The following is a 57,671-nucleotide window of genomic DNA, read 5'->3' on the forward strand; positions in this document are numbered from 1 at the left end:
AGAAATAGATCAGTTGAAGAAAACTTAGATTTATTTGAAAGAATGAGAAAAGGTGAATTCGAGGATGGTTCAAAAGTTTTAAGAGCTAAAATAGATATGAGCTCACCTAATATAAACTTTAGAGATCCTATAATTTATAGAATTGCTCATGCTAGTCACCATAATACAGGTGATAAATGGTGTATCTACCCTATGTATGACTTTGCTCATCCATTAGAAGATGCTATTGAAGGAATAACTCACTCTATTTGTACTTTAGAATTTGCTGATCACAGACCATTATATGATTGGTTCGTTAAAGAATGTGAAATGGAAAGTGTTCCAAGACAAATTGAGTTTGCAAGACTTAATATCACAAACACTGTTATGAGTAAAAGAAAATTAAAGCAATTAGTTGATGAAGGCATAGTTGATGGTTGGGATGACCCAAGAATGCCTACTGTTGCTGGACTTAGAAGAAGAGGTTATACTCCTAAGTCAATAAGAAACTTCTGTAAAGCTATAGGGGTTGCTAAGGCAGACTCTACTGTTGATTCTCAAATGCTTGAGCATTTCATAAGAGAAGACCTTCAAGAAACTGCTCCAAGAGCTATGGCTGTTATAAATCCACTTAAATTAGTTATAACAAACTACCCTGAAGGAGAATCAGAAATTCTTGAAATAGAAAATAATCCTAAGGATGAATCAGCTGGTAAAAGAGCTGTTACATTCTCAAGAGAAGTTTATATTGAAAGAGAAGATTTCATGGAAAATCCTCCAAAGAAATATTTCAGATTATTCCCAGGAAACGAAGTAAGATTAAAAGGTGCTTATTTTGTAAAATGTAACGAAGTAATAAAAGATGAAAATGGTGAAGTTACAGAAATTCACTGTACTTATGACCCAGAAACTAAGAGTGGAACTGGATTTACTGGAAGAAAAGTTAAAGGAACAATCCACTGGGTTGATGCTAATAACTGTATTCCTGCTGAATTTAGATTATATGAACCATTAATCTTAGATGATTGTGAAGAAAATGAAGGAAAGCACTTCCTTGAGCAAATAAATCCTAACTCATTAACTATATGTAAGGGATTCATTGAGCCAAGCGCTAAAGATGCTAAACCTCAAGATAAATATCAATTATTTAGACATGGATACTTCAATGTTGATCCTAATTTCACAAGTGATGATAATTTAGTATTCAACAGAATAGTTTCATTAAAGAGTTCATTTAAATTAAAATAATAAAAAATAATATTTAAGGGCATGTATCAAAATATTTTTTAATAAAACCTATAACTCTATTCTATTTATACTGTTTATAAGTTTTATGTTAATATTTGATACTGCCCTTTTTCTTATTTAAATCTATTAATAAATTTTACTTGTATTTATTTTCTCTAATTTAAGTTAAATATTTTCTATATTCCTTACTCTCCTCAAAAATCTATTATAAATTTTCCATACCTTTAATTTTCAAAGAAGCATATACACTTTATTTCTCTTTATTCTTTTTCATTTAAAAAAATTTTCACCACTTATTGAAAATTATTATCATTTACTATTGACATTATTATCTTACTATTGTATTATAATGACATAAACTAATTGAAATTGATTTTCATTAATAATAAGAATTAAATTTACGAGGTGATATATATGAAAAAATTAAATATTATTTTTTGGTCAGGTTCTGGTAATACAGAAGCTATGGCTAACTTAATAGCTGAAGGAGCTAAAGAAAACGGATTAGAAGTAAAACTTTTAAATGTTTCTGATGCATCTACTCTAGATGTAGAAGGATGTGATGTATTAGCTTTAGGTTCTCCTGCTATGGGATGTGAAACTATTGAAGAAGGCGAAATGGATCCATTTGTTGAAGAAATTTCAGGAATTGTATCTGGAAAACCAACTTTACTATTCGGTTCATATGACTGGGGAACTGGTGAATGGATGGATACTTGGAAAGATAGAATGGAAGACTACGGTGCAAATGTAGTAAATACATTAATAGTTAATAATGCTCCAGAAGGAGAAGACATAGAAAATTGTAAAGCTGCTGGTAAAGCACTTTAATTTATTTGAAAGAAAGGTGGAAGAAGCTGAAATGAATAATGATTTTCTTAATCTCTTAGAAACTCTTAACAACGAAAAATATATGAGATCCTTTATATCATATTTAATTTCTCCTGTAATAACAGGGATTAAACCTTCTTCCACTATTACTCTTTCAAAGCAAGGTCATAATTTATATAAGCTTTGGGATATGTATGGTGAAGATTTTTTAAAGGATCTTAATCTAAAGTACATATTGCTTAGAGAAACTATAAATTCTAAGGTAGTATTAATTTATGATGAAATAAATTTAATGAATACTGTATATAAAAAATCTTCCATGGATTTTTTAGAAAAACTGGACTATAGATTAACTATGAGCATTGATGAAATATTAACTCATTTAGTTAATAGATATGATTCATTCCATTGTCCTCATGAATTAGGTATTTTTCTAGGAATTCCAGTTAAAGATGTAGAATGCTTTATGGAATGCACCGAAAGCAAATGTCTTCTTTGTGGATATTGGAAGGTATATGAAGAAGAGAAAAAAGCCCAAGAAATCTTTGAACTTTATGATAGTTCAAAAGAAATAATAATGAATCACTTACTTTCTGGTAAGGATTTAAAGGAAGTTTATGACTTGACAAATAATGTATATAAATTTAATATTTAACTCTCATTGCTAACAAACCACTCAGATTTCTGCCATTATCTGAGTGGTTTTATTTTTACTTATTTTTATTCTAATTTTACTATACCTATAAATTTAATTTTCTCTTCATATAATCAATGTGTTTCTTGATATACTACTCTAGTAACTAATTATAAGTTTATCCTTTACATTGTAATTATTCATTACTTGTAAACTTATACCCAACTCCTCTTATAGTTTGAATATATTGAGGATTTTTATCATCGCTTTCAATCTTTTTACGTAAATGTCTAATATGAACATCTACTGTTCTTGTTTCACCTATGTATTCATATCCCCAAATTTTGTCAAGCAAAAGTTCTCTAGTTAATATATTGCCCTTATTCTTTATAAGAAGCTTTAATAATTCAAACTCCTTTAATGTTAATTCTACATTTTGAGTTCCTTTTGTTACTTCTCTTGTTTTAAAATTAACTACTACATCACCAAATTTAATTATATTTTCTTCTTTTTTAACATTACTTCTTCTAAGTAAAGCTTTTACTCTAGCCATAAGTTCTCTTATTGAAAATGGCTTTGTTATATAATCATCTGCTCCAAGTTCTAAGCCTAATACTTTATCAAACTCTTCCCCCTTTGCTGTAATCATCATTACTGGAATATCTGAAGTTTCTTCATTTCTTCTAATTTCTTTACATACTTCTAAGCCATCTATTTCTGGAAGCATTAAATCTAAAAGTATTAAATCAAACTTAATTTCTCTTATAATCTTTAGAGCTTCAGTTCCATTAACAGCAACCTCTGTATCATATCCCTCTTTTTTTAAATTAAATTTTATAAGTTCTCTAATATGTTCCTCATCATCTACTATTAGGACTTTTTTATTTGTCATACTTGTCCCTCCTTTACCCAAAACACTACCCTATTTTATAGCTTATCACAATATTGAAAACAAAAAAAGATATACCACTTATAGATATATCTTTAAATTATTATACTAATTAAGTCAGACCTAATAAGCTAAATTTTATCTTATTTATATTTTATGTTATTATCCTAGTTCAGTCATATCACCTTTTATGGCATATACTATATTTTCACAAACATTAGTTATATGATCACCTATTCTCTCTAAATACCTAGCAACAAATATTAATTTAACCCCTTGATTTATATTATTAGAATCTTTATGCATTGCAGCTAATAAATTTACATAAACATCATTATATAAATCATCAACTATATTATCCTCTAAGACGGCATCATAGGCTAACTTTGTTTCATTACTATCTAATGCATTTTTTGCAGCATTTAGCATATTTAAACAAACTGATTTCATTTTAGGTATTCCTACCATTCCTGTAATATGCTCTTCATTATCTATTTTTATTGTTTCCATAGCTATATTTACTGAATAATCTCCTACTCTCTCAAGTTCCATAGCTATAGTTGATAAGGCATATACATTTCTTAAATCTTTAGCCATAGGCTGCTTTAAAGCAGTAAGTTCAATAGATTTTTCAATTATTTTATTTCTTAAGTTATCTATATCATCATCCCTTTTTATAACTTCTCTAGCTAGCTCTAAATCTTTATTAACTATTGAGTCTACTGATTTTTCTATGGCCAATTCACATAATTCCATCATTTCTTTAGTTTCAGATTTTAATTCTTTTATACTTATTCTTAAATCATCTATACTCATTTACTCTAATCACCCCTTATAATTTTAACCAAATCTTCCTGTTATATAATCTTCTGTTCTCTTATCTCTTGGATTTGTAAAGATTGTATTAGTATCACTAAACTCTACAAGCTCTCCATTTAAGAAGAATGCTGTTTTATCTGATATACGCGCCGCTTGCTGCATATTATGTGTTACTATTACTATAGTATATTTATCCTCAAGCTTTCTTATAAGCTCTTCTACTTTTAATGTTGATATTGGGTCTAAAGCTGATGTTGGCTCATCCATAAGAATTATTTCTGGATTCATAGCTATAGCTCTAGCAATACATATTCTTTGTTGCTGCCCTCCTGAAAGACCTAAGGCAGAAGATTTTAATCTATTCTTAACCTCATCCCAAATAGCAGCATCTCTTAAACTCTCTTCTACAATCTTATCTAAAACCTTCTTATCCTTTATTCCATGTACTCTTGGACCATAAGCAACATTATCATATATACTCATTGGGAAAAGATTAGGCTTTTGAAATACCATCCCTACTTTAGTACGAAGTGCTATAACATCATCGTCTTTATATATATCTTTTCCATCGACCTGTATTTCTCCTTCAATTCTAACTATAGGAATCAAATCATTCATTCTATTTAAAGTACGAAGGAAAGTTGATTTACCACATCCTGAAGGACCAATTAGTGCTGTAACTTCATTTTCTTTTATATCTATATTAATTTTCTTTAACGCATGATTACTTGCATAAAATAAATCTAAATCTCTTACTTGAATTTTTGTTTTCTTATCACTCATCTTAATACCACCTTAAATTAATAGTTTGCCTTATTAAATTTTTTAGCTATTAACTTAGCTGAAATATTTAATGCTAGTATTATAACTATAAGAACTATTCCAACTGCCGCTGCTGTTTCTATATCTCCTTTTTCCTTTGTTACAAGGTAAGCTTGAACTGTAAGTGTTCTTGCACTTGAAAAAATTCCTTTTGGCATTTGTGCAACAGTTCCAGCAGTAAGTAATATAGCTGCTGATTCCCCTATTATACGTCCTATTGATAATATTACTCCTGAAAGTATTCCAGGCATTGCACTTGGTAATATTACTTTATATAAAGTTTGAAACTTTGTAGCACCTAATCCTAAGGATGCTTCTCTATATGATTCTGGCACAGTTTTTAAAGCTTCTTCTGTAGTTCTAATTATTACAGGTAAAATTATTATTGATACTGTTAATGAACCTGCTAAAATTGAATACCCCATTTTTAAAGCTACTACAAAGAATATACCTCCAAATAATCCATAAACAATTGAAGGAATACCTGCTAAACTTTCAGTAGCAAATCTTATAAACTTAACCATCTTTCCTTGTTTAGCATATTCTTGTAAATATACAGCTCCCAAAACTCCTATGGGAGTAGCCACTGCTAAGGAAAGTAAAACAGTCCATAAGGTTGTTACTATCATTGGCAATATTCCACCACCGCCACCAGCTGAATAATTACTTGTTAAGAATGTTAAATTTATTTTTCCTATGCCCTTTATAAATATGAATCCTAAAATAATTACAAGAATTCCTATTGTAAAGATGGCTGATAACCAAACTAACCCATTTAATATATTATCTTTAACTTTTCTCATATTTATTTACCGCCCTTGTTAGAAAGTTTACTAAGTACTAAGTTTAGTATTAATATGAATGTAAATAATACTACCCCTGTTGCAAATAGCATTTCTTGGTGAGTTCCAAATGCATAACCCATTTCTAAGGCTATATTAGTTGTAAGAGGTCTTACACTATCCATTATAGAACTTGGAATAACTGGTGTATTTCCCGCTACTAATATAACTGCCATTGTCTCTCCAATTGCTCTACCGATTCCTAATACTACCCCTGTCATTATTCCTGATTTGGCAGCTGGTACAATAACTTTAAATATTGTTTCAGTTTTTGATGCCCCTAAAGCTAATGACCCTTCTTTATATGCATTAGGTACAGCCCTTATAGCAGTCTCTGATACTGTTATTACCGTCGGTAACATCATTATTGCTAATACTATTATTACAGCTAGCAAACTTTGTCCTTTAGGTAAATTAAATATATCTTGTATCGTAGGAACTATTATTGCTAATCCAAATACTCCATATAAAACAGAAGGTATTCCAGCTAAAAGTTCTACTGCTCCTGACATAATTTTTGATATTCTCTTTGGTGCTATCTCTGCTATAAATATTGCTGTTAATATTCCCACAGGAACCCCTATTAATAAAGCTCCTATTGTAGCACCTAAAGAAGCCACAATCATAGGTAATATTCCATATTTATTTGCACTTGGTATCCATTGTGTACCAAATATAAAATCCCAGAAGGAGTACCCCTCTACTATGAATGGTCTTAACCCCTTATAAAAAACAAATCCTATTATTAAAAGCAAACTTATTACAGCTACTGAGGCACTAATTAAAAAGATCTTTTCAGTTAAACTTTCTATGAAATATTTACCCTTATTATTCTGACTTTTAGCTTCCATATTTACCTCCATCTTAAATTAATATCCAATAAATATATCTTTGGCATTTTTCTTAAATTAATTCTCTTTAATAAATAAGTATTAAGTTACACTTATTAATCCATCTTCTTCAACTATTTCTTGTCCTTCTTTACTCATTATGAAATCTATAAATTCCTTTGAATTTTCATTCAAATTTTCCTCTTTATACACTAATAAAAATGGTCTTGATAGCTTGTACTTTTTATTTTGTACATTTTCAGCTGTAGGATTTACTCCATCAATACTAACAGCGTGCACTGAATCATCTACATAACTAAAGGATATATATCCTATTGCATTCTTATTTCCTGCTACCATTGTTTTAATACTTCCAGAACCATCTGAAATTTGAGCCTGTGGACTTATTTCTTCTGAATTGAATCCAACAATTTCTTGGAAGGCATCTCTTGTTCCTGATCCATCTTCCCTTGAAACTAATACTATTGGAGTATCTTCTCCACCAACCTCTTTCCAGTTTGTTATTTTCCCTGTATATATCTCTCTAATCTGCTCCATTGTAAGGTTTTGAACTGGATTTTCATTATTAATTATTACTGACATACCATCATAGGCAATAGGTTTTTCTTTAATTCCAGATTCTAATTCCTTTTCCTTTAAATCTCTTGAAGAAATTCCTATCTCTACAGTTCCATTTATAGCATCTTTTATTCCTGCTGATGATCCTAATTGATTTACCTCAACAGTAATATCTGGCATCTCCTTTTTAAAAACTTCTGCTTCAGCCTCTACTAAGGGTCCTACTGAACTTGAGCCTGAAATTTTTATTATATTAGCTCTTGATCCTCCACCACATCCTGTTAATAAAAAGCCCATTGCTAAAATACTACTTAATGCAATTACTACTCTTCTCCTATTCATTTTTTCCTCCGCTTATATAAATTTAATATACATTTTAAAATCTAATAATTTATTTTTATTTAATTTTATATTTTTGTTTCGCTTACAAGATTAATATTATTTCTCTTAGGTTAAGTTAATATTATTTCTATGTTAAATCTATGTAAAAAACATAATAAAAAAAATCCTAAGAATATCAATAAGTTATTCTTAGGATTAAATGTATATTAAATATATAAGCGAACTATTTTACTTTTATTAAGTGTTCTTTAGCTACTATATCTTGCCCTTCCTCACTTAATATGAAATCTATAAAACTCTTACCTGATTCTGTTAAATTCTCTTCCTTATATACTGCTAAGAAAGGTCTTGAAACTTTGTAAGATTTATTTAAAACATTTTCTGGTGTTGCTTCAACTCCATCAACCTTTACTGCACTTACACTATCATCAACATAACTAAAAGATATATATCCTATTGCATTTTCATTACCTTGAACTAAGGACTTGATATTTCCTGATCCATCTGATATCTGAGAATTAACAGTTAACTCTTCAGCCTTAAATCCTACTATTTCTTGGAAAGCATCTCTTGTTCCAGATCCATCCTCTCTAGAAACAACCACTATTGGAGCATCATTCCCTCCAAGTTCTTTCCAATTTGTTATTTTACCTGTATATATGTCTTTTATTTGAGCTAATGTTAAATCCTTCACTGGATTATTTTTATGTGTTATTAAAGCTATTCCATCATAAGCTATTTCTACTTCTTTAAGTCCTGATTGTTTTTCTTCTGACTTAAGGTCTCGAGAAGCCATTCCTATTTCTGAAACGCCCTCCATAGCATTTTTAATACCTGCTGATGATCCTATTTGATTTATTTCTATAGATACATCTGGTTTTTTAGTCTTAAAAGCCTCTGCCTCTGCTTCCATAACTGGTCCTACAGAAGTTGATCCAGATATACTAACTGCATTTGTAGATTTTGCTTCACTTCCCCCAGAATTACATCCAACCATGGCTGTTGCACCTATAAATATAGTACCTATAATTGCTATTAATCTCTTTTTAAACATATTTAAATTCCCTCCAAAATCTCAGTTAATATTGAGTACACTCTTATATTATCTTCTCAATGTTAAAAGGAAATTATGCTAAGGTTAAGTCCATGTTAATAAAAAAAATAAAAAGGCTCTATAAAAATATAAAAAATAAAACTTACAAACATATTCCGAGAATTACTAGATTTCGCTAAGAATTTATAATTATTACTCCGAATATATTACTAAAACTTCGAAACTCGCTACGCTTCGAACAGTCTCAGTTTTTTAACGTAATATCTTCTACGTAATAATTTAAATTCTAAAGCTCATCTAGATATTCTCTTCATACTGTTTGTAAGTTTTATAAAAAGTTATTTTGATACACGTCCTTTTATGACAATTAGCACTTATAATAAAAGTTATGAATTAAGTTGTAAAACACTATCTTAATTATTATTTAATAGTGTTAGAAACATTTATTAGCCTTGGAAAGGCATATTCAAAGAATTCCTTGTAACTTTGGCAATAGTAGTTTAACTCTAAGGGTGAGTCTTCCTTTGAATCTCTGCACCTTCTACATCCACCTTTACAAATTCTAAACCATTTGCACTTTTTGCATTCTTCATGAACTTTAAAGGATGATTTTATAAACTCATGATTTTTATTTGTTTCAAATAATTCTTTCATTGTCATATCCTGTATGTTGCCTAGTCTCCATTTATCTAAAACATAAAAATCACAAGGATAAACACTCCCATCACTTTCCACAACAAACTGACAGGTACATGTCCCATTCATTCCACAAGATGATGACTTTCCTAATAAAATTGTTTCTAATAAACCATCAAAATATCTAATGCTTACTCTATTTCCATTTAGAAAATCTTCATACCAAAAGTCGAATAAATTCTTTAAAAACTTAGTATAATCCTTTGGCTTTAAAGAATAATTATATTTACCCTTTTCCTCGTACAATGGGTCAAGACAATTTATAAATTGAAGAAATTTAAAATCTTTTTCCTTAAAATATTTATATACTTTATTTACATGCCTAGCTATATTAGAGGTCACAACGCATAATATATTAAATTCAACATTATACTTTTTAAATAACTCCGCTGCCCTTTCTACCTTACTAAAGGTATCTAAACCATAACAATCTTTTCTATTTAAATTGTGTATTTCCTTAGGTCCATCCATAGATAGTCCTACAAGAAATTTATTTTCACTTAAAAACTTTGCCCAACTTTCATCTATTAAAGTTCCATTGGTTTGCAAACTATTATATATTTTTAAATTTTTATAATTATGTTTTCTCTGAATCTCAATTAACTTTTCAAAAAATTCTAATCCTGCTAAGGTAGGTTCTCCTCCCTGAAAAGCAAAACTACAATGGCCATCAGCTTCATTCAAAACCCTTTTGACCATGCTTTCTAAAACTTCATCTTTCATAATACCATAGCTCTTAACATTCCTATTGTCACTTAAAGAATGATAAAAACAATAAGTGCATTTTAAATTACATCCACTAGAAGCTGGCTTAATAAGCAAACTTAATGGTGGCATCCCAATTCCCCCTCTTACTTTTCCCAATTATAATAAACCTTCTAATAAAATTTATTATATATAATAACTACCCTTAATAATATTAAGCTTTTGCTACCTCTTCTTTCAAAGCTTTATAACCAATCTTTTCATTAATTAGTCTTACTACCTTATTCATTTCATATTGATCTCTTCCCTTAATACTATATTCTCTACCATCTTTTAAGAATATAGTAATTAAATAAACATATTTATTAGCTGTATTACTTATGTTAATTTCTTTAACATCATGAAAATTAATCTTTTCCTCTCCATTTGCAAAAAGGATAAAATCATTTTTTCTTATAATAAAAGTACTTTTAATACTTTCCTTTGTAGTATATATAACCAGCATAAAACAGAAAATAATAGTTAATACTCTCCATATAGTTGATGTAATATTATTAGCTTCTCTTGCCATAACTCCAATTACCAAGTCAAAAGCGGAAAATATTAGTAATACATTTGATAGCTTATCATATAATAAACTAATAACTTTTGAATCTGTTTTTTTCTTTTCTAACTTAATAGTTTTTAATTTATTATTCCTATAAATAATTAAACCACCTAATATCAAAATACATACAATCAATCTAATAATCATAACTCCTCCTTTGTTTCCTCTACTCAAAGCAAAGTCTCCATAAAAATCACTTAACAATTTATTAATTTTCTTTATTGTATCATTTTTACAAATTAAAGGAAATAACAATTTAAACATATAAAAAGTTCAATAAATATAAACTAACTAATAAAAAGCCATATAAAAAAGTCACTAAATATAAGCGAAGCAATACTTAAATAAGTAATTAGAATCTATTATTTTCATATAAACTCTATAAAAAAATTCATCATATATAAGAAAAAGGGGATTTTAATGAATGATTAGAATTTAATTGTTTTTGAAATGAATTTATCCTTAAAAATCTGAAACTGTTTGAAACGAAATGAGTTTTTCTTATTTAGATAATATTAATATTTATTTTCTTACTTAGTAATAAAAAGCTCTATAAAAAAGTTCACTAGATATACGCGAAGTAATATTTGAATAAGTGATTAGAATTTCATTTATTCTGTAATAAATATAATGTTAAAAGTCTGAGACTGTCTGACCAACGGGAGTTTCGAAGCCTTAATTATATTTATGGAAGAATTAATAGAAATTCTTCACGAAATTCAATAATTACTAAGCTATATCTAGTGAACTTTACTTAATAGAGTTTTAATTCCTATCTTGGGATTAATCCTATTTTCTTTTGCATTTTTCTAAGAGTTTTCATTGCAGCATAATTTGCTTTTTCTGCACCCTTTTTGTATATTTCCTCTAAAGCTTTTTTATCTCCTAATAAAGCTTTAACCTTTTCTTGAACTGGAGCTAACTCTTCAACTATAGCTTCAGCTACATCATTTTTAAATTCAGCATATCCTTTGCCATCATACATTTTTACAACTTCCTCAGGAGTATATCCTTTTATTGCACAAAGAATATTTATTAAATTCTTAACTCCTGGCTGTTCATCAGTATAATTTACAACACCTATACTATCTGTTACAGCTCTTGAAATTTTCTTTCTTATAACATTAGGTTCATCCATTATTAATATGAAACCATTTGGATTAGCATCTGACTTAGACATCTTTTTGCTTGGATCTTGTAAATCCATTATTTTTGCTCCCTCTTTTGGAACATATCCCTCTGGTATAGTAAATGTTGGGCTATAAGAATTGTTAAATCTAGTACCAATATCCCTAGCAAGCTCTAAATGTTGCATTTGGTCTTTTCCCACTGGAACAAGATCTGCATTATATAAAAGTATGTCAGCTGCCATAAGAACTGGATAATTAAATAATCCTGCTCCTATTGAATCGCCCATTTTCTTTGATTTATCTTTATACTGAGTCATTCTGCTTAATTCGCCCATATATGAATTACATGTTAAAAGCCATGAAGCCTCTGAATGAGCTGGTACATGTGATTGTATAAATAATGTATTTTTCTCTGGATTTATTCCTGATGCTATATATATAGCTAAAACTTCTAAAGTTCTTCTTCTTAAATCTGCTGGTAATTGTTTTACTGTTATGGCATGTAAATCAACAACGCAGAAATAACAATCATATTCTTCTTGTAATTTAGTCCAGTTTTTTATAGCGCCTAAGTAATTTCCTAATGTTAAATCACCTGATGGCTTTATTCCACTAAAAATAATTTTTTTCTTATCTTCCATTAGTTTTTCTGATACTTCTAAAAATCAAATGAAGTATCAGATACACCTCCTTTATAAAAATTTAATTAACCTTTTTATTTCTTAAATAGCTATTTTCTTTTAAAATAAAAAAGCCCTATAAGCCATAAGACTTATAGGACGAATATATCGCGGTACCACCTAATGTTACAAAGAAAATTCTTTGTATCTCTTTCTTGTAACGTAAGAATTACGATTTAGAATACTAAGATTCCTCTAAACATCTCGAAGATCCATTCAACTTAAGCATAACTATCATACTCCCAGCAAACATATGACTCTCTTAAAGTTTGTTTTTAAGTTTACTAATTCTTGTCATCGATATTTTATATTAAACTTTAATGTTATTTTATCATTTTTTAATCTTTAGTCAAGATTATTTGTTTTTTTAATTATTGATAAGATGAAATTTATAAATGTTCCTTCTATATCCATTTTAACATTAATTTAATATTATAGCTATTTTTTTATCAAATTATCAAGTTTATATTTCCATAATTTTATATATAAAATATTTTTATTGATTTTTCTTAACATTATGATAATATAGTATTATAACTTTTAAAAATAAAATAAAAAATTTAATAAAAGAATATTAGAAAAATACTATATAAAAAATTTTTAAATCAAATTATAAACCAATATATTTTAAAATTATTTATCTCTTATATCTTAAATAATAATTTTAAATGAAAATATTAATTTGATTGTTTAAGAAAGACGGGGTGTATATTATGAATAACAAAAGATCAGATTTTTTAGTAATCGGCTTTGCACTATTCTCAATGTTTTTGGGGGCTGGTAACCTTATTTTCCCACCTTTATTAGGAAGAAATTTAGGTGCAGATTACTATTTAGGGATTATAGGATTTATAATAACTGGAGTTGGAGTACCACTACTTGGTATATTATCTTCAATGAGAGTTAACGGTAAGTTTGAATTATTCGGAGATAAAGTAGGTAAAAAATTCTCATTAATATATTCAATAACATTATTTATACTTATTGGACCATTATTAGCTATTCCTAGAACAGCAGCTACTACATTTGAATTAGCATTTGCTCCTAACTTTACAAATATAAATTACTTTGCAGTAATAGTTGTTTACTTTTTAGTTAATTTAATCTTTGTATTAAAGCCATCAAAAGTTATAGATGTTTTAGGTAAATTTTTAACTCCTATATTATTGGCTATATTATTCTTCTTAATAGCTAAGGGAGTTATTAGCCCAATAGATGCCTTAACAAAATCATATACTCCTGATGCTCTTTCTACATCATTACTTGAAGGATATCAAACAATGGATGCAATTGCAGCTGTTATATTCTCTTCAATAATATTAGGTTCAATAAAAGCTAAAGGATATACTGGTAAAGCTAGCTTTAAATTACTTATTAAAGCAGCAGTTATTGCAATCGGAGGACTAGCAATAATTTATGGTGGATTAATCTTCCTTGGTGCTCATACTGGGGATTTAGCTTTAGATTTATCAAATTCTCAATTATTACTTTTTGTTGCTGAAAGTATTCTAGGACATGCAGGTGCAATATTAATAGGTGTATCAATGGCATTAGCTTGTTTAACTACTTCAATAGGATTACTTTCTGCTGGTGGAAGCTTCTTTGAAAGAGTTTCTAATGGTAAATTACCATATAAATTTAACGTTTTATTAATGACAGTAACTAGTATATTAGTTGCTAGTATGGGATTAGATAAAATAATATCATTATCAGCTACTTTACTTGGTGTAATCTACCCAGTAACAATAGTTCTTATATTATTAAACCTATTCCATAAGAGAATAACTAACCCACTTACTCATAAGGTTACTGTATATGTTACTTTAGTAGTTAGTATATTAATAACACTAGGTAACTTTATACCTGGAGTAGAAAACTTAGTTTCTCTTCTTCCACTATACTCTAAAGGATTTGGTTGGGTAGTACCTGCTTTAGTAGGATTTATAATACCAAGCATTATTCCTGCAAGAGAAACTGCTACAGCTTAAAATATAATATCTTATAATATAAGAATATTTATCAAAATTTATATTTGATAAATATTCTTTTTTATTTATAAATCTTTTTTTACTTTAAACTCTATAAAAAATATTATTTTTTAACTATAATTTTATGCGCTTTATCTTAAGCAAAAATAACCTTTCTTTAATTTTAATATTTTAAAAATAACATTAATATTATTTTTAAATTTTAACAATCTTATCCATAACTTTACAACTTATGCAATAGAATGCTACAATTGTTTTGTAATTTTAAAAAGGGAGGATGCTTACATTGGCAAGAAAAACTAATAAAAAAAGGAGTTCTAAAAAGCCTGTTAAAAATCGTAAATTAATAATTGCACTTTCAATTATAGGGCTTTTAATAGTTGGTTTAGTAGGAGGGGTAGCTACTTATGGACTAACTATGCTTGGAAAAGTGAACAAAGTTGATTTAAATGAAGACAATTTAGGAATTGATAAAGCGGTAGATGAAAAGCTTTCTAAATACGATGGAATAGCTAACATAGCTTTATTTGGAATTGATGCTCCTGAGGGTACTGATGGAAGATCAGATGCTATAATGATTGCTACAGTTGACAAGGTACATAATAAACTTAAATTAACTTCAATAATGAGAGACTCTTATGTAGATATTCAAGGACATGGAAAAGATAAAATAAACCATGCCTATGCTTTTGGTGGACATGAATTAGCTTTAAAAACTTTAAATGAAAACTTTGACTTAAATCTTAAAGATTTTGCTACAGTTAACTTCTCATCATTACCTAAAATAATTGATTCTGTTGGTGGAATGGATCTAAATATAAGACAAGATGAAATTGATGCAAGTCCTGGTATTAATGATCATATAAAAGATTTAAATAGACTTACTCATACTGATTGTCCTTTAATAACTTCACCTGGTGTTCAACATGTAAATGGTACACAAGCCTTAGCTTATTGTAGAATAAGATACACTGCTGGTGGAGATGGTGAGAGAACTGAAAGACAAAGAATAGTTTTAAGCAAATTATTTGAAAAATTCAACCAAGTTTCTCCAAGTAAATATCCAACAATCTTAAACGAACTTATGCCTATGGTAACTACTAGTCTTTCATCTGGTGAAATTCTAAATCTTGCAAAACTAGTTGCTTCTATGGGTGGTTCTGGATTAGAACAAGAAAGATATCCTATGGATGAGTATTCTAAAGGTGAAATGATAAATGGTGTTTATTATTTAGCATTTGATAAAGATGTTACTGTTAAACAAATTCATGATTATATTTTTGAAGATAAAAAATAAAAATTTTTATATACTTCTATATATTTATAGAAGTATTATTTTTGCTTAATACTATTGATTTAAATTAAAATATACTTTTTTTAATTCTATAATATTGATATAAAAATTGGAGGTTATTATGAAAAGAAGGAGAATTATTACAACTCTTATACTAACGCTTACTTTATCCTTGCAAAGCATATCAGTTTTTGCTCAGCCCAATAAAGAAGTATCTAACATTTCTTTAGAAAAGACTGATTTAAAGAATGGCTGGGTTCATGAAAATAATAATTGGTATTATATATTAAACAATGAAAAAATAACCGGTTGGAAAGAGATTGATGATAATTGGTATCATTTCAATAGTGAAGGAATCATGGAAACTGGTTGGCAATTTATAAATGGTGATTGGTATTATTTAAAATCTAATGGTCCTATGGCTACTGGTTGGCAATTTATAAATGATGATTGGTACTATTTAAAACCTAATGGACCTATGGTTACTGGTTGGCAATTTATAAATAATGACTGGTATTATCTAAAGTCTAATGGGCCTATGGCTACTTCATGGCAAAAGATAAATGATGATTGGTATTACTTAAAACCTAATGGGCCTATGGCTACTGGTTGGCAAAAGATAGATAACAATTGGTACTATTTAAATTCTAATGGGCCTATGGCTACTGGCTGGAGATTCTTAGATAACAATTGGTACCATTTAAGTGAAAATGGACCTATGACTATAGGTTGGAAAAATTCAGATGATAAATGGTATTATCTTGATGATAATGGTGCAATGGCTCAAGATTCTGAAAAAACAATTAATGGAAACATATATAAATTTGATTCAGATGGGGTAATGATAACTGATAAATGGTTTGAATCTACTTATGTAAATAAAGATGGAATTGTATTACATGGTTCTCCATCTAGATCTCATTCATATACTCAATACAAGTTATTTAATTATATGAGTAATGAAGCTAATAGGGAATCTGTTCATTATGCTGCTATAGACCTTCACGGTGGAGAAACAACTAATAACTGTGTTTATTTCACTTCTGAAGCCTTAAGGAGAGCTGGGGTTAAAATCCCTTTATATGTAGCTAATACCTATCAATTAGAAAGAGAATTACTTTCTAGAGGATGGATAAAATCAACTAACACAAGTGATCTTAGACCTGGAGATGTAGTATTTTCAGGATATAAACATTCATTTACATTTATGAATTGGTATGATAATGATTATGCTTATATAGTAGATAATCAAAAAAAATATTTTGATTCTGTTCTTCATAAAAGACTAGTCTCAGTAGATGATCCTGTTAATGACACTATAAGAGCAACTCATTTCTTCTATTTACCAGAATAATACACATAAAAATTTATTTTTAATTTATAAAACTATTAGTAATTATTAAAGTCTATTTTAATTTATATAAAAAAGAGACAAGCTATTAGCTAAAACTTAAGCTAATAGCTTGTCTTTATTATTTCTCTACTACTGATTTAACATAGTCTAATTCTTCTAAATTATCAATTTCATAAATACTATTTTCTGAAATCTTTTCAATGCGAATATCTAACTTAGAAATATTATTCTTTACAATATCATCCCAATATAACTCACTAAAATCGCCATTTTCAACCATGTCTTCAAGTTCCTTAACTATTATATCTGTATCTTTCTTATCCCAATAAGATACTCCACATAATATATAGCCTTCATCATCCCCAACTTCTATATCATTTACCTTTAAATCCTCATCAAAGCTAAGCTTCCATTCTCCTTTAAAGCCTTGTTTATTGGCAGAAAAATACATTGATGTTTCTGGTTTTTCTAATAAGAAATTTTCTGATATGTAAACATCAGCATCAACCACATAGGTATTCTCTAAATATTCTCTAACTAAATACATAGTATATATATTGTTATATATATCATATTTATCATTATTAACTAGTTTTACTCCATATTTATCCTTTAAATAATCAAATTTTTCTGCAAGATAACCTGTAACAACAATTATTTCTTCTACTCCTCTTTCTCTTAAAAATTCTATCTGTCTTTCTAAAAGAGGTCTTCCATTAACTTCTATAAGTGACTTAGGTGTATCTAAAGTTAGGGGTCTTAATCTAGTTCCCATTCCTGCTGCTAGTAATATTGCTCTCATTTATTAATCTCCTTTATTATTCTCTCAAAACTTACTTTATATTTCTTTTTCTTTAAAACAATCTAATATTAAGGCATTTACAATCCCCTCTTAATTAGTAAAATATAATTGATTTCTTTTATTATATATTTCTTATCTATTAAGAACTACACTGCTGTATTAGTAACATTAGTTAATTCTTCTTCATGTGCTGGTTGAGTTGCCACTACAAATGAGCCTATCATAACCATTAAAGCACATATTACCATTTTAATAGTTATATTATGACCTAATAGTACTTTATCAAAAATCATTGCCCATACAACATAAGTTATATTAAGTCCCATTGCTCTTGTTGGTCCTAATTTATGAATAGCTGTATAATAACAAACGTAAGAGATTGTTCCCATTAAAGCTGTTCCTATTATAACAAAAGTAACATTTCCTTTTAAAACTTCAAATACTAATGGATAAGCTTTTAATAAAGGAAGAATTATTACTCCTGAAAAAAGAGCAGATATAAACTGTCTAATTTGTAAAGCTTGCTTAGGACTTATATCTTCATCTTTCATACCATAAGAGCATATTACAGATTCTGAACCCCATCCTAAAACGCTTAACCCAGCAAATAAAAATCCTATTAAACTAGCTTTTCCCCCATCATTTCCAAATCCTAAAAGGGCTATTCCTAATATACTTATTGTTAATCCAATATACCCTTTTCTACTAATTTTTTCTTTTAAGAATATTGCTGCTAAAACTGCTCCAACAGCAGGATATATTGATGATATAGTAGCTGCATATGATGGTCCTATATAATTAACAGAAAGTAAATATCCAGTCATACCCATAGGTCCACCAAATATTGATGCTAAAATAACATATTTTGTACTTGGAGTTTTTAATGACTTAAAAAGTTTTCCAACTTGTCTTGTAAAAATCATATAAATAAACATCCATAAAGTTGAAAAAAAATCATGTAAAAATGTACTTACAAAAGGAGCTAACATTATAGCTGCCTCTGTATTTATAAATGGAGCCATGGATAATATAACTCCAACTAAAACAGTATCTAGCCCCCAAGCCATAGCAGATATAATTCCACTACCATATCCCTTATAATTACTTTTAAACATACTGCCTCTCCTTTAAATTCATACTTTATTGCCCCATTAAAATTTTATCTAATAACTCTAAGTTTTTCTTTCCTCTATTATATCTATCTATACCATAAGTTCCAAAATCATCACCTTGAGCCTCTTTTAAAATAGTCCATATACTCCATAAAAAGTCCTGACATATTTTATAAACAAGAATTCTTATCTTATGCTTATCTTCAATTAAATTGTTAAAATATAGATTTAAGAATAATTCTTCATCATCCTCTGAAAAATCACATTCAATTGAGTGAGCCGCTAAATCCCACATAGGATCATTTAATCCACTATACTCCCAGTCTATTAGATACATTCTTTCATTAACATCTTTAACAAAATTCTCTGGAACGGTATCATTATGACATGGTTTTATTTCCATTCCATGATCTTCTAAAACTTTTTCTAACTTTAATACTCTTGTTTTTATTTCATAATAATCTTCAAAAAGAGTACCATTAACCTTTTTAACAAGACTCTCATAATCCTCTATTTTCTCAAAAACATTAAATCTATTTTCCATTTTTATCTCTGAATTATGTAAAGTTCTTAATGCCCCTACCACTAATTCCATATTTTCTTTCTTTTTAGCCGTTGCAGGATTAAGAGTTTCTGCACCCTCTATAAGTTCTGCAATCTTTACTCCAGACTCTTCATCAAAGAAAAGTATTTTAGCATCTATCCCTTCATCTGCTGCCAGTTTAGAGTTTATCATTTCATCTCTTCTATTAATCATAGAGCTTGTACCTAATCCTGGTATTCTTACTATATAGGCTTTGTCATTTACAAAAGCCTTATAGTTTTTATTAGTCATACCTCCTACAGGTACTATTTCTTTAACTTCCTCTTCTGAAACCTTTAATCCATTAACTATAGCACTTTTTACTTGATCTATTTTATATTGCATTTCTTTTCTTCTTATCATAGGTATAATGTGTTTCTTTACTTTTTCATATTGATCTTTATTGTCAATTTCTCCCCAAACAAGGTCATTTATCTTTTCATAACCAACCTTATAATTTCTAGCAACATCTAACATAGTGTACTCATAATTTATATATGGATTTATATTATGTTTAAATTCTTCTAACATCATTTTAAATAATTTATAAGATATTTTGCTTATACCAATCATTTCTCCATCAATCTTATTAAATTGGTGTACATCTTTTGACATTTTAAAAAGATAGCCATCTCTTATTTCAACGAAGGCCTCATCCCCTGATCCACTTTCATTAGTAATTAAAACACAATCTCTATTATCATTTTTAATAATTTGTTCTATAGCTCTACTTTCAAAAACAAGATCATTTTCTACCAATATAAAATCATCATCTATATATTCCTTAGCTAAAGCTAAAGAACTCATTGTTCCTGTCCATTTATAATTTGAATTAGTTACACAAAAAATTGTTGAATCTTTTTCAGCTAATTCTTCATAGTATTCTTTTTTATATCCATTTACTATAACAATCTTCTCTATACCATTTGATTTTAAAATATCAATTATTCTATCAATTATTCTGAATTCCTCAAGCTCTAAAAAACCAGCTGGCTTTCCAAAATCACCTTTACCACCAGCTCCTAAAATAACAGCTTGTTTAACTTTATGATATTTATGCTTATGTATTGATAACTTTGTACTCTTAACTTTATCTAATGAATTTTCTAGTAATGCAATTCCTGCCTCAGTTAATTCATATTTAACATTTCTCTTATCTATATCAATTTTAACTATGTATTCTTTAGTCAATAGTTCCTTAAGTAAAGAATTTATTTTACCTAAAGAAATATTTAACATTTCTGCTAATCTTCTTTGACTTATATTATCTTCATCATTTATAATTTTTAAAACTTCAATATCATATGATAACATCCTCAACTCTCCCTTCGTTCATTTTTTGAACATTAATATAATATCACAAAATTTTCCTTATTACAATAAAAAAAGTATTAACTTATACTAGATAAGTTAATACTTCTTAAAACTATTTAATAATATTAAATTTAAATAGTAATTTTAAAATTACTATTATTAATAGGTATATACTTCTTATTTAAGATTATTTTATATTAAGTATTAATACCAATAGTCATCTAAATCATCTTTAGGAATAACTAAAATTTTAGGATTCTTCTTAGGATCTATCCACTTTAATATTTCAATCATTTTTTCTCTAGGCATTGAAACACATCCTCCAGTAGCCCCTCTTCCTAAACAATGTACAAAAATTGCTCCTCCTTTGTTTGGAACCTGATTGTGATTATAATCAGTTATTAAAGAATATTCATATTGTCTAGGATAAGAAATTAAATGCTCATAATCTCCACCAGGATTATAATTAATCAATCTATTATATGTAGAATTTTCGCTATTTAAATCCCAATACATATTATTATTAACCTTTATATAATCTAATTTTGTTCCAGGATTATTCTTAACTCCAAAAGCTCCTGTTATGCTCATAACACCAGCTGGAGTAGTATTAGTTGATTGAACTCTATTTTCAATGTAAGCAAGTCCATTAGCTCCTACTCTTCCAGTTGTACTATCAATATTATTCCATTCACCAGAATCATTCTTTTCATAAATTTCTATATTACAATAACTTGTACTCATATTATTTGTCGTTACAACTATTATTTGATTACTATTTTCTAACTTTGGATTTCTAAAAGCTTTTTCATAATGAGCTACTCCATTATTATCTATTCTCCATCCATCAATATATTGGTTATTTATCATTTTACCATCATCATTAAAGTAATACCAATAATCATTTATTTTGTTCCATTTTGTATCCATAACTCCATTTTCTTTAAGATGATACCATGTATCATTTATATTTTGCCAACCAATTTTCATCTCTCCATTATTATTAAAATAATACCAGTCGTTATTTATTTTTTTCCAACCTATATCCATAGGTCCATTTTCATTTAAGTGATACCATTCATTATTTATATATTTCCATCCAGTTTCCATAGCACCGCTTTCACTTAAATAATACCATGCTCCCCCTAGTTCTCTCCATCCAATATCCATTACACCATTTTCTCTTAAATGGTACCAACTGCCATTAATATTTTGCCAACCAGTCATCATAGATCCACTATTATTAAAATAATACCAATCTCCATTTATTTTTCTCCAACCAGTATCCATTACGCCATTCTCTCTCAAATGATACCAAGTTTTATTTATATACTCCCATCCGATTTCCATTTCTCCCTTTGAATTAAAGTAAAACCAATCCCCCTTTATATTCTCCCAATCCTTACTTCTAAGATTATTAGAATCAACATAGCTCCACTTATTATTTTCAAATTTCCATTCCTTATTATTAGCTGCTTGTACATTTTCTCCTAATACAAATCCACTACATAAAGTAGTAATTGCACAAGTCAAACTAAATAATTTTATTTTTCTTTTTGTAAATTTCATTATAGACTCCCCTTACAATAATTATTAAAACATGAAAAATTAATTATATATTCATAATTTTAACATAAAATAAATGCTTTGTTAATTATTCTTATAACCATTTATCTAAATTATGTATAAATCAGAAATTAAAATAACATAAAAAGACTGACATAAAGCCAGTCTTTTTTACTCTTCTATGTGAACTAAAATAACAACTTTCCTTTGATTTATATAAAAAATATACCTAATTCTAGTTGCTTTTTTATTTAATTTATTCTTGAACTATTAATCTAGCTACACCACTATGATCTATCTCCCAGCCATCTTTCTTAATATTAATAGCCATATCACCATTTTCATTAAAATAATACCAATCCTTATCTATTTTTCTCCATCCAATATCCATTACCCCGTTTTCTCTAAAATGGTACCAACTACCGTTAATATTTTTCCAACCAGTTATCATACATCCACTGTTATTAAAATAATACCAATCTCCATTTAATTTTCTCCATCCAGTATCCATTACTCCATTTTCTCTGAAATGATACCAAATTTTATTTATATACTTCCAACCTGTTTCCATATAGGAAGTATTTTTATTAAAATAATATGTTTCTCCGTTTATTTCTTGTAATCCACTTACAGGTTGTTCATTTTTTAAATATTGCCATATTATTTTATTATTTTCTTTTTGAGATTGCCATCCTTCATTGTTTATTAAAGCAACTCCATTATTATTAAAATAATAATCTTTTTTACTTCCATCTTTCATCACAACTTCTTGAAGTTTATTTGAAATCATCATTCCACTATCTGGATCAAAGTAATATAATTTATTATTTATTTCCTTTAATCCTGTTGCTAAAGTATAATCACTATTTATATAATACCAACTTGAATTATTTGAACTATCCTTTACTTCATACCAACCAGCTTTACCTATAAATTTACCATTTTCACTAAAAAGCATTAATTTGTAGTTACCATCTTTTTGCTTAACATTTTGAACTCCTGTAGCCATAAATCCATTTTCAGTAAAATAATAGTTTACTCCATCTATATTCTTAAATCCTTTTTGTAAATTTCCTTCTTTGTCAAAATAATACCAACATATTCCGCCTGTTTCTAAATTTTTACCTTTTAGCCAACCAGTTTTTTCAACTAATTCTCCATTTAAATTAAAGTAATATTGCTTACCTTCTATAGCCAAAGCTCCAATTACCATATTCCCATCTTGATCATTTAAGTAATACCTTTTCTCCCCTAAGACTAACCATCCTGTTTTTAAAGTTCCATTGCCATTAAAATAATACCATTCATTATTTATTTTTTTCCAACCTTTATAATTACTTAAAACTCCATTTGATTCAGCATAATATATTTTATTACTTTTATAATCTTTTATTATTCCAGTTTGCATACGACCATATTCATCAAAGAAATATTTAGAACCATTAATCTCAGCTAAACCAACTACATTTTTTCCTTCTTTATTTTTATATGACCATATAGTTCTTCCATCACCATCTGTTCCATTTTTAAACCAATGACATTTTTCAACTTCAGACTTTTCATTTGATTTAATACCAAAAGTACTTTCTTTATTTTCTCTTAATTCATTATTCTCAAATTTCTTATCTATTTCTTTTTGCTTAATAACATCTTTATTTTCTTCTTTAGTCTTGTTAATTGATTTTATTTCTTCTTTTAATTCTAACGGTTCTTCTTTTTTATCTTGTTCATTTTTTTGATTAATTTGTTCATTAGTTAAAGTACTCTTTAATTCACTTGCATATATATTCCTTCCACTAAATACAAATGAACCTGACACCCCCATAATTACCCCTGTCAATACTGCAATAGCTACTTTTTCTTTTACCTTTTTCATTTAAAACCCTTCTTTTCATTTCAATTTTTTTAAATTTTGTAACGTATTTACAGTATGATTTTAGTCCTTTTAACCGTATAAATATTTACATATTAGTAACATTTTATTTAAAAAAATATTTAATTTCATTTACTGTAAAAATTTACAGACAACAATTAGAAATATAATTTATTAACTATTTTTTATAATAAAAAAACTATATGATAAAATTATTTTTAAAATTCTATCATATAGTTTAGTTATACTTATTTTTAGTTATTTAAAAGAATATTTACTAATCCATTAGAGAATTTACCAGAAAAATCTCTTCTCAATATATCTTGATGTGAATAAGGAACTGGAAATTCTACTAAAACTGACTTAGCTCCTATAGCATTTCCATAAGTTATTACAAATCCACCTGGATATTTATTTATATTTCTAAAGCCAAATTCATTATCAAAATATCTAGCAATGCTAGGATTACCTATTGTTTTGTTTTCCCATCCATGTACATCTAGAAGAACTTTTTCAGTTGCTCCCTCCATAGTTTTATTTATGAAACCATATAAAGCCTTTGCCTCTGGAGAACCTAATGCTGTTGGTCCTGTATAGTTTCTATCACTATAAAAAGGAGTAAACCCTGTAGGGAATGATCTATTTATATCATTCTTAGTTGTTACTGTAGTTCTACCTGGACCATTGTTTGTCCATCCATCAATTCTTCCATCTGGATTAGCTGAAGGTATTATATATACACTCCATTCACTTAAATCTATTCCTTTAGTATTGTATTCACTTCTTAACCTATTTACTGACTTTTCAGCTATTATTTTAAGTTCTTGTGAATCACCACTCCAAGCATCTTCATATCCATGTACTCCAAACACTGAGAATAATACTTTTTTACCATGTCCTATTCTATAGTATTCTAAATCTCTGCCCTTTCCACTCTTTCCATATACACCTTCAGTTACAATCTGATTTCCTACTCCATTTTTATCTAAATACCAATCATCTATAACTTTGTTGATTTCTTTTTCTCCACTATTATTAAAATAATACCATTCACTTTCTATAGTTCTCCATCCAATACTCATAACTCCATTATCATTAAAATAATATGTTGAGTTATCAATATCTTGCCAGCTTGTCTGCATTTTACCTATATTATCAAAGTAATACCAGTCATTATTTATTTTTCTCCAACCAGTATCTGCAGGTCCATTTTCTCTTAAATGGTACCATATATCATTTATATATTGCCAACCTGTTTGCATTTCGCCGCTATTATTAAAATAATATTTGTCTCCATTTATATCTTGCCATCCAGTATTCATTTTACCGTCATCTTCAAGATGGTACCATATATTATTTATATGTTGCCAACCTGTCTGCATTTCTCCATCTGAGTTTAATAGATACCAATCACTTCCTAATGATCTCCAACCAGTGTCCATTACTCCATTATCTCTGAAATGATATCTTTTATTCCCTATAGACTGCCATCCTGTTTGCATTTCTCCATCATTATTAAAATAATACCAATCATTATTAATCTTTCTCCAACCAGTATCCATAGGGCCATTATCTCTAAAATGGTACCATATATCATTTATATATTGCCAGCCAACTTGCATTTCTCCATTATTATCAAAACGATACCATTCATCATTTATTTTTTTAAACCCAGTAGCTAAACTTCCATCACTTTCATGATAATACCACTTATCATTTATAATTTCCCATCCATTTTTTATCTCTTTGTTTTTCTTGTCACTTAATTCTACCTTATTGTCAACTTTTACTTCACTAATATTAGTTGTGTTCTTATTTCCTTCAGCATAAACTGTTTCAATGCTACCTAAAGTAACAGAACCTAACAGTCCTAAAGAAAGAACTAATGCAATACTTTTTCTCTTCACTTGTCCACCTCTTTTTTTTGAATTAGCGTATAAACTTGCTTACACTTAAATATTACCTTATTACGTTATATTTATCAATATTAGAAATTTATTCTATAATAAAAAGACTGAATTTAATCAGTCTTTTTATTACTGTTTCCATATTCCTTTTTCATCGAAATAATAACTATTTCCATTTATATATTGCCAACCTGTTTGCATTTCTCCATTCTCATTAAAATAATGCCATTGTCCATCTATTTCTCTCCATCCAATGTCCATTACACCATTATCTATAAAATGATATTTTGGAGTACCAATATTTTGCCATCCTGTTTGCATTTCTCCATTTGAATTAAAATAGTACCAATCATTATTTATTTTTTTCCATCCTACAGTCATTGAACCTGTAGTTTCAAAATGATACCATATATTATTTTCAAATAACCATCCTGTTTGCATTTCTCCATTTATATTAAAATAGTACCAAATATTATCTATTTTTCTCCAGCCAATATTCATTACTCCATTATCATTGAAATAATACTTATATTTACCTATTGTCTGCCAACCCTTTTGCATTTCTCCATCATTATTAAAATAATACCAATATCCATCTATTTCTCTCCAACCTATGTCTATTGTTCCATTATCTCTAAAATGATACCATATATTATCTATACATAGCCAACCTGTTTGCATTTTACCTGATTGATCAAAATAATACTTGTTATTATCTATATTCTTCCACCCAGTAACATATTTTCCGTCTATATAATAGTACCATATGCCATCATTTAATTCCCATTTTCCCATAACATTTTCAGAATACTTACCTTCATTTATAAGCTTAACTTTTGATGCATCTACAAAGCCTTTATCATTCCAATCGTATGGACCTGGGAATGCTACTGGTGATCCATTTGATATTACAGGAGTTGTTCTAACTGGATTTATTTCATAACAGTCTTTTCCATTGTGATTAATCTTTTCTTTGCTAGTTAAAATTGTTGTAGCTCCTATTTTTTCTACTCTTTCAGTATATAAGCCACCTACATCATATAATTTTTCATTATCTTTATTTGTAACACTACTAGCCCCTGTATAAATGCCTAGCTGATAGTAATTATAATCTTTTAAACCTGCTATTCCTTTTCCACTTGCCCAGTAATCAGCTATATAAGCATTTTGTCCTGCTTTTTCTCCCCAGAATGGATCTGAAGCATATTTAACATTAGCTCCACTTCCCTTATTTCCAAGGTATCCTCCAAAATATCTCCAATCTTCTGGATCTGAATATCCCCTAGAAATATAATATTTTGCAAAATCATTTATACAGCCTTCAACAGTTTCAAATGAATTTGCTGATGCTCCTGGACTTGAATCAATAGCATTTATTCCAAATAAATTATTTTTTTGTTGAGCTATTTGAGATGTCCCCCAAGCTGATTCATTAGCCGCTAGTCCTAAAAGTAAAAGAGCATTTGCTCCATATTTATTCTGTGCATCTATAAAAGCTTGTCCAGTTCCTCTTAATTTGCTATATGATTTTGTCTTTTTAGCAATAAAATTATTTAATTCTTCAGCAGTAAATGTTGTTTTACTTCTAAATGGTAAATACATATAATATGGATAAAAAGGATTATTTGCATTTACAGAATTATTATGATTATCATTTTGTAAATCACCTATTAATGTACTTAAATCTTTATAAAAATATTTGTTATCATAACTATAATATTTTACATTTTCACTTAAGAAATTAGGTGCTGGTCCTATAACAACCTCATATCCACCTTCAGAATAATTGGTAAGATCACTACTTATATAATGGATTAACTCTCCATCTCTAACTATATAATAACTTGGATTTTTTACTTGGTTTAATGGTACTATGACTAAATCATAATTTCCAGAACTAGTATCTTTATTTACCCAACCTTCATATCCTCCAACTTCTATTTTGGCAACATTTCCTCTATCCTCAATTATTGGAACATCATCTACATAACCATGATTAATATATGTAAAGTCATTTGTTAAATTAGGATTAGCATATATATTAGTTATTTCTCCATATCCAGCTGGGCTTCCATTTTTATATTTAACTAATCTTCCCATTGATTTTTCTGAATAAGCTACTTGTCCACTATCATTTAAAACAACAGGCATTGCTGAAAAGGTATTATATTTTTCACTTTCATTTTCAACCTTTTTCTCTGCTTCTTCCTTTGTGTTTGCAGAATCTAAAAATGTATATTTCCCATTTTCATGAGCTAATGCTATCTCATACTTACTCTTAGTCTTTGTAACAAGTCTGTTTATAGATTCTTGACCTTCTTTATCCTTTTTAAATTCTTCTCTTTCAATTCCATTTTCATCTTTATAGCTTTCTACATTATCACCTGGAATTGAAAAAAACATATTTGGCTCTTTTACAATTTCATAAGTTTCTCCAACTAAACTAGAAGACTTACTTTCATCAGACTTATCATTTACATTCTCTAAAGCTAGAACATTAATTGAAGTTACACTTAAAGTAATAACTGTAGCAAGAATAAACTTTTTAATCAATGAAACTCCCCCTTTTATTTTTTATCTTTTTAATTTTTTAGTAAATTTATTTATTATTTCTAATAAACAATCATCTTTAATAACTAGTAAAATTAAGAAATAAACTAATGAGTTTATAATCATTACTGCTAAAGTAAATAGTATAACTCCACTTATAAATTTTCCTATAAAATAAGTTATAGGTATAAATAATAATGATATTGCTAGATACTTCATCTTATCTAGGCTAAAAATGTTAAAATCTAAGTCCATAACAAATTTTATATATAAGTATTCTAATATAATAACAACTATATTAGCTAGCATTGTTGTTATTACTGCATTTGTTCCATTAAAATAGCCTGTCCATAATAATGTTACATTTAATACTAAGTTTACTGCTCCCCCTATAAATGTTATCTTTACTTGTTCTTTTTCTTTTCCTCTTATATACATAACCTGATTACTTAATATGGTCTCAAATCCTAAAGTAATTATATATATAGCAAAAACCTTAAGCATTGGTATAGCATCTAAATACTTGCTACCACCATATATAAGAATTACCTCTTTAGCTAAAACCAACATACCTATAGCAGCTGGGAAAAGAACTATAAAATACATTTTAGAAATTTTATCTAATAAACCTTTATATTCATCATGATTTTCATTTGCTATATAATTTGACATTCTTGGAATAGTTGCATAAATAACTGTAAGCAACAAGGTATTTATTATGTTACTTATATTTTGCGCTGTTGTATAATAAGCAACAGAATCCATATTTATATACTCTCCTATAAAATATCTATCAAGTTGAGTGTATAATACGTTCGCATTTGATAATATAACAACTAAAAACATTGGTTTTATATGCTTTAATAATTTTAAGTTAGAAAAATCAAAAGGTACTCTTTTCCTTATGTATATAAAACTTACAATATTATTTAAAAATGTTGATAAAACTAAAAGAATCATATATTCTTTTAAGTCATTTGCACTTCTAACAAGTATAAATAAAAATACTACATAAACAATTCTAATTATGATAGTTTTTATTGTTATGAAGTCATAGTTTTCTAACCCTTCATTTACCCATTCAGTATAAAAGATATTAGCTAATAAATTAAAAGTTAATATCATACATGCAACATATATTTCTGTTCCAGAATAGTTAAACTGAACAAATAATACATATCCAATTGTTGTAAGTATATTTGTTATAAAGGTTAGAGTAAATAGACTCGTATATACCTGTGAGAGCTTTTTTTTATCGTCTCTAACTCTACTTATTTCTCTTAAACCATATTGATATACTCCAAAACCTGCAAATATGAAAAAGTATCCATATATTGTTTGGGAGAAGTTTATTGTTCCCATTAAGTCTGGTCCTAAAACTCTTAATACATAAGGACCTATAATTATTGGAACTACTACATTAAAAATATTTAATAAAAATTTAAATATTATATTTTTCGATATTGATTTACTCATAGTTCCTCCTAATTATAATATTCTATCATTACTATGTCTCCACCCTTTAACTTTTCTTGATTTGTTGGTGCTTCTACATAATCCCATTCCTTTATAGGTGTCATATAATTTGGTCCATAATTTTCTCTTAAATAACCATCTGGATTTTCAGGAACTGTATATTCTTTTCCTTTAAACATGATTTTTTCAAGGCCTCTCTTCTTAACAAAATACTTCATTCCTTCAAAACCAGTTGATACATCCTTATCTTTATAACTAACTTTATTTAGTTTATTATTTTTAAAAGTAAATCCATATGTCCACATAAGATTTTCATCTTTAAAATAGTAAAATATATCAAAGTATAATCCTTTATAGCTATATGTTTGCTCTACTACCTTACCATCTAAAGTAAATTCACGAACTTTTTTTATATTAGCTTCTTTAAAAGCTTTTTCTACTTCTTCAACTTGATTTTCGTAAAACATTCCTAAATCTATATCTAAATCGTGTGCTATAAAATCCTTTTCTCTCATAGCTCCAAGCAAAGTTCCATAATCAAGCCAAAAATGAAGATTATTCTTATCTAAATTCTCCTTTATAGTTTCTAAACAATCTTTAGCATGCTCTTTAAATAAAACTCTTCTTCCTTCTTCTAATTTCTCTTTATGATTTTTCCTCATATTTTTTACTAAATTTGTATTTGCAAAAGTTTCACTCAACATAATATTTCTTACTATGTTCTTTAATTTTCTTTTCACTTTACTCATAACTATCTCCTAAAAATCTCTTATTTCATAAGCAAATTATATTATAAATGCATAAAAGAATTTTATATTTCAAAATTCTTTTATGCTTTATGGTTAATTCTTATATTCAAAAAATCCTTTTATTCTACTTTTAAAAGCAAGCCAACTTCTTTTTGACTTAGTTTTCTTAAAAGTTATTAAATATATTAATGATTTTAAGAAATGATATCCCTCAGCCTTAATAAATAATATTAACATAGAAAAATCAAAATTTGATTTTACCATTGCACCAAATCCTAAACCATAACTATATATTTTCTTATCATCCATATTGCTATTTGAATCATAATGTGGATGATATATTTGAAGTTCTGGATTATATATTATTTTTAGCCCCTTTTTACAGTTTTTATATATCAAATCTGCATCTTCACAAGCTCCAAAATATTTACCTGCTCCTAATTGATCATTAAATTTTACAAAGCATTTTTTACTATCTAAAAACATAGTTACTGAAGAACACTTTGTATAAAAGTTATTTTTATTTATTTCTATCTTCTCTTTAGGCCACTCCCTAAGTGAATCTTCACCATTACGCTCAACAATTCTTCCCATTAATAAGTCACAATGTTCATTTTCAAAGTAATTATTAACTATATTAAGGGTATCTACTAGATATTCACAATCATCATCTGGAAAAGCTATTATATCTCCAGTTGCTATCTCTAACCCCTTGTTTCTATTTAAAGCTAATCCTCTTTCATTAGATTTTATGTGAACCACTTTTATTTTTTCTTTATATTTACTAATTATGGGCTCTAAGTCTATTTCTTTATTTTGATCAACAATGATTACTTCAACTTTATCCATTGTATAATTTGAATTCATTAGACTTTCAAGAAAACACCCTACTTCATCTTTTCTCCCATAGGTAGCCATTATCAATGAAAATTTTCTAATCATATTCTTTGCTCATCTTTCTTCATAATCATATTTATTATAATTAATAGTGTTAAAGTTACTACTAAATCATTATCATATCCTAAGTATTGTAAACAAACTATGGCTAACATAGGAAATATTATCATAAATAAATTTTTCAATATATTTTTTCTTGTAATAAAATCTTTAAAAAATTGAATTATAAAGGTAATATAAAGAACAATTCCTATTATTCCAAGTTCAAAAAATATATTAAGAAATACGTTATGAAGATTTGATTCAAACCTTCCTAATATATCCTGAATGAAATAAGCACTATATCCTATACCATTACCTACTATAAAATGAGTATCAAAAACGCTTATAATAAATTCTTTCCATATATATAATCTTGTAAAGCCACCATCTGTCATATTAAACTCTAAGTGGAAAAATTTATCAAAAAAGACAAACAGTGCTCCCAAGAATAAAATTCCACTTACTGCATATATACCTATTCTATATTTATAATTTAAATTTCTCATACTATAAAAAGCTAAAAATACTATCGGTATTATTATAGCTACTTGAGCAGTTCTACTTAATAAAAGTACAACTGTTACTATACCTAAAATTATAAAACTTATTTTTTCAATTAAATTTATATTAAAATTATCGAATGCACATATGTAAAGATATATCATATATATTAATGCAAACTTAGTAGCCCAAATATTCTTATTTTCTGCTCCAATTATATTATGATAACTACTGATTGTATAAGCTGCATCAGAACTTTCTGTTAGTGCGCCACTAAAAAAATCATTAAATAACTTGCCATCAAAATAAATATATATAATTTGTATAAAATTAATCAATATTATAAACTCTAAAAATCTAACTAAAGTTTTCTTATGGAACTTCATATTTGTTCCATCTACAACAAAATATGTTGATAATAGAAAACTCATATTAAGCAAAAGTTTTATAACATTTGAATAATATATAGGATGTTTAAAAATAAAACTTGCTATTACAGTGTTTATAACTGTCCAAATTATAAATAAAGCTAAAGTTAAATTCCATTTTTTTAAACTTATATGTATCTCTTTCTTAAAAATAAGATATATAACATATAATATATTTAATAAAAATAGAGGTATATATATTTTAAAGTCTCTAATAAATATTGAGAATATCACAAAATATATAAAAAGTTCATACTTTGTGTTTGATTTATTTCTTAAATTCATATAATATCTCCTATATTCAACTTACTATTTATACATCTTCTCATAATATTTTTGATAATCTCCTGATGTTACATTTTCCATCCATTCTTTATTATCTAAGTACCATTTTATTGTTTTCTTTATTCCAACTTCAAAAGTTGTTTCTGGATACCATCCTAACTCTTCTTTTATCTTTGTTGGATCTATTCCGTATCTTCTATCATGACCTTTTCTATCTTCAACATACTTTATTAATTCTTCAGTTATTTCTTCATCTACATTATCATGTAAGTATTCTATAACTGTTTTTACTATTTGAATGTTAGTTCTTTCATTGTGTCCACCAACATTGTAAACTTCTCCAAGTCTTCCCCCGTTTATTACCATATCTATTGCTTTTGCATGGTCTTCAACGAATAACCAGTCTCTTATATTCATTCCATCTCCGTAAACTGGTAAATCCTTATGATTTAAACAGTTATTTATTAGAAGTGGTATAAGTTTTTCTGGGAATTGGAATGGTCCATAGTTATTTGAACATCTTGTTATGTTTACTGGCATTTTATATGTATCTGAATAAGCCTTAACCATTAAATCTGAACTTGCTTTGCTTGATGAATATGGACTATGTGGATCTAATGGTGTTGTTTCCATGAAATATCCTGTTTCTCCTAATGAACCATAAACTTCATCTGTTGAAACGTGAAGGAATTTAACTCCTTCTTTCCATCCTTCTTCTGTTTCCCATGCATTTTTAGCGCAGTTAAGTAAATTTACTGTTCCTAATACATTAGTTTTAGCAAATACTTCTGGCTCTCTTATACTTCTATCAACATGTGATTCTGCTGCAAAGTGAGCTACATAGTCTATTTCATATTTTTCAAATAAACTTGAAACTAATTCTTTATCACATATATCTCCTTGAACGAATATATGTCTTTCATCATTTTCTATTGATTTTAAGTTTTCTAAATTTCCTGCATAAGTTAATTTATCTAAGTTTATTATTTTTATATCTTCGTATTTCTTTAACATATATAATACAAAGTTAGATCCTATAAATCCTGCTCCACCTGTAACTAAGTAAGTTTTCATTTAATTCTCTCCTAACTTTAATAACTTTTATTGATTTTGTTGATTTTCAAAAAAGCTTTTTAAAGCTTCCTTCCAATCTCTCATTTCATCACCAATTGTACATCTAAGCATCATATTATCTAATGATGAGTATTCTGGTCTTTTAGCTGGTGTTTTATATTCTTCTGAAGTACATGGATTAACAATGCACTTATTGCCAGCTAACTCCATTATTTCTTTAGCAAAATCATACCAAGTACATTCCCCTTTTCCTGTACAATGGTATATTCCGTATTCTTCTGTTTCTATAAGCTTTAATATATGATATGCTAAGTCATTTGCGTGAGTTGGATTTCCTTTTTGATCATTAACTACATTTAATGATTCTTTTTCTTTTCCTAATCTCATCATTGTGTAAACAAAGTTATGTCCCACATATCCATATAACCAAGCAGTTCTAACTATATAATATTTTGAACAAAACTCTTTAACATAATTTTCACCTAGAAGTTTTGTTTTTCCATAAACACTATAAGGTGCAGTTAAATCAAACTCAGTTAATGGTTTTTCACCAACACCACTAAATACATAATCTGTTGAAACTTGAACTAATTTAGCTCCAATTTCTTCACAAACCATAGCTAAATTTCTTGCTCCTAAAGAATTAACTTTAAATGCAAAATCTTCATTACTTTCACATCCGTCAACATTTGTTGCCGCTGCACAGTTTATTACTACATCTGGCTTTTCTTCATTAAGTACATTTTTAACATTTTCTAAGCTCGTTATATCTAATTTATCAACATCTAAAGCAATAACTTCTGAGTTTTTTATATTTTCACTAACTGAACCTATTTCTGCTTTTCCACTTTTTATTATTGATTGAAGTTCATTTCCTAATTGTCCATTTGAACCTGTTATTAATATTTTCATAGAATTCCCCCTATTAACCTTCATATACAAAAGGAATATCTAATTCTTTTAAAGTTTTTTGTTTCTTATCTTTTTCTGATAAGATTATTTCTTCTATTCCTTCTAAAGGCCATTCTACATTAACATCTTTATCATTCCAAAGAAGTCCACTGTCATATTCTGGAGCATAAAAATCTGTACATTTATAGTTAAATACAGCTTCATCAGATAAAACTACAAATCCATGAGCAAATCCTTCTGGAACATAGAATTGTCTTTTATTTTCTGCACTTAAATGAACACCTTCCCATTGTCCAAATGTAGGTGATCCTTTTCTTAAATCTACGGCTACATCCCAAACCTCTCCTTGAGTTACTCTAACAAGCTTTCCTTGAGTATGTTTAGTTTGGAAATGTAATCCTCTTAAAACACCTTTTTTAGATTTTGATTCATTATCTTGAACAAATTTCATAGTAAGTCCAGCTTCTTCAAAAGCTTTTTGACTATATGTTTCCATGAAATATCCTCTTTCATCTCCAAAAACTTTAGGTTCTATAATATATAAATCTTTTATTTTTGTTTCTATAAATTTAAAGTTACTCATTTTTTTCACCACTTTCAATAAATTGTATCTAAAGTTCAAAAAAATTTACATAATATAAGCATTTATTATATTATGTAAATTTATATAATCGTCTAATTTCTCTATTATCTTTTTTGTTCTAACTCTTCAACTATATCAACTAAATACTTACCATAACCAGTTTTCATTAATGGTTTAGCTAAGTTTAATACCTTCTCTGAAGAAATCCATCCTTTTCTGTATGCAACCTCTTCTAAACAAGCTATATATGTACCTTGAGTATTTTGAACAGCCTCAACAAAATTAGATGCTTGTAACATTGAAGCATGAGTTCCTGTATCTAACCAAGCCATTCCTCTACCAAATAGGTTAACTTTTAAAGTTCCCTCTTCCATATATAATCTATTTAAATCTGTTATTTCTAGTTCTCCTCTTGCAGATGGCTTTAATCCTTTTGCCTTTTCTATCACTGTATTGTCATAGAAATAAAGTCCTGGAACTGCATACTTTGATTTTGGATGTTCTGGCTTTTCTTCTAAAGAAATTACCTTTCCATTCTCATCAAATTCTACTACTCCAAAAGCCTTAGGATCTTGAACATAATATCCAAATACCATAGCACCCTTTTCTAAAGCAGCGGCTTCCTTTAAATTACTTGAGAAGTTTTGTCCATAGAATATATTATCCCCTAGAATCATAGCTACATTGTCATCTCCTATGAATTCTTCTCCAATTATGAATGCTTCTGCAAGTCCATTTGGTGCTTCTTGAACTTTGTATTCTATATTTAAACCTAATTCACTTCCATCTTTAAATAACTCTTTAAAATTAGGTAAATCTCTTTCTGTTGATATTATTAATATATCTCTTATTCCAGCTAACATTAATACTGACATTGGATAATATATCATTGGCTTATCATATATTGGTACCATTTGTTTTGACATTGCCTTTGTTACTGGATATAATCTTGTTCCACTTCCACCAGCTAATATAATTCCTTTCATTTTCTCACCTTCTACCTTAATTCTAAATTTGACTATATACCTTTTTACTCATTGAAGAAGCCATAACAAAACTTTTAGGTAAACTTTCATATTTCTTTCCTAAGAAGCTTCCAATAAACCTCGCTCCAAAATTAGGTAATATATTTAATGTAACCTTAAAATTTTTATCTTCTAATGATCTTTTTAATACATGAATAGCTAAATCTTTACCACTCTTATTTCCTTTATAATTTAGGAACTGTGAGTTTTGTCTAAAGAAAACTCCAGTATCAAAGTATCTTTCGTACAATGATTTAAGAGTAAATACATGAGAATGATAAACTTCAGAATCTGAGCAATATTTTATTCTATATCCAGCTTGTATAAGCTTTTCAGCAAAATACATATCTTCATTTATTAAAAGTCTTTTATTGTCATATCCATTTAACTCTTTATATACACTTGTTTTAACAGCTGATGATGCATCTGAATAAAAAAATGTTAATAATCCATATTTATTAATATCCTTTTTAGAAACCACTCTTGATTCTTCAGGATAATTCTTTTCTCTTATATATTTTTCTATAGTATTATTAGTACAAAGTTGTCTACTAAATGAAGCTTCACACTCCCCATCTATAATAGGTTGTACTAAATTTTTAAGCCAAAAGTTATTCTTCATCATTACATCTTGTGATATGAAAACTATAATATCTCCTGTTGACTTAAAAGCCATCATCTCCCTAGTTTTTGAATGTGAAAAATCCTTTGGTTCTATAAGTGTATATTGTAAATTCATATTTTTTAACATTTCTTCTGTTTTATCCTTACATCTAGTTAAAATATATGAAATCTCAACTTCTGTACCTTCTGGTTTTTCTTGTTCTAATATTTTATTGTGTAAATTCATTATATAATTTTCAGCATTATACAATGGACAAATTATAGATATCTTCATCTATACAGCTCCTTCTTTTTTTATAACTGATATAACCGTCTTAAATATTATTTTAATATCAAGCCATAAAGATCTATTATCTATATAGTACATATCCATCTGTACTCTTTCTTCATATGTTGTGTCACTTCTTCCATTTGCTTGCCAATAACCTGTTAACCCTGGTGTAACACTGAAAAGCTTGTCCGCATACTCTCCATACTTTTCAACTTCTTTATCTACTATTGGTCTTGGTCCAACGATACTCATATCTCCCTTAATAATGTTTATTAATTGAGGTAATTCATCTAAACTTGTCTTTCTTAAAAAAGCTCCACATTTAGTTATTCTTGGATCATCATCTAACTTGAAATTCTTTTCAAATTCAGCTTTTTGCTCTGGTGTAAAGTTATCAAACACCTCTTTTGCATTAGAAACCATAGATCTAAACTTATAAACATCTATATATTTTCTATCTTTACCAATTCTTTTATGCCCAAAAAATGCTGGTCCTTTAGAATCAACCTTCACCCATATATATAAAATTAAAAATATTGGTGAAAATAATATTAACGCAATTAACGAACATATTAAGTCAAAACATCTTTTTGCAACATTATAAAATAGATAGCTTTTTTCCTTACTACACTCTGATTTAATTGGAATATCATTTATATTTTGCATAAAATCCCCCTTAACTTTCATTATATTTTTATATTAAAATCTATAAAACAAATTTTTCAAAAACAAAGGCTACGCCATCTTCCTCATTACTTCTTGTAATAAAGTCAGCTTTTTCTTTTACTTCTTCAAAAGCATTTCCCATAGCAACTCCAAGGCCTGCATACTCTATCATATGAAGGTCATTTCCAGCGTCTCCAATTGCTATAACTTCTTCTCTTTTTATACCTAAGCTTTCAGCTAGAGATTTAACCCCTTCTCCTTTATTACAAGTCTTACTTAAAAACTCTAAGAAATAAGGAGCACTTCTTACTACAGTATATTTTTCATATACTTCTTCTGGTAAATTATTAATTCCTTCTTCTAGAACTTCTGGTTCATCAATCATCATTATTTTTATTATTTCTTCATCTGCTTTGATTTCATCGTAATCAGCTTCACAAACTTCTATTCCATTTATTCTGCCTTCTAATTCTGTGTATTTATTCATTTTAGGAGTTACACAGCCAAAATTAGAAAAGGCATGTATATTAACTCCAACATTTTTACTTATTTCATATAAATATTTTAAATCACTACCCTTTAAAGTATCTCTACAAATTACTCTATCAGGTCCAACTTCCTTAACTATAGCTCCATTAAAAGTTAAAACATACTCATCATCATGGAATAAATCTAATTCTTCTAAATATCTTTTAACTCCATCTACTGGTCTTCCTGTTGCTAAAACTACTTTTACATTTTTTTCTCTAGCTTTCTTTATTGCTTCCTTAGTTTTTTCAGATACAGTTTTGTCTTCTTTCAATAAAGTTCCATCCATATCTATAGCTACTAATTTATACATTAATTCACCTCTTAAATTTCATTTACAAATATATGTTAAATTTTTCTTTATTTTATACTAGGTAATTATATCAAAATTATTATACTATTTCATTATTTTTTGACATATACATTTAAGATTATATCATATGATTGTTTTTTTTCAAATTATTGCAAATAAATTGTAATAATTTGTTTGTATTATTAATATATTATAAAGTTTTTTATTAATTATTTTTAAGTAATTTAAAATATTGAAATCCTTCTCTCATGTTGATATAATGAAATTTGTCATTTATTTAGAATTTTTGATTTAATTCATAGAATAAAATTAATTCTTAAAGATACATTAAATATAAATTATTTTACTATTTTCAACTTACTGTAAATACATAATTTAATGGGGGTTTAATATGCCAGTTAGAATTGCAATACTTGGTGGTCCAAGATGTGGAAAAACTACTTTAATACAACAACTTTATGTTGAGTTTAAAATTAGAGGATTAGATGTTGGAGCTGCAACTGAATATAGTACAGAATATCTTAAAGAAAAAGGTATGATAGAAACTATTTCTGAACAATATGGTATTTATTTAGGACAACTTCGTTTAGAAGAATCATTAAATCAATTTGATTATGCTTTAACAGATTATGCAACTTTTGTACCATATATATATGGAAGATTTATGCTAGGTGATAAAAAAAGAACAGAAAAAGAAATTGAAATATTAAAAGATCTTTACCATTTAGCTCTTAAAGATCTTCAAAAGTATGATCATATATTCTTTGTTCCTAGAGAATTTGGTTATACTCAAGATGGTGTTAGATGGCAAGATGAATCAACTGCCTCTGCCGTTGATAATGCATTGAAGCAATTCTTAGATAGCGAAAATGTTAAATACACAACTATAGAAGGCTCAACTAAAGATAGAGCTAGACAAATACTATCTATTGTTGGATTAGATAATAAAGATGTATTACCTTCTATGAGAGAACTTAAAAAGAAAAATTCAAAATAAAATATATAAAATAGGTCATATTAAAGGTTAAGAATATGACCTATTTTTTTACTTAAAAGTATTTATTAATTTGATAGTTATTTTATGATATAATAGTCTAGGCTATTTAAGAGATAAAACAATTATTTTCTTAATCTTTCATATTTATATATATTAATGAAGGAAAATAGTTAATATTTTAATATACATAAAAAAATTAAGGAGGAAATTAGATTGAGCGATTTAATTAAGGAAATAGAGAAAAGAAGAACCTTTGCCATCATATCTCACCCTGATGCTGGTAAAACTACTCTTACTGAAAAATTCTTACTTTATGGAGGAGCTATTAGAATGGCTGGTTCTGTAAAGGCTAGAAAAGCTGCTACACACGCAGTTTCTGACTGGATGGAAATAGAAAAGCAAAGAGGTATCTCTGTTACTTCATCTGTTATGCAATTTAACTATGGTGGATATTGTATAAACATACTAGATACTCCTGGTCACCAAGACTTCTCAGAGGATACATATAGAACACTTATGGCTGCCGACTCAGCTGTTATGGTTATTGATGGAGCTAAAGGGGTTGAGGATCAAACAAGAAAACTATTCCAAGTTGCTTCATTAAGAGAAATTCCTATATTTACTTTTGTAAACAAAATGGATAGAGAAACTAGAGATCCTTTCCAACTTCTAGAAGATATTGAAAGTGAACTTGGTATAAAATCTTACCCAATGAATTGGCCAATAGGATGTGGAAGTCACTTTAAAGGTGTTTATGATAGAGCTACAAACACAATACACTTATTTGATGGTGGAAACCATGGACAAAGTGAAGTTTCAACTATAACTGGTGACTTAGAAGATCCTAAATTTAAAGAACTTCTAGGTGAAGATTTACATAATAAGTTAATGGAAGATGTTGAACTATTAGATATAGCTGGTGACGAATTTGATTTAGAAAAAGTTAGAAAAGGAGAATTAACTCCTGTATTCTTTGGATCAGCTCTTACAAACTTTGGAGTTGAGCCATTTTTAAATGACTTCTTAAAACTAACTACTTCTCCACTTCCAAGAAATTCATCAATAGGTGAAATAGATCCTATGACTGAACCATTCTCAGCTTTCGTATTTAAAATACAAGCTAACATGAATAAAGCTCATAGAGATAGACTTGCTTTCATGAGAATATGTTCTGGTAAATTTGAAAAAGGAAAAGATGTTTTCCACGTTCAAGGTGGTAAGAAAGTTAAACTTGCTCAACCTCAACAATTCTTAGCTCAAGATAGAGAGGTTGTTGAAGAAGCTTACGCTGGAGATATCATAGGGGTATTTGACCCAGGTATATTCTCAATAGGAGATACTTTATGTTTAAATCCTAAGAAATTCAAATTTGAAGGTATTCCTACATTTGCTCCTGAACACTTTGCTAGAGTTAAACCTGTAGATACTATGAAAAGAAAACAATTCATAAAAGGTGTTACTCAAATAGCTCAAGAAGGTGCTATTCAGGTATTTAAAGAATTACACATCGGTATGGAAGAAATCATAGTTGGTGTTGTTGGTGTTCTTCAATTTGAAGTTTTAGAATATAGATTAAAAAATGAATACAATGTTGATATAAAAATGGAAAGACTTCCATTTAGATATGTTAGATGGATTGAAAATGATAATATAGATGTAGATTCACTAAACTTAACTTCTGATACAAAGAAAGTTAAAGACTTTAAAGATAGAAATCTACTTATATTCCAAAATGACTGGGGTATTTCATGGGCTATAGATCACAACCCTGGAATAATACTTTCAGGTGTTGGTAAATCTAACGACTAATATATTAATTTAAAGAAAACACATGATTTTAAGAAAACTCTTAAAGAATCATGTGTTTTTTTGCATTTAATCCATTAACATTTAGTTCATATTTAAATCAAATATATGCTATGATAAATTTATAGCAACATTACTTTAAATTAAATAATATCTTGTATCTTAAGTGAAATTTAATTTAAAGCAACTCTAAAAAACTCGATGAAATTATTAATTTTTTATTAACTAAGTTAATTAAAGTGGTAAAAGAAAGAAGGGACTATATGAAAGATAATATACTTAAAAAAATTAAACTTAATAAACCACTTAGCTTTTTTATTTTAATAATATGGTGTGCAGTTGTAGCATTTTTATTTTTAACTGCTCCTTCCCTATCAAAGCTAGTTAGTGAAAAAGGAGGAATACAATTACCTGATGATTATTCTTCTAAAATTTCAGATATCCTCCAATCAGATAATAAATTTAATAGTAAAGATAGCTATATAGCTGTTTTTCACTCAAGTAATAAATTAACAGATGAAAATCTAAAAAATATAAAAGATACTATTGATAGATTAAAATCACAAGAAAATAGTGATTATATTCAAAGTATAAATGATAGTTTTGATACTCCTCAGCTAAAAAATCAACTTAACTCTGAAAATGGTAAAACTATTATAGCCTTAATGACAATAAATCCAAAGGACTCATCTGTAAGTACAATAGAAAAAACTTTAAATGATGAATTAAAAACTCCAGGGGTTGAAACCTATGTTACAGGACAAAGTCTTATAGAGAATGATGTTAATGTAGCTGCACAAAAAGGATTAAACAAAACTCAAACAATAACTGTAATATTTATATTCATAGTCCTTATACTATTGTTTAAATCAGTAATTACTCCATTTATCCCTTTACTCACTGTAGGAATAAGTTATTTAGGAGCTCAATCTGTTGTCGGGATTTTAGCAGATAAGTTTAATTTTCCTCTTTCAAACTATACTCAAATATTTATGATTTGTATAATGTTCGGTATTGGAACTGATTACTCTATTTTGCTACTTAATAGATTTAAAGAGGAATTAGCTAATGGAAATAATAAACTTGATTCTGTAAAAACAACCTTTAAAACTGCTGGTAAAACAGTTTTATCTAGTGCTACTCCAGTATTTGTTGTTTTTGCATCCTTAAATTTTATTGGATTTAATTTATATAGAAGTGCCGTAGCTGTAGCAATTGGTATATTATTTTTAATTGCAGCCTTATTTACAATTTTCCCAGCGGTGATGATTATATTAGGAAAGAATATTTTCTGGCCTGTTAAAGGAACCTTTAAAGCAGAAGAAAATAGACTTTGGGCTAAGTTAGCTAATAAAGCATTTAGTAAACCAATTCCTATACTAGGAGCTATATTCACCATACTTTTACTTCCTATTTTATTTAATAACTTTCATCAATCATTTAACAATTTAAATGAGATTGGTGATACTTACTCTGCTAAGGAAGGATTTAATATAATAGCAGATGACTTTGGTATAGGACAAGCATCTCCTGTTTCAATATATATAGAAAATGATGATGATATGAGAAAGCCTGAATATGTAGCCTTAATAGAAAAACTTTCTAACAACCTACAAAATTCTAGTAGTGATATAAAATCAGTATTAAGTGTTACTAGACCAACAGGAGTTCGTCTTGATGAAATTTATGTAAATGACCAAGCTGGTCAAGTTTCACAAGGTATAGATAAAGCAAATAATGGATTAAACAAAATAAATGATGGATTAAGTGATGCTAGTAAAAAAATAGATTCATCAAAGAGCAAGTTAAAGGGGGCTGAAGAAGGTACAGCTAAGCTTCAAGAGGGTACTAAAAAAACTGAAACTGGAGTTTCTGAACTTCAAAGTGCTCTTAATAAACTTGTAGAAAGTATTCGTGAGGAACATAATGGAGCTACAGAATTAAAAGATTCCATAGATGGAGCCTTAGATAAAGTTAATTCTTTAAAACTAAGTAAATCTCAACTTGAAGGAGATTATAGTGCCATAGTTAATTCTGCTAATGATGTTCTTGATAATTTAAACAAAATTGATTCCTTAACAGGTAATCCAAATTCAGTTAATGTAGATACTAGTAAACTTAAAGAATCTCTTTCATCATTGAATTCTCATTTAAGTGAATATTCAAAGTCACATCCAGAGGTTTTAAATGATGAAAATTTCAAAAAATTCTCTGATGATATTAATAATTTAAATAATAACTCTAATAATTTACAAGGAACTATTAATAATACTTCAGAGATTAAAGCAATTAATGAAAGTATAGGTGCATTAAAAGTTTTAATAAATACTTTAAATAGTAAAAAGGATACTGTAATAAATAATTTAGATAAATTTAATTCTGGAATTTCTGAAATTGAAAATGGATTAAAGGCTTTAGATAGTGGTCTTGGTAAATCCTTATCAGGTGGAGAAGAAATTTCATCTAAAGTTCCTGAAATTTCAAATGCCTTAAACCAAATAGCTAATGGTCAATCTAAAATCAAAGATGGTTTCAAAGAATTTTCTAGCCAAATAAATGAATTATCTAATGGACTTGAGGCTGGTTCTAATGGACTAACTGAAATTCAAAATGGTCTTAAGTATGCTAACGGATTTATAAATGATTGGTCAAATCTATCTTATAATCTTTCAGGAATTTGTGTTCCAATTGAGGTATTTAGTAATGATGAATTTAAAAAATCCCTAAATCAATATATGAGCTCAGATGGTAAATTAGCAGTAATAAATGTAATTACTACAAAGAATCCTTATTCTAATGAAGCAGTTAATGAAATTCCTAATCTTAAATCTCTTGTTCAAGATGGAGTTAAAGGAACTAAGTTAGAAAATGCTAATATAGGTATTGGTGGAATGGCTAGTACAACATACGAAACTAAAAGGATGGCTGACTCTGATTATGATAAAGCTTTAATATTTGTAATAGTTGGAGTATTTATTACCTTAATTATTATATTGAGATCTTTAACAATGCCAATTTACTTAATGATTTCTTTATTACTAACTTATTTTACTTCAATAAGCGTAATACAATTTGTTGTCACTAAAATCATGGGATATCCAGGTATATCATGGATAACATCATTCTTTGGTTTTGTAGTTTTAATGGCTTTAGGTATAGATTATTCAATATTTATAATGACAAGATTTAACCAAGATCTTAATGGTTCCATAAAAGATCGTATAATAAGAACAATGAAAAGTATGGGTGGAGTAATAATATCTGCCGTAATAATCCTTAGTGGTACCTTTGCAGCCTTACTTCCATCTGGAGTATTATCCTTAATTGAAATTTCCATGGTGGTTCTAACAGGCATACTTTTATATGTTGTATTTGTTCTTCCTCTATTTATTCCAGCAATGGTAAAAATATTTGGAAAGGCAAATTGGTGGCCATTTAAACCAGCTTTATCAAAAGAGGATAAAAATTTAGATGATTCCACTACTATTGTTACAACAGTGGTCACAACTACTACCACAACTACCACTACAACTAAAAAAGGTTATTCTACCATAACAAAAAAAGAATCCAAAACAACTACAACCAAGGAATAAAATAAATAATATAGAGAAATTTATAGAAAACTTTTACTGTACAAAATAAATTTTCATGAAAATAAAGAGACTAAAATCCTAAATTTTACGATTTTAGTCTCTCTTTATTTAAGAAAATATTTTTAAAATACTAAAAAAAACTTAACTTTTCACTTAATCTTATATAAAATTAGTGTCTTCTATATTATAAAAAAATATCGCCAAATTAATCTAATACAAATTTTTCTATAGCCTTAGCTACTCCATTATTTTCATTTGTATCTGTTATGTAATCAGCTTTTTCTTTTAAAAATTCTTCTGCATTTCCCATAGCTACTCCAAGTCCAGCAAACTCTATCATACTAAGATCATTTTCACTATCTCCTAAACACATAATCTCTTCCCTGTTTATATTTAATATATCAGCTAAAACTTTTACGGCACGTCCTTTTGAAGTACCTTTATTCATTACTTCAAAGTTGCTTGGTGAAGAACTTACAACTTCTAAATCTTCATATTTTTTCAATTCTTCTTTTGCCTTAAATAAATCATTAAGCTTATTACTATCATTTTCTATACAAATAGCCTTAAGTATATGTTTCCCATAAGTTTTAAAAGCTTCTCTAAAATCTATTCCTTCTGAAAACATTACCTTTTCCTTTGATTTTCCCATCATTTTATTCATAACCTTATAGCCATGCTCTTCTGGAACAATCTTTTCAGAGATTACAGTGTTTGGTGTATTAAAATAAGCCATATTAATATCATATTTTTTTATGACATCATATATTCTATCTAATTGATCCTCATTTAAAACAGATTCATATATTATTTTATCTTCGTCCTTTTCTCTTATAAAAGCACCATTACATGATATTATAGGTGTTTTAACTCCTAAAAGTCCTGCATAATATTTAGCTGATGCAAATAATCTCCCTGTTGTCACAGCTACCTTTACGCCTCTCTCTGTAGCTTTTCTTATAGCCTCTTTATTTCTTTCACTAATTTCATGTTTATTATTTAATAATGTTCCATCCATATCTATACATATTAATTTATATGACATAATTAAAATCTCCCTCCAAACTGCCAACTATGTATTTTCTATTTTTTTCTTCTTATTATACCATCCTAAAGTATAGTATTTCTTTTTTCAACTTTATTAATTCCACTTTAAATAAATATAAGCTACTTAAAACTTATTAATAATAGTTTTAGCAAAATAACACATAGGTTTCCTAAAAACTATACTAATTGCCAAGCAAAATCTAATTTTAACTTAATAACTAAATTTATTTTGGGAAAAATAAATTTAAGCTAAAAATTTAGATATTAAAACTCTAATTTATAGCTGTATTAATAATTTTGTTTTTATTGATGTAACTTTAATTTATCTAATTTAAATTAAATCATTAATCTAAAACAAAACTCAAAATTAAAATTTGAAAGGGGAAATAAATATGAGTAAAAAATATCCTCCAAGAGATAGAGACTTTTATAGTCCAGAAAAACATGACTTAGTTTCTTATTCTAAAACTGGTAAGACTTATACTAAACTACCAAATCCGTTAGAAGATGATATAGTTTGCAATAATATATCCTATAGTGAATTTGACTATATAGAAGGCGATATGCTAGACGACGATGATATTTAAATATAAAAAATGGGATGTAAATTTCTACATCCCACTTTTATTATAATTAATAAAAATTATATTAACTAAATATATTGAAAATTATTAATAGACTAAATTCTAAAGAATTCAGTGAATGACTTTATACAATCAAAATGATCTTTAACGGCACCAAACTCTCTTATTGAATGCATTGCTAATATTGGAGTTCCCATGTCAACTGATCTTATTGGTAAATGAGTTGATGATATTGGTCCTATAGTTGAACCACCTCTCATATCTGATCTATTAACAAACTTTTGAACATTAACTCCTGCATTTCTACATATCATTTCATAAACAGCTGATGAATCACTATCACTTGTATAGCTTTGTGATGCTGCTATTTTTATTACAGGTCCTTTTCCTAAAACAGGTCTAACTACAGGATCGTGTTTTTCTCCTAAATTTGGATGAACAGCATGAGCTAAATCTGCTGAAATCATAAATGATTCTGATAATGATCTTAAGAAATCCTCTCTATCTTTACCTAAAGCTAGGACTATTCTTTCTAATATTGTTTTTAAGAAATCTGAATCTCCACCTTGTTTAGTAGCACTTCCAACCTCTTCATTATCAAAACATACCATTACATTAGTAGCTTGTGATACTTCAGCATCCATTAATGCTTTAATACCTGCATGAACCATTGATAAATCATCTAATCTTCCTGAAGATATAAACTCTTCATTTAATCCCATTAAGCAACCTTTTTCATATTCATATGGATATAATTCAAAATCAAGAATATCCTCTTTTTCACAATATAATTCTTTTGCTAAAAGTTCAACTAAATAATTACCTTTTTCTAAAGTTTCATTAACAAGTGATAATAAAGGTAATGTATCCTTTTGTCTATTTATTTTATATCCCTCATTAACTTCTCTATTCATATGAATAGCTAAGTTTGGAATTATAAGTATAGGTCTATTTATATTAACAATCTTATTTACTGGTTTTAATGGATTTTTACTTACTAATGATACTCTTCCAGCTAAAGCTAGTGGTCTATCAAACCAAGTATTTAGTATTGGTCCTCCGTAAACCTCTGTATTTAATTTTATATAAGTATTTTCAACTGTAATCTCTGGATTTGGTTTTATTCTAAATCCTGGTGAATCAGTATGAGCACCAATTATTTTAAATCCATTTTCAGCAATATCACCTTTACCAACTCTAAAAGCAATTAAAGCTGAATCATTTTTAGTTACAAAATACTTTCCTTCCACTTCTAGATTCCATCTATCAGCCTCTTTTAATTCTTTAAAACCTTCAAATTCTAAAGTGTCCTTAACATTCTTTACTGCATGAAAAGCTGTTGGACTTTCATATAAAAAATTAATTAATTCATTTGCAATAACTTTTTCCATATGTATCTCACCTTTCTGTATAAAATAGATACTTTTAATTATACTTTACCACAAAATCCATAATTAACAAAATCTTAAAGTTATCTAAAAAGTACTTCCTTTATTCAAAAATTTACACTATTTAAATATATTCACAACTAATTACACTTTAATGTAATCTTTACTCACATATCCATTCTTAGTACCTGTACTGGCATTAAATTCAACCTTATACCAACCATTTTCCTCTCCTAAAATTTTAACTTTATCTCCTGATAATAAGTATCCAATAACTTGATATGAAGTTCCTGGACCAGTTCTAACATTTAGATTTGTGCTTACCCCATATACAGTTCCTTCTTTAATTCCACTCTCATTTCCATTGTTAGACCCTTCATTGACTATAGTTATATATGACTTTGAAGCATATCCAACCTTACCATTAAATCTTATTTCATACCATCCATCAACTTCTTTAATTATCTCTACCTTATCATTATTACGTAAAGTTCCTATTACCCCGTAATTACTTCCTGGACCACTTCTCATATTTAAGGCACTATTTACTTTTACTATCCCTTGTTTATTTACTGATACAGATGGTTTTTCTGGCTCTACTGGTTTCTCTTCATTTGACTCGTTATCTAGTACTTTTATGTATTGGCTTGATACATATCCAACCTTTCCATTAAACTTTATTTCATACCATCCATCAACTTCTTTGATAATTTCTACCTCATCATTATTACGTAAAGTTCCTATTACTCCGTAATTGCTTCCTGGACCGCTTCTCATATTTAAGGCACTATTTACTTTTACTATCCCTTGTTTATTTACTGATACAGATGGTTTTTCTGGCTCTACTGGTTTCTCTTCACTTGACTCGTTATCTACTACTTTTATATATTGACTTGATACATATCCAACCTTTCCATTAAACTTTATTTCATACCATCCATCTACTTCTTTAATAATTTCTACCTCATCATTATTACGTAAAGTTCCTATTACTCCGTAGTTGCTTCCTGGACCACTTCTCATATTTAAGGCACTATTTACTTTTACTACTCCTTTTTTATTTACTGATACAGGTGGTTTTTCTGTTTCAGCATCCCCATTAGTTTCTTCGTCCTCAGGATTCTCATTAATTATTGATATATAATCCTTACTTACATATCCATACTTCTTTTTAACTCCATCTATATAGTCAATTTTGTACCATCCATTTAACTCTTCATATATTCCTACCACTTGATTTCTATTTAATTTGTGAACTATTCTTCCTGAAGTGCTTGGACTCTCCCTTACATTAAGAACAGAAGCATTAATAACTTTTCCTTGCATTTTAGGCTTTAACCCGTCATCTTCTAAGCTTCCATCTCCACCAGAAATTCTATCTTTAAAATAAGGCCATAAACTTGGTCTATCTTCAATCATCATCCTTGAACATGTTTTTCCACTTGCATCTCTATGCATAACAACGTTTTCTGCTGGTATATTGTATTTATTCATTAGATATTTAGTTAATTCAATTCCATTTTCTAAAGTTTTATCAAAGTCATTTCCCTTATTAACACATAGTTCTATAGCAATAGTTGTGGAATTATTTATATTTGGATTATTACCATCTCCAACATGCCACCCCTTCCAAGTGTCTTCTAAAGCTTGAATAATATTACCTTCATCAATTATATAATGTGCTGATGCTTTAGCATTTGGATGATTTGCAAAGTAATTTCTATTAGCCATAGCATTAGCACCAGCTTGTCTATTATCAGTATCATGTATAACTATATATTTTGGATTTATAGTAACTCCTTGGGAGTAATTTATATCTATCAATTGTTTGTTTACTTTTATTCCATTTATAACAGGTGTGTTCTCTGTATCTTTTGCATTTCCATTATTAACTTCATGGTAGTCACCAGCTATACAATTGCTTTCCTTATGACTTTCCTTTTGAACTTCTCCTCCCTTATTTTCATCTGCTAGAACAATTTCACTAAAGCTTGAAATATTCGTAACTAAAACGCACGACATTAATAAAGCCCTTATTTTCCTTCTATTCATATTTCCTTTTCTCTCCTATATTTCATAATTTCCCTATATTAAAAATTTCCCAATTTGCTTATTATTTTATATTCTATTTCAATATTTTTCAATATAAAATATTGTGATATAATAAAATGAGATTTACTTGAATAAAGTTAATATAATTGCTAAATTTTATATTTAAAAGTGAGTTTAATTTTAAATATATATAAATTGAATATAATTTTAACTAGAATTTAGTTTAAAACTTAATAAAAATGGAGAGATGATTAATATGTTTTCAAATCTTATAATAAAAACCTTCATTAAGGATTACAAAAACACAGAAAATGAAAGTGTTAGAAGTTCTTATGGGTACTTAGCTAGTATAGTTGGAATAATTGTTAACATAATTTTATTCTTAATAAAATTTTCTGTAGGATTAATTTCAGCAAGTATAGCTATAACAGCAGATGCCTTTAATAATTTATCTGATGCTGGATCTTCTGTAATAACCATGATAGGTTTTAAATTGGCTAAAATGCCAGCTGATAAAGAGCATCCATTTGGACATGGTAGAATTGAGTACATTTCAGCTCTAATAGTAGCATTCATGGTAATGTTAGTAGGTTTTCAATTCACCAAATCATCAATTGAAAGAATTCTCAATCCAACACCTGTAACCTTTGAAATAATTCCTTTTATTCTACTTGTAGTATCAATATTCTTTAAATTTTGGTTAAGTAGATTTAATAAATTAACAGGTGAAAGAATAAATTCTTCAGCTCTTAAAGCTGCTTCAGTTGATGCTTTAGGGGATGTATTTACTTCAACATGTGTTGTTATATCATTTTTAGCTGCAAAATTTACTACTTTCCCTATTGATGGATATATAGGTGTTATTGTTTCACTAGCTATTCTATATGCTGGATTTACTTTAGTAAAAGAGACTATAAATCCACTTTTAGGAGAAGCACCTGATCCAGAGCTTGCTAAAAATATTAGAGAAATGGTTTTATCATATGACCATATAATAGGAGTTCATGATCTTATAATTCATAACTATGGTGTAGGTAAGTGTATGGCTTCAATTCATGCAGAAATACCTTCTGACATAAATGTTATGAAAATACACGATATCATAGATATGGCTGAAAGAGAAATTTCTAAAAAACTAAAGATTTATCTAGTAATCCATATGGACCCTATTTGTTTAGAAGATGATGAAATAAAACAAGCTAAAGAAGAAATAGACAAAATTATCAAATATAATCCACTAATAGAATCAATGCATGATTTTAGAATTGTTGGTCATGGTAACAAGAAAAATCTTATATTCGATATTGTTGTTAATCCTGAGAAACTTAGAAAAGTTATGTCTGAAAGTGAGCTTAAAGAAGAAATTATAAAGGCAGTCAAAGAAACTCACCCTCAATATAACTGCATAATAACTATTGATAAAGATTTTACTTGTTAAAACAAAAAGTAGCTATGAATTTTCATAGCTACTTTTTTTATACAAACTTGAGAACTTATATTAAAAATATTTAAAACTTATTTTTCACAGTCCTCTTTTTTATTAATTATTTTTAAAATAATCTGATCTTATTATCTTAGTTGATATATCATAAGATTGTTTAACATGATTTAATTCATCTTGAGATTTAGCCTCTCCTGCTACTTCACCACCTGGAAGTGCTACTATATTTCTATTTGTATTTAAAAGATTTCTTCCTATTACATTTCTTAAGCTACCATCATTAACTCCTAAAAGATATGAAACTGTTGGCATAACATCTATAAGTCCACCTTTAGTTTCTATTGTTTTTCCTTGTATTGATGGATTATAGATTATAAGTGGTACTTTTTTCTCATTAAGTTTCCAATAGTTACCATCAAAATTAACATCTTTTAATTGCTCTTTATAATATTTATTTGGACCAGCATGATCACCATATATAACAAATACAGTATCATCAAATCTTCCTTCTTCTTTTAGCTTGTCCATAAACATTTTAATAGCTTCATCTGTATATCTTACTGTTTTAAAGTATTGTCCTATAAGAGTTCCTTCTATTTCACTAGGTATTTTTATTGTTGTATGTGCATCATCAATCTCAAAAGGACCATGATTTGTTAAAGTAACAGTAAATAGATAGAATGGTTGTTTTAAATCCCCAGCCTTAGTAGCTAATTGAGTTAAGTAACTCTTATCTGAAATTCCTAATCCAATTATTTCATCTTCATTAAAGTCATATAATGTATATGACTTTTGGAATTTTAGTAAACTGTGGTGTACTTCTCCCCAATTCCAACTTCCAGCTACTTCTGGATGAGCTGAAACTGTAGTATAACCATTCTTTTCTAATATAGATGGCAATGTTGTTAAAGTTCTACTTGGATAAGCAAAAGATGTAGCAGTATTAGTTATTGGTAACATACCTGTATTAACCATTAAATCCGCATCCGAACTAAATCCAGTTAAGTTTTCTTCATAAATGTTAGGGAAATAATATGAATTCTTTAGTATTGAATTTAATGTAGGAGTTATTTCCTGTCCATCAATTTTTTTATTTATAACAAAATCTTCTAAAGATTCAATTTGTAACACAACTAAGTTTTTGCCTTTTAATTCCCCTTTATATTGATTATCTGGTAAGTTTTCATAATTTGCATCAAGCCAATTTTTAACTTCTTGTTTTTCTTCATTGCTTAATTTTATATCCTTATCAAGAACTAAGGTCTTATAAATATCAAAGAAATGATATCCTAAAGGAGTAGCTCTGAAAATTCCACTAGTTGGTGTCCAAGCAACCCTTAAAAATCCTTTTTCTCCATTAGTTATATCCTTAACATCATATAAATAGTATTTTCCTAACACACATCCACTTGGTACTAAGAATGTTAATAAAAATGCTATAACTCTATATTTTACCTTTCCAAAATACCAATCCTTAGTGTACTTTCTAAATAATATGTAAAGTATAGGTAATAATACTAAGTCTATTATAAATAATAGCATCCTACTTCTAAAGAAGATAAGATCCTTATTTAAAGGATTAAATAAATCTGGGTAAATTAAAAACTTTATTGATGGAAAAGTTCCATACAGTCTGTAATAAAGTAAATCAAAAATTAAAAGTGCTGAAATTCCTAAGTCTACAATATATAGATAAATAAACTTTCCCCATCTTTTAAATAAAAACCCAAAACTTATGAATATTAATGGGAATAAAAGATATATTATCTTATAATCTATTAATCCATATACAAATCCTAAATTCAGCTCCATTCCACTATTGCTTTTTAGCATTGTACAAAAAACAGTAATTTTAAATACAAGTAAAATATAAAATAAAATTTCTAAAGGAAACTTTTTAAAGAATCCACCTATTTTACTTAAAAGTCCATTACTTTTAGCCATAAATCTTCTCCTTTCTAGTATTAAAACTAATAAAATATATGTAAAGCTATTAGCTAAATACTAATAAAAATATAGCTAATAGCTTTAAATTCAATTAATTATTTTTAAAATAATTTCCTTGTATAATCATATCTGCAATATTAAATGATTTCTCTAAATGAGCTTTTTCTTCCGGTGTTGGATTTCCAACTATTTCTCCATTGTTTAATATGCTTGCATTTCTATTAGTATTTACTAATACTCTTCCCATTGCTGTACTATCAAAAGTATCTCTATTAAATCCTAAAAGGTATGCTATAGTTGGTAAGAAATCTATTTGACCACCTTCTTTTGATATAGTCTCCCCATTAATACTTGGATTGTATATTAAGAAAGGTATTTCCTTTTCATCATCTTTCCACCAATCTCCCTCTAAAGGAGCATCTTTTATTTTATCTTCGTAGAATTTATGAACTCCACCATGATCTCCATAAATCATTATTACAGTATTGTTTAAAAGACCTTCTTCTTTTAATTGATTTATAAATTCTCCAATAGCTTCATCTGTATATCTAACACTTTGGAAATATGCACCTAACATATTTTCATTTAAATCTTCTGGTAAATTTAAATATTGTTTATCCTTAGGCATATCAAATGGTCCATGACTTGTTAATGTTACTAAGAATGTATAGAAAGGTTGTTTTTGATTCTTTAATCTCTCTCCAACCTGTCTTAAATAAGACTCATCTGACATTCCAAGTCCTATTATTTCACTTTGATCAAACTGATGAGCATCCCATATTTCATCAGCTTTAAATGCCTTATGAACCTCTGCCCAGTTCCAATTTCCAGGAACCTCTGGATGTGTTGAAACTGTTGAATATCCTTTACTTTTTAATATTTTTTGTAAAGTATTATATTCAGCCCATGGATACCCAAATACTGTAGTTCCTTCTCTAACAGGAAGTATTGATGTATTAACCATTATATCGCAATCTGAACTTGTTCCTGAATTATTTTGTTCTTTTATATTATCAAAATATAAGCTATTCTTTAAAAGTTTATTTATGTTTGGAGTAATCTCTTGACCATAAACTTTTTTACCTATAACAAAGTTTTCAAGAGACTCAACCTGCAAGGCTATAACATTTTTTCCTTGAAGCATACCTTTATACTTGTTATCTGGTAAATCTTCTTTGTTTTCATCAAACCAAGTTTTAATTTCATTTTTTTGAGCATCAGTTAAAGTTTCTTTTCTGTTAGCATAATAATAAATATCATATCCATGATATCCTAATGGACTTGAATCGCTAATTGTTTGAAAAGGCGCCCATGATATTCTTAAAAAACTTTTATCTGATTTTCTTTGAATATCTATATAGTAGTGTGATACCCCTATTACTGTTGCACTTATTCCAAAAAGGCATATAAATGCAATTAATCTAGTTTTTATATTATTTTTATATTTAACCTTTTTTAAACCTGTAAAGTTATAAACTAAAAATAATATTATAAAATCAACTATGAACACTACATCTACTTTAGCTAAATTAAATAAGCTCTTTCCTACAGGATTAAATATTCCTGGCTCAATTATATGTCTTATTGATAAAAAAGTTCCATTTACTCTGTAATACCAAATATCAGCTACAAATAAAATTGTTACTAGAATATCAATAACTATACCTGCCCACATTCTTCCTTTACCTTTAAATAGATAAACAAAACTCGCTATTAACGTAACTATTGCTATATGAGCCCACCAAGCAGGGGGAGTAAAATACATTAAATCAAAATTAATTCCTCTAGACCCTGGGGTTCTAAGCATTGATAAAAGTAACATTGATTTTATTTGAAGTGTTATCACTAAGAAAATAAAAACCCAGTTACACTTTAAAAAGCTTTTTACTTTTTCCTTCATAAAATTTCCTCACTATCTTTCTATATAATATTTACTTAAATATTATAACATTTACAGTAAAATTTTCATTAAAAAATAATTAATATTTATTCAATAATTAATTTTTATTTTAAAATACAAAAGAGGACATAAAGATTTTTTTCTTTACATCCTCTTTTTGTACTAATTAATTTATTTAAAAGATTAAATCTATTAAGATTTAATCTCTTAAAGGCATTTATAAAACTTTTGATAGAAAATCTTTAGTTCTTGAATTTTTAGGATTTTGAAATATCTCCTCTGGAGTACCTTCTTCAATTATTCTTCCTTCATCCATAAATAATATTCTATCTCCAACTTCCTTTGCAAAGCCCATTTCATGGGTTACTACAACCATGGTCATTCCATCTTTAGCTAAAGATTTCATAACTCCTAAAACTTCTCCTACCATTTCAGGGTCCAAAGCAGATGTTGGCTCATCAAAAAGCATAACATCTGGTTCCATAGCTAAAGCTCTTGCTATAGCTATTCTCTGTTTTTGCCCTCCTGAAAGTGAATTTGGATAAACATTCTTTTTATCTAAAAGACCTATCTTTTCTAATAATTCACTTCCTTTTTTTATAGCTTCACCATTAGAAATATTTTTTATTTTTGTTGGTCCTATTGTTAAATTCTCCATAACTGTTTTATGTGGGAAAAGATTAAATTGTTGAAAAACCATTCCCATCTTTTCTCTTATTTTATTTATATCAACATTTTTATTAGTTATATCTTCCCCTTCAAAATTAATTACCCCTGAAGTGGGTTCCTCTAATAAATTTAAGCATCTTAAAAATGTACTTTTTCCTGATCCTGAAGGCCCTATTATAACTACTACTTCTCCCTTTTTTATTGTTTCATTTATATCTTTTAAAACCTCATTTTTACCAAAACTTTTATATAAATTTCTAACATTTATCATGATTTACTCAACCTCTTTTCTACATAAGACATAACTCTTCCTAAACTAAATGTCATAACAAAATAAAACATTGCTATAACAATAAGTGGTTCAAAACCTTTATAAGTAGCCCCTGTAACTATTTTTGATGAATACATAAGTTCTGCTACTCCAATTGTAGATGCCATAGATGATTCCTTTATTATGGCAACAAACTCATTTCCTATAGCAGGGAGTATGTTTTTTATAGCTTGAGGAAGTATTATAAGTCTCATAGCCATTCCTTCTGTCATACCTAAACTTCTAGCCGCTTCTAATTGTCCCTTATCAACAGCATCTATCCCTGCTCTTATTATTTCTGAAACATAAGCTGCTGAATTTAAGGAAATAGCAATAATACATGAAGGTAAAACCTCTAATTGGATTCCAAAGGAAGGTAATCCAAAATAAACTATATATATTTGTAATAAAAGAGGTGTTCCTCTTATAACTTCTACATAAGCAGTAGAAATAACCCTTAAAATTTTAACTTTAAATATTGAAAATTTGGAACGTTTCATAAAGCATAAAATTGTTCCTAATAAAGCTCCCAA

General features: G+C 27.9%; 46 protein-coding genes and 1 other annotated feature (2 of these 47 running past the window's edge). Of the genes, 11 read left to right on the plus strand and 35 right to left on the minus strand.

The window, feature by feature from the left end; all coding sequences use genetic code 11:
• From QP548_RS09770 to QP548_RS09780, 3 genes are all read left to right on the plus strand, one after another.
• Nucleotides 1-1,227, plus strand: the 3' portion of a protein-coding gene (locus tag QP548_RS09770) for a glutamine--tRNA ligase/YqeY domain fusion protein (protein WP_061426548.1). It extends 432 nt beyond the left edge of the window; only the last 1,227 of its 1,659 coding nucleotides appear in the window; the start codon falls outside the window, past its left edge; the stop codon is at nt 1,225-1,227.
• A gap of 414 nt (nt 1,228-1,641) precedes the next feature.
• Nucleotides 1,642-2,058, plus strand: coding sequence for a flavodoxin (locus QP548_RS09775; RefSeq protein WP_061426547.1), 417 nt, complete (start codon nt 1,642-1,644; stop codon nt 2,056-2,058).
• Between the two features lie 31 nt (nt 2,059-2,089).
• Nucleotides 2,090-2,713, plus strand: a complete 624-nt coding sequence (locus QP548_RS09780) for a DUF3793 family protein (protein WP_061426546.1) — start codon at nt 2,090-2,092, stop codon at nt 2,711-2,713.
• 175 nt (nt 2,714-2,888) lie between these two features.
• Here the strand turns inward: QP548_RS09780 and QP548_RS09785 are convergent, their stop codons facing one another.
• The 10 genes from QP548_RS09785 to trpS all read right to left on the minus strand — a co-directional run bounded on the left by QP548_RS09785 (nt 2,889) and on the right by trpS (nt 12,648).
• Nucleotides 2,889-3,584: a response regulator transcription factor gene (locus QP548_RS09785; protein ID WP_003460570.1), complete on the minus strand. Its 696-nt coding sequence runs from the start codon at nt 3,582-3,584 to the stop codon at nt 2,889-2,891.
• Nucleotides 3,585-3,743: 159 nt separating this feature from the next.
• The gene (gene phoU, locus QP548_RS09790; protein ID WP_061426545.1) at nt 3,744-4,397 is read right to left on the minus strand and encodes a phosphate signaling complex protein PhoU; all 654 of its coding nucleotides are present in this window, start codon (nt 4,395-4,397) and stop codon (nt 3,744-3,746) included.
• A 24-nt stretch (nt 4,398-4,421) separates the two neighbouring features.
• Nucleotides 4,422-5,183, minus strand: coding sequence for a phosphate ABC transporter ATP-binding protein PstB (gene pstB / locus QP548_RS09795; RefSeq protein ID WP_003453508.1), 762 nt, complete (start codon nt 5,181-5,183; stop codon nt 4,422-4,424).
• Nucleotides 5,184-5,200: 17 nt separating this feature from the next.
• Nucleotides 5,201-6,025 (minus strand): phosphate ABC transporter permease PstA, encoded by an 825-nt coding sequence (pstA, locus tag QP548_RS09800; RefSeq protein ID WP_003460575.1) that lies wholly within the window; start codon nt 6,023-6,025, stop codon nt 5,201-5,203.
• A gap of 2 nt (nt 6,026-6,027) precedes the next feature.
• On the minus strand, nt 6,028-6,915 hold the full coding sequence (pstC, locus tag QP548_RS09805) for a phosphate ABC transporter permease subunit PstC (RefSeq protein ID WP_061426544.1): 888 nt from the start codon (nt 6,913-6,915) through the stop codon (nt 6,028-6,030).
• A gap of 81 nt (nt 6,916-6,996) precedes the next feature.
• Nucleotides 6,997-7,815 carry a phosphate ABC transporter substrate-binding protein gene (locus QP548_RS09810; RefSeq protein WP_061426543.1) on the minus strand — a complete coding sequence of 273 codons (819 nt, stop codon included), beginning with the start codon at nt 7,813-7,815 and terminating at the stop codon, nt 6,997-6,999.
• A gap of 223 nt (nt 7,816-8,038) precedes the next feature.
• Nucleotides 8,039-8,869: a phosphate ABC transporter substrate-binding protein gene (locus QP548_RS09815; protein WP_061426542.1), complete on the minus strand. Its 831-nt coding sequence runs from the start codon at nt 8,867-8,869 to the stop codon at nt 8,039-8,041.
• A gap of 420 nt (nt 8,870-9,289) precedes the next feature.
• Nucleotides 9,290-10,402 (minus strand): anaerobic sulfatase maturase, encoded by a 1,113-nt coding sequence (locus QP548_RS09820; RefSeq protein ID WP_061429419.1) that lies wholly within the window; start codon nt 10,400-10,402, stop codon nt 9,290-9,292.
• 82 nt (nt 10,403-10,484) lie between these two features.
• Nucleotides 10,485-11,024 carry a hypothetical protein gene (locus QP548_RS09825; protein ID WP_061429418.1) on the minus strand — a complete coding sequence of 180 codons (540 nt, stop codon included), beginning with the start codon at nt 11,022-11,024 and terminating at the stop codon, nt 10,485-10,487.
• 625 nt (nt 11,025-11,649) lie between these two features.
• Nucleotides 11,650-12,648, minus strand: a complete 999-nt coding sequence (trpS, locus tag QP548_RS09830) for a tryptophan--tRNA ligase (RefSeq protein ID WP_061414886.1) — start codon at nt 12,646-12,648, stop codon at nt 11,650-11,652.
• A gap of 131 nt (nt 12,649-12,779) precedes the next feature.
• Nucleotides 12,780-12,994: a binding site (T-box leader), on the minus strand.
• A 406-nt stretch (nt 12,995-13,400) separates the two neighbouring features.
• Here trpS and brnQ point away from each other — a divergent pair.
• The 3 genes from brnQ (at nt 13,401) to QP548_RS09845 (ending at nt 17,323) form a co-directional block, all read left to right on the plus strand.
• Nucleotides 13,401-14,675, plus strand: a complete 1,275-nt coding sequence (gene brnQ / locus QP548_RS09835; RefSeq protein WP_061426541.1) for a branched-chain amino acid transport system II carrier protein — start codon at nt 13,401-13,403, stop codon at nt 14,673-14,675.
• A 286-nt stretch (nt 14,676-14,961) separates the two neighbouring features.
• Nucleotides 14,962-15,972 carry an LCP family protein gene (locus tag QP548_RS09840; protein WP_061426540.1) on the plus strand — a complete coding sequence of 337 codons (1,011 nt, stop codon included), beginning with the start codon at nt 14,962-14,964 and terminating at the stop codon, nt 15,970-15,972.
• Nucleotides 15,973-16,090: 118 nt separating this feature from the next.
• Nucleotides 16,091-17,323 carry an N-acetylmuramoyl-L-alanine amidase family protein gene (locus tag QP548_RS09845; protein WP_061426539.1) on the plus strand — a complete coding sequence of 411 codons (1,233 nt, stop codon included), beginning with the start codon at nt 16,091-16,093 and terminating at the stop codon, nt 17,321-17,323.
• 118 nt (nt 17,324-17,441) lie between these two features.
• Here QP548_RS09845 and QP548_RS09850 read toward each other — a convergent pair whose 3' ends face one another.
• From QP548_RS09850 to yidA, 18 genes are all read right to left on the minus strand, one after another.
• Entirely contained in the window at nt 17,442-18,125 is a 684-nt protein-coding gene (locus QP548_RS09850) for an NTP transferase domain-containing protein (RefSeq protein ID WP_011009940.1), read from the minus strand.
• 146 nt (nt 18,126-18,271) lie between these two features.
• Complete coding sequence (locus QP548_RS09855; RefSeq protein WP_004459783.1) at nt 18,272-19,240, minus strand: DMT family transporter; 969 nt, start codon at nt 19,238-19,240, stop codon at nt 18,272-18,274.
• A 25-nt stretch (nt 19,241-19,265) separates the two neighbouring features.
• Nucleotides 19,266-21,134, minus strand: a complete 1,869-nt coding sequence (locus tag QP548_RS09860) for a phosphocholine cytidylyltransferase/choline kinase family protein (RefSeq protein WP_061426538.1) — start codon at nt 21,132-21,134, stop codon at nt 19,266-19,268.
• Between the two features lie 204 nt (nt 21,135-21,338).
• Complete coding sequence (locus QP548_RS09865; protein ID WP_061426537.1) at nt 21,339-22,703, minus strand: L,D-transpeptidase family protein; 1,365 nt, start codon at nt 22,701-22,703, stop codon at nt 21,339-21,341.
• 253 nt (nt 22,704-22,956) lie between these two features.
• Nucleotides 22,957-24,576 (minus strand): N-acetylmuramoyl-L-alanine amidase family protein, encoded by a 1,620-nt coding sequence (locus QP548_RS09870; RefSeq protein WP_236907328.1) that lies wholly within the window; start codon nt 24,574-24,576, stop codon nt 22,957-22,959.
• Between the two features lie 251 nt (nt 24,577-24,827).
• Nucleotides 24,828-26,480, minus strand: a complete 1,653-nt coding sequence (locus tag QP548_RS09875; protein WP_061426536.1) for a cell wall-binding protein — start codon at nt 26,478-26,480, stop codon at nt 24,828-24,830.
• A 129-nt stretch (nt 26,481-26,609) separates the two neighbouring features.
• The gene (locus tag QP548_RS09880; protein WP_061426535.1) at nt 26,610-29,033 is read right to left on the minus strand and encodes a glucosaminidase domain-containing protein; all 2,424 of its coding nucleotides are present in this window, start codon (nt 29,031-29,033) and stop codon (nt 26,610-26,612) included.
• 21 nt (nt 29,034-29,054) lie between these two features.
• Nucleotides 29,055-30,506 (minus strand): flippase, encoded by a 1,452-nt coding sequence (locus tag QP548_RS09885; RefSeq protein WP_061426534.1) that lies wholly within the window; start codon nt 30,504-30,506, stop codon nt 29,055-29,057.
• Nucleotides 30,507-30,514: 8 nt separating this feature from the next.
• Nucleotides 30,515-31,255, minus strand: coding sequence for a LicD family protein (locus tag QP548_RS09890; protein ID WP_003448712.1), 741 nt, complete (start codon nt 31,253-31,255; stop codon nt 30,515-30,517).
• A 93-nt stretch (nt 31,256-31,348) separates the two neighbouring features.
• Nucleotides 31,349-32,197, minus strand: coding sequence for a glycosyltransferase family 2 protein (locus QP548_RS09895; RefSeq protein WP_061426533.1), 849 nt, complete (start codon nt 32,195-32,197; stop codon nt 31,349-31,351).
• Nucleotides 32,194-33,408: an O-antigen ligase family protein gene (locus QP548_RS09900; RefSeq protein WP_061426532.1), complete on the minus strand. Its 1,215-nt coding sequence runs from the start codon at nt 33,406-33,408 to the stop codon at nt 32,194-32,196. Before QP548_RS09900 ends, QP548_RS09895 begins: the two co-directional genes overlap by 4 nt.
• A 24-nt stretch (nt 33,409-33,432) precedes the next feature.
• Nucleotides 33,433-34,482 carry a dTDP-glucose 4,6-dehydratase gene (gene rfbB, locus QP548_RS09905; protein ID WP_061426531.1) on the minus strand — a complete coding sequence of 350 codons (1,050 nt, stop codon included), beginning with the start codon at nt 34,480-34,482 and terminating at the stop codon, nt 33,433-33,435.
• Between the two features lie 27 nt (nt 34,483-34,509).
• The gene (gene rfbD / locus QP548_RS09910; protein WP_061426530.1) at nt 34,510-35,394 is read right to left on the minus strand and encodes a dTDP-4-dehydrorhamnose reductase; all 885 of its coding nucleotides are present in this window, start codon (nt 35,392-35,394) and stop codon (nt 34,510-34,512) included.
• 13 nt (nt 35,395-35,407) lie between these two features.
• The gene (gene rfbC, locus QP548_RS09915) at nt 35,408-35,977 is read right to left on the minus strand and encodes a dTDP-4-dehydrorhamnose 3,5-epimerase (protein ID WP_003448714.1); all 570 of its coding nucleotides are present in this window, start codon (nt 35,975-35,977) and stop codon (nt 35,408-35,410) included.
• A gap of 104 nt (nt 35,978-36,081) precedes the next feature.
• Nucleotides 36,082-36,963, minus strand: coding sequence for a glucose-1-phosphate thymidylyltransferase RfbA (gene rfbA / locus QP548_RS09920; protein ID WP_061426529.1), 882 nt, complete (start codon nt 36,961-36,963; stop codon nt 36,082-36,084).
• Between the two features lie 22 nt (nt 36,964-36,985).
• On the minus strand, nt 36,986-37,900 hold the full coding sequence (locus QP548_RS09925) for a glycosyltransferase (protein ID WP_061426528.1): 915 nt from the start codon (nt 37,898-37,900) through the stop codon (nt 36,986-36,988).
• The gene (locus QP548_RS09930) at nt 37,901-38,563 is read right to left on the minus strand and encodes a sugar transferase (RefSeq protein ID WP_003476898.1); all 663 of its coding nucleotides are present in this window, start codon (nt 38,561-38,563) and stop codon (nt 37,901-37,903) included.
• Nucleotides 38,564-38,603: 40 nt separating this feature from the next.
• Nucleotides 38,604-39,404 (minus strand): sugar-phosphatase, encoded by an 801-nt coding sequence (gene yidA / locus QP548_RS09935; protein WP_061426527.1) that lies wholly within the window; start codon nt 39,402-39,404, stop codon nt 38,604-38,606.
• A 391-nt stretch (nt 39,405-39,795) separates the two neighbouring features.
• Here yidA and QP548_RS09940 point away from each other — a divergent pair, with 391 nt between their 5' ends.
• From QP548_RS09940 to QP548_RS09950, 3 genes are all read left to right on the plus strand, one after another.
• A complete protein-coding gene (locus tag QP548_RS09940) occupies nt 39,796-40,401 on the plus strand; it encodes an AAA family ATPase (protein WP_061426526.1) in 606 nt (201 codons plus the stop codon).
• Nucleotides 40,402-40,614: 213 nt separating this feature from the next.
• A complete protein-coding gene (locus QP548_RS09945) occupies nt 40,615-42,210 on the plus strand; it encodes a peptide chain release factor 3 (protein WP_003448736.1) in 1,596 nt (531 codons plus the stop codon).
• Between the two features lie 260 nt (nt 42,211-42,470).
• On the plus strand, nt 42,471-45,800 hold the full coding sequence (locus tag QP548_RS09950) for an MMPL family transporter (protein WP_061426525.1): 3,330 nt from the start codon (nt 42,471-42,473) through the stop codon (nt 45,798-45,800).
• 205 nt (nt 45,801-46,005) lie between these two features.
• Here QP548_RS09950 and QP548_RS09955 read toward each other — a convergent pair whose 3' ends face one another.
• Nucleotides 46,006-46,845, minus strand: coding sequence for a Cof-type HAD-IIB family hydrolase (locus tag QP548_RS09955; protein WP_061426524.1), 840 nt, complete (start codon nt 46,843-46,845; stop codon nt 46,006-46,008).
• 394 nt (nt 46,846-47,239) lie between these two features.
• Between QP548_RS09955 and QP548_RS09960 the strand changes: the two genes are divergently transcribed.
• Nucleotides 47,240-47,434: a hypothetical protein gene (locus QP548_RS09960; protein ID WP_003448762.1), complete on the plus strand. Its 195-nt coding sequence runs from the start codon at nt 47,240-47,242 to the stop codon at nt 47,432-47,434.
• 92 nt (nt 47,435-47,526) lie between these two features.
• Here the strand turns inward: QP548_RS09960 and QP548_RS09965 are convergent, their stop codons facing one another.
• Both QP548_RS09965 and QP548_RS09970 read right to left on the minus strand, forming a co-directional pair.
• The gene (locus QP548_RS09965; RefSeq protein ID WP_370867228.1) at nt 47,527-48,828 is read right to left on the minus strand and encodes a M18 family aminopeptidase; all 1,302 of its coding nucleotides are present in this window, start codon (nt 48,826-48,828) and stop codon (nt 47,527-47,529) included.
• A gap of 135 nt (nt 48,829-48,963) precedes the next feature.
• Nucleotides 48,964-50,871, minus strand: a complete 1,908-nt coding sequence (locus QP548_RS09970; RefSeq protein WP_061426522.1) for an SH3 domain-containing protein — start codon at nt 50,869-50,871, stop codon at nt 48,964-48,966.
• 256 nt (nt 50,872-51,127) lie between these two features.
• On the opposite strand from QP548_RS09970, the gene QP548_RS09975 reads away from it, so the two are divergent.
• The gene (locus QP548_RS09975) at nt 51,128-52,309 is read left to right on the plus strand and encodes a cation diffusion facilitator family transporter (RefSeq protein ID WP_061426521.1); all 1,182 of its coding nucleotides are present in this window, start codon (nt 51,128-51,130) and stop codon (nt 52,307-52,309) included.
• A gap of 102 nt (nt 52,310-52,411) precedes the next feature.
• Here QP548_RS09975 and QP548_RS09980 read toward each other — a convergent pair whose 3' ends face one another.
• The 4 genes from QP548_RS09980 to QP548_RS09995 all read right to left on the minus strand — a co-directional run.
• Nucleotides 52,412-54,256 (minus strand): LTA synthase family protein, encoded by a 1,845-nt coding sequence (locus tag QP548_RS09980; protein WP_061426520.1) that lies wholly within the window; start codon nt 54,254-54,256, stop codon nt 52,412-52,414.
• A 94-nt stretch (nt 54,257-54,350) separates the two neighbouring features.
• On the minus strand, nt 54,351-56,159 hold the full coding sequence (locus tag QP548_RS09985; RefSeq protein WP_061426519.1) for an LTA synthase family protein: 1,809 nt from the start codon (nt 56,157-56,159) through the stop codon (nt 54,351-54,353).
• A gap of 217 nt (nt 56,160-56,376) precedes the next feature.
• Complete coding sequence (locus QP548_RS09990) at nt 56,377-57,099, minus strand: amino acid ABC transporter ATP-binding protein (RefSeq protein WP_061426518.1); 723 nt, start codon at nt 57,097-57,099, stop codon at nt 56,377-56,379.
• Nucleotides 57,096-57,671: the 3' portion of an amino acid ABC transporter permease gene (locus tag QP548_RS09995; protein WP_003476881.1), read on the minus strand. The gene runs 96 nt beyond the window's last position; the window shows 576 of its 672 coding nt (coding positions 97-672); its start codon lies beyond the right edge, outside the window; it ends in the stop codon at nt 57,096-57,098. Before QP548_RS09995 ends, QP548_RS09990 begins: the two co-directional genes overlap by 4 nt.

Origin of the sequence: Clostridium sp. UMB9555A (genome assembly GCF_030222355.1) — a bacterium.
GTDB classification, from domain to species: Bacteria; Bacillota; Clostridia; order Clostridiales; family Clostridiaceae; genus Sarcina; species Sarcina perfringens.

Excerpts from the sequence above, each read along its gene's own strand:
- QP548_RS09975 (WP_061426521.1), top strand. The coding sequence starts at position 51,128 with ATGTTTTCAAATCTTATAATAAAAACCTTCATTAAGGATTACAAAAAC.
- QP548_RS09825 (WP_061429418.1), bottom strand. The coding sequence starts at position 11,024 with ATGATTATTAGATTGATTGTATGTATTTTGATATTAGGTGGTTTAATT.
- pstA (WP_003460575.1), bottom strand. The coding sequence starts at position 6,025 with ATGAGAAAAGTTAAAGATAATATATTAAATGGGTTAGTTTGGTTATCA.
- QP548_RS09925 (WP_061426528.1), bottom strand. The coding sequence starts at position 37,900 with ATGAAGATATCTATAATTTGTCCATTGTATAATGCTGAAAATTATATA.
- rfbB (WP_061426531.1), bottom strand. The coding sequence starts at position 34,482 with ATGAAAACTTACTTAGTTACAGGTGGAGCAGGATTTATAGGATCTAAC.
- trpS (WP_061414886.1), bottom strand. The coding sequence starts at position 12,648 with ATGGAAGATAAGAAAAAAATTATTTTTAGTGGAATAAAGCCATCAGGT.
- rfbA (WP_061426529.1), bottom strand. The coding sequence starts at position 36,963 with ATGAAAGGAATTATATTAGCTGGTGGAAGTGGAACAAGATTATATCCA.
- QP548_RS09955 (WP_061426524.1), bottom strand. The coding sequence starts at position 46,845 with ATGTCATATAAATTAATATGTATAGATATGGATGGAACATTATTAAAT.
- QP548_RS09895 (WP_061426533.1), bottom strand. The coding sequence starts at position 32,197 with ATGATTAGAAAATTTTCATTGATAATGGCTACCTATGGGAGAAAAGAT.
- QP548_RS09930 (WP_003476898.1), bottom strand. The coding sequence starts at position 38,563 with ATGCAAAATATAAATGATATTCCAATTAAATCAGAGTGTAGTAAGGAA.
- brnQ (WP_061426541.1), top strand. The coding sequence starts at position 13,401 with ATGAATAACAAAAGATCAGATTTTTTAGTAATCGGCTTTGCACTATTC.
- yidA (WP_061426527.1), bottom strand. The coding sequence starts at position 39,404 with ATGTATAAATTAGTAGCTATAGATATGGATGGAACTTTATTGAAAGAA.
- rfbD (WP_061426530.1), bottom strand. The coding sequence starts at position 35,394 with ATGAAAATATTAATAACAGGTTCAAATGGACAATTAGGAAATGAACTT.
- QP548_RS09970 (WP_061426522.1), bottom strand. The coding sequence starts at position 50,871 with ATGAATAGAAGGAAAATAAGGGCTTTATTAATGTCGTGCGTTTTAGTT.
- QP548_RS09980 (WP_061426520.1), bottom strand. The coding sequence starts at position 54,256 with ATGGCTAAAAGTAATGGACTTTTAAGTAAAATAGGTGGATTCTTTAAA.
- QP548_RS09960 (WP_003448762.1), top strand. The coding sequence starts at position 47,240 with ATGAGTAAAAAATATCCTCCAAGAGATAGAGACTTTTATAGTCCAGAA.
- QP548_RS09985 (WP_061426519.1), bottom strand. The coding sequence starts at position 56,159 with ATGAAGGAAAAAGTAAAAAGCTTTTTAAAGTGTAACTGGGTTTTTATT.
- QP548_RS09820 (WP_061429419.1), bottom strand. The coding sequence starts at position 10,402 with ATGCCACCATTAAGTTTGCTTATTAAGCCAGCTTCTAGTGGATGTAAT.
- pstB (WP_003453508.1), bottom strand. The coding sequence starts at position 5,183 with ATGAGTGATAAGAAAACAAAAATTCAAGTAAGAGATTTAGATTTATTT.
- QP548_RS09885 (WP_061426534.1), bottom strand. The coding sequence starts at position 30,506 with ATGAGTAAATCAATATCGAAAAATATAATATTTAAATTTTTATTAAAT.
- QP548_RS09890 (WP_003448712.1), bottom strand. The coding sequence starts at position 31,255 with ATGAGTAAAGTGAAAAGAAAATTAAAGAACATAGTAAGAAATATTATG.
- QP548_RS09860 (WP_061426538.1), bottom strand. The coding sequence starts at position 21,134 with ATGTTATCATATGATATTGAAGTTTTAAAAATTATAAATGATGAAGAT.
- QP548_RS09865 (WP_061426537.1), bottom strand. The coding sequence starts at position 22,703 with ATGAAATTTACAAAAAGAAAAATAAAATTATTTAGTTTGACTTGTGCA.
- QP548_RS09990 (WP_061426518.1), bottom strand. The coding sequence starts at position 57,099 with ATGATAAATGTTAGAAATTTATATAAAAGTTTTGGTAAAAATGAGGTT.
- QP548_RS09780 (WP_061426546.1), top strand. The coding sequence starts at position 2,090 with ATGAATAATGATTTTCTTAATCTCTTAGAAACTCTTAACAACGAAAAA.
- QP548_RS09810 (WP_061426543.1), bottom strand. The coding sequence starts at position 7,815 with ATGAATAGGAGAAGAGTAGTAATTGCATTAAGTAGTATTTTAGCAATG.
- QP548_RS09785 (WP_003460570.1), bottom strand. The coding sequence starts at position 3,584 with ATGACAAATAAAAAAGTCCTAATAGTAGATGATGAGGAACATATTAGA.
- QP548_RS09950 (WP_061426525.1), top strand. The coding sequence starts at position 42,471 with ATGAAAGATAATATACTTAAAAAAATTAAACTTAATAAACCACTTAGC.
- QP548_RS09940 (WP_061426526.1), top strand. The coding sequence starts at position 39,796 with ATGCCAGTTAGAATTGCAATACTTGGTGGTCCAAGATGTGGAAAAACT.
- QP548_RS09775 (WP_061426547.1), top strand. The coding sequence starts at position 1,642 with ATGAAAAAATTAAATATTATTTTTTGGTCAGGTTCTGGTAATACAGAA.
- QP548_RS09870 (WP_236907328.1), bottom strand. The coding sequence starts at position 24,576 with ATGAAAAAGGTAAAAGAAAAAGTAGCTATTGCAGTATTGACAGGGGTA.
- QP548_RS09845 (WP_061426539.1), top strand. The coding sequence starts at position 16,091 with ATGAAAAGAAGGAGAATTATTACAACTCTTATACTAACGCTTACTTTA.
- QP548_RS09855 (WP_004459783.1), bottom strand. The coding sequence starts at position 19,240 with ATGTTTAAAAGTAATTATAAGGGATATGGTAGTGGAATTATATCTGCT.
- QP548_RS09900 (WP_061426532.1), bottom strand. The coding sequence starts at position 33,408 with ATGAATTTAAGAAATAAATCAAACACAAAGTATGAACTTTTTATATAT.
- phoU (WP_061426545.1), bottom strand. The coding sequence starts at position 4,397 with ATGAGTATAGATGATTTAAGAATAAGTATAAAAGAATTAAAATCTGAA.
- QP548_RS09815 (WP_061426542.1), bottom strand. The coding sequence starts at position 8,869 with ATGTTTAAAAAGAGATTAATAGCAATTATAGGTACTATATTTATAGGT.
- rfbC (WP_003448714.1), bottom strand. The coding sequence starts at position 35,977 with ATGAGTAACTTTAAATTTATAGAAACAAAAATAAAAGATTTATATATT.
- QP548_RS09850 (WP_011009940.1), bottom strand. The coding sequence starts at position 18,125 with ATGAGAGCAATATTACTAGCAGCAGGAATGGGAACTAGATTAAGACCC.
- pstC (WP_061426544.1), bottom strand. The coding sequence starts at position 6,915 with ATGGAAGCTAAAAGTCAGAATAATAAGGGTAAATATTTCATAGAAAGT.